The organism is Streptomyces sp. NPDC002574, assembly GCF_042889545.1.
Classification (GTDB): Bacteria; Actinomycetota; Actinomycetes; order Streptomycetales; family Streptomycetaceae; genus Actinacidiphila.
The window spans coordinates 763069-820739 of the sequence record NZ_JBIARB010000001.1 but is presented as its reverse complement, the minus strand read 5'-3'; the positions used below and the strand labels follow the sequence as shown (position 1 = coordinate 820739).

At 73.3% G+C, this 57671-nt stretch carries 36 protein-coding genes, 1 other RNA gene and 1 pseudogene (2 of these 38 only partly in view); 22 read left to right on the top strand and 16 right to left on the bottom strand.

Going from position 1 to position 57671, the window contains the following annotated elements; translation table 11 throughout:
* From mtrB to ACFYXS_RS03825, 5 genes are all read left to right on the top strand, one after another.
* On the top strand, positions 1 to 1593 hold the 3' portion of the coding sequence (gene mtrB / locus ACFYXS_RS03845; protein ID WP_389243426.1) for an MtrAB system histidine kinase MtrB. Its footprint begins 405 nt before the window's first position; 1593 of the gene's 1998 nt are visible here — the last part of the coding sequence; its start codon lies off the left edge, out of view; it ends in the stop codon at positions 1591 to 1593.
* A complete protein-coding gene (locus tag ACFYXS_RS03840) occupies positions 1593 to 3419 on the top strand; it encodes an LpqB family beta-propeller domain-containing protein (protein WP_389243424.1) in 1827 nt (608 codons plus the stop codon). Before mtrB ends, ACFYXS_RS03840 begins: the two co-directional genes overlap by 1 nt.
* 171 nt (positions 3420 to 3590) lie before the next feature.
* Positions 3591 to 4307 carry a ComF family protein gene (locus ACFYXS_RS03835; RefSeq protein WP_389243524.1) on the top strand — a complete coding sequence of 239 codons (717 nt, stop codon included), beginning with the start codon at positions 3591 to 3593 and terminating at the stop codon, positions 4305 to 4307.
* 505 nt (positions 4308 to 4812) lie between these two features.
* Positions 4813 to 5496, top strand: coding sequence for a ribosome hibernation-promoting factor, HPF/YfiA family (gene hpf / locus ACFYXS_RS03830; protein ID WP_389243422.1), 684 nt, complete (start codon positions 4813 to 4815; stop codon positions 5494 to 5496).
* Positions 5497 to 5679: 183 nt separating this feature from the next.
* The gene (locus tag ACFYXS_RS03825) at positions 5680 to 6450 is read left to right on the top strand and encodes a response regulator (RefSeq protein ID WP_389243419.1); all 771 of its coding nucleotides are present in this window, start codon (positions 5680 to 5682) and stop codon (positions 6448 to 6450) included.
* Between the two features lie 87 nt (positions 6451 to 6537).
* Here ACFYXS_RS03825 and ACFYXS_RS03820 read toward each other — a convergent pair whose 3' ends face one another.
* Positions 6538 to 7698 (bottom strand): winged helix-turn-helix domain-containing protein, encoded by a 1161-nt coding sequence (locus ACFYXS_RS03820; RefSeq protein ID WP_389243417.1) that lies wholly within the window; start codon positions 7696 to 7698, stop codon positions 6538 to 6540.
* A gap of 96 nt (positions 7699 to 7794) precedes the next feature.
* The gene (locus tag ACFYXS_RS03815; RefSeq protein ID WP_389243415.1) at positions 7795 to 8385 is read right to left on the bottom strand and encodes a GNAT family N-acetyltransferase; all 591 of its coding nucleotides are present in this window, start codon (positions 8383 to 8385) and stop codon (positions 7795 to 7797) included.
* Positions 8386 to 8604: 219 nt separating this feature from the next.
* Here ACFYXS_RS03815 and secA point away from each other — a divergent pair, with 219 nt between their 5' ends.
* The gene (gene secA / locus ACFYXS_RS03810; RefSeq protein WP_389243413.1) at positions 8605 to 11406 is read left to right on the top strand and encodes a preprotein translocase subunit SecA; all 2802 of its coding nucleotides are present in this window, start codon (positions 8605 to 8607) and stop codon (positions 11404 to 11406) included.
* Between the two features lie 80 nt (positions 11407 to 11486).
* On the opposite strand, the gene ACFYXS_RS03805 is transcribed toward secA, so the two are convergent.
* Positions 11487 to 11888, bottom strand: coding sequence for an Rv3235 family protein (locus tag ACFYXS_RS03805; RefSeq protein WP_389243410.1), 402 nt, complete (start codon positions 11886 to 11888; stop codon positions 11487 to 11489).
* Between the two features lie 137 nt (positions 11889 to 12025).
* Here ACFYXS_RS03805 and ACFYXS_RS03800 point away from each other — a divergent pair, with 137 nt between their 5' ends.
* Both ACFYXS_RS03800 and ACFYXS_RS03795 read left to right on the top strand, forming a co-directional pair.
* Complete coding sequence (locus ACFYXS_RS03800; protein ID WP_389243408.1) at positions 12026 to 12532, top strand: DUF6912 family protein; 507 nt, start codon at positions 12026 to 12028, stop codon at positions 12530 to 12532.
* Positions 12533 to 12739: 207 nt separating this feature from the next.
* On the top strand, positions 12740 to 13393 hold the full coding sequence (locus ACFYXS_RS03795) for an HAD family hydrolase (RefSeq protein WP_389243406.1): 654 nt from the start codon (positions 12740 to 12742) through the stop codon (positions 13391 to 13393).
* Positions 13394 to 13453: 60 nt separating this feature from the next.
* Here the strand turns inward: ACFYXS_RS03795 and ACFYXS_RS03790 are convergent, their stop codons facing one another.
* Positions 13454 to 14020, bottom strand: a complete 567-nt coding sequence (locus ACFYXS_RS03790) for a DJ-1/PfpI family protein (RefSeq protein WP_319665684.1) — start codon at positions 14018 to 14020, stop codon at positions 13454 to 13456.
* Positions 14021 to 14270: 250 nt separating this feature from the next.
* Here ACFYXS_RS03790 and ACFYXS_RS03785 point away from each other — a divergent pair, with 250 nt between their 5' ends.
* Positions 14271 to 19256 (top strand): NAD-glutamate dehydrogenase, encoded by a 4986-nt coding sequence (locus ACFYXS_RS03785; protein WP_389243403.1) that lies wholly within the window; start codon positions 14271 to 14273, stop codon positions 19254 to 19256.
* Between the two features lie 78 nt (positions 19257 to 19334).
* Here ACFYXS_RS03785 and ACFYXS_RS03780 read toward each other — a convergent pair whose 3' ends face one another.
* The 10 genes and pseudogenes from ACFYXS_RS03780 to ACFYXS_RS03735 all read right to left on the bottom strand — a co-directional run bounded on the left by ACFYXS_RS03780 (position 19335) and on the right by ACFYXS_RS03735 (position 39041).
* Positions 19335 to 20861 carry a hypothetical protein gene (locus ACFYXS_RS03780; protein ID WP_389243401.1) on the bottom strand — a complete coding sequence of 509 codons (1527 nt, stop codon included), beginning with the start codon at positions 20859 to 20861 and terminating at the stop codon, positions 19335 to 19337.
* A 121-nt stretch (positions 20862 to 20982) separates the two neighbouring features.
* Positions 20983 to 23274, bottom strand: a complete 2292-nt coding sequence (locus ACFYXS_RS03775; RefSeq protein ID WP_389243399.1) for a CDP-glycerol glycerophosphotransferase family protein — start codon at positions 23272 to 23274, stop codon at positions 20983 to 20985.
* A 41-nt stretch (positions 23275 to 23315) separates the two neighbouring features.
* Positions 23316 to 26927, bottom strand: coding sequence for a CDP-glycerol glycerophosphotransferase family protein (locus tag ACFYXS_RS03770; protein ID WP_389243397.1), 3612 nt, complete (start codon positions 26925 to 26927; stop codon positions 23316 to 23318).
* A gap of 112 nt (positions 26928 to 27039) precedes the next feature.
* The gene (locus tag ACFYXS_RS03765; RefSeq protein WP_389243395.1) at positions 27040 to 29382 is read right to left on the bottom strand and encodes a CDP-glycerol glycerophosphotransferase family protein; all 2343 of its coding nucleotides are present in this window, start codon (positions 29380 to 29382) and stop codon (positions 27040 to 27042) included.
* A 131-nt stretch (positions 29383 to 29513) separates the two neighbouring features.
* On the bottom strand, positions 29514 to 30443 hold the full coding sequence (locus ACFYXS_RS03760; RefSeq protein ID WP_389243393.1) for a carbohydrate ABC transporter permease: 930 nt from the start codon (positions 30441 to 30443) through the stop codon (positions 29514 to 29516).
* On the bottom strand, positions 30440 to 31789 hold the full coding sequence (locus ACFYXS_RS03755; protein WP_389243391.1) for a carbohydrate ABC transporter permease: 1350 nt from the start codon (positions 31787 to 31789) through the stop codon (positions 30440 to 30442). The genes ACFYXS_RS03760 and ACFYXS_RS03755 overlap by 4 nt, the downstream gene beginning before the upstream one ends.
* A gap of 10 nt (positions 31790 to 31799) precedes the next feature.
* Positions 31800 to 33200: an ABC transporter substrate-binding protein gene (locus tag ACFYXS_RS03750; protein ID WP_389243389.1), complete on the bottom strand. Its 1401-nt coding sequence runs from the start codon at positions 33198 to 33200 to the stop codon at positions 31800 to 31802.
* Positions 33201 to 34294: 1094 nt separating this feature from the next.
* Positions 34295 to 35554: pseudogene (locus tag ACFYXS_RS03745) on the bottom strand (serine/threonine-protein kinase); the annotation flags it as partial.
* A gap of 147 nt (positions 35555 to 35701) precedes the next feature.
* Entirely contained in the window at positions 35702 to 37069 is a 1368-nt protein-coding gene (locus ACFYXS_RS03740; RefSeq protein ID WP_389243387.1) for a glycoside hydrolase family 16 protein, read from the bottom strand.
* 175 nt (positions 37070 to 37244) lie between these two features.
* On the bottom strand, positions 37245 to 39041 hold the full coding sequence (locus ACFYXS_RS03735) for a serine/threonine-protein kinase (RefSeq protein WP_389243522.1): 1797 nt from the start codon (positions 39039 to 39041) through the stop codon (positions 37245 to 37247).
* 348 nt (positions 39042 to 39389) lie between these two features.
* On the opposite strand from ACFYXS_RS03735, the gene ACFYXS_RS03730 reads away from it, so the two are divergent.
* From ACFYXS_RS03730 to ACFYXS_RS03720, 3 genes are all read left to right on the top strand, one after another.
* Positions 39390 to 42467: an FtsK/SpoIIIE domain-containing protein gene (locus ACFYXS_RS03730; protein WP_389243384.1), complete on the top strand. Its 3078-nt coding sequence runs from the start codon at positions 39390 to 39392 to the stop codon at positions 42465 to 42467.
* Positions 42468 to 42571: 104 nt separating this feature from the next.
* Positions 42572 to 43690, top strand: a complete 1119-nt coding sequence (gene prfB / locus ACFYXS_RS03725; RefSeq protein ID WP_389243382.1) for a peptide chain release factor 2 — start codon at positions 42572 to 42574, stop codon at positions 43688 to 43690.
* 321 nt (positions 43691 to 44011) lie between these two features.
* On the top strand, positions 44012 to 44746 hold the full coding sequence (locus ACFYXS_RS03720; RefSeq protein WP_389243380.1) for a hypothetical protein: 735 nt from the start codon (positions 44012 to 44014) through the stop codon (positions 44744 to 44746).
* Positions 44747 to 44820: 74 nt separating this feature from the next.
* Here the strand turns inward: ACFYXS_RS03720 and ACFYXS_RS03715 are convergent, their stop codons facing one another.
* Positions 44821 to 45012 carry a hypothetical protein gene (locus ACFYXS_RS03715; RefSeq protein ID WP_389243378.1) on the bottom strand — a complete coding sequence of 64 codons (192 nt, stop codon included), beginning with the start codon at positions 45010 to 45012 and terminating at the stop codon, positions 44821 to 44823.
* A gap of 275 nt (positions 45013 to 45287) precedes the next feature.
* Between ACFYXS_RS03715 and ftsE the strand changes: the two genes are divergently transcribed.
* The 5 genes from ftsE (at position 45288) to ssrA (ending at position 49278) form a co-directional block, all read left to right on the top strand.
* Positions 45288 to 45977 carry a cell division ATP-binding protein FtsE gene (gene ftsE, locus ACFYXS_RS03710; RefSeq protein WP_319664533.1) on the top strand — a complete coding sequence of 230 codons (690 nt, stop codon included), beginning with the start codon at positions 45288 to 45290 and terminating at the stop codon, positions 45975 to 45977.
* Positions 45978 to 46017: 40 nt separating this feature from the next.
* Entirely contained in the window at positions 46018 to 46935 is a 918-nt protein-coding gene (ftsX, locus tag ACFYXS_RS03705) for a permease-like cell division protein FtsX (protein ID WP_360915323.1), read from the top strand.
* A gap of 67 nt (positions 46936 to 47002) precedes the next feature.
* Positions 47003 to 48169: a S41 family peptidase gene (locus ACFYXS_RS03700; protein WP_389243375.1), complete on the top strand. Its 1167-nt coding sequence runs from the start codon at positions 47003 to 47005 to the stop codon at positions 48167 to 48169.
* Positions 48170 to 48242: 73 nt separating this feature from the next.
* On the top strand, positions 48243 to 48725 hold the full coding sequence (gene smpB / locus ACFYXS_RS03695) for an SsrA-binding protein SmpB (RefSeq protein WP_319664528.1): 483 nt from the start codon (positions 48243 to 48245) through the stop codon (positions 48723 to 48725).
* A gap of 166 nt (positions 48726 to 48891) precedes the next feature.
* Positions 48892 to 49278, top strand: a transfer-messenger RNA (tmRNA) gene (ssrA, locus tag ACFYXS_RS03690).
* Positions 49279 to 49330: 52 nt separating this feature from the next.
* Here ssrA and ACFYXS_RS03685 read toward each other — a convergent pair.
* Positions 49331 to 50521, bottom strand: a complete 1191-nt coding sequence (locus ACFYXS_RS03685; protein WP_389243371.1) for an MFS transporter — start codon at positions 50519 to 50521, stop codon at positions 49331 to 49333.
* Between the two features lie 107 nt (positions 50522 to 50628).
* Between ACFYXS_RS03685 and ACFYXS_RS03680 the strand changes: the two genes are divergently transcribed.
* The 5 genes from ACFYXS_RS03680 to ACFYXS_RS03660 all read left to right on the top strand — a co-directional run.
* Positions 50629 to 51609, top strand: a complete 981-nt coding sequence (locus ACFYXS_RS03680; protein ID WP_389243369.1) for a LysR family transcriptional regulator — start codon at positions 50629 to 50631, stop codon at positions 51607 to 51609.
* Positions 51610 to 51764: 155 nt separating this feature from the next.
* On the top strand, positions 51765 to 52895 hold the full coding sequence (locus ACFYXS_RS03675; RefSeq protein ID WP_389243367.1) for a uroporphyrinogen-III synthase: 1131 nt from the start codon (positions 51765 to 51767) through the stop codon (positions 52893 to 52895).
* 92 nt (positions 52896 to 52987) lie between these two features.
* Positions 52988 to 53599 carry a CGNR zinc finger domain-containing protein gene (locus ACFYXS_RS03670; protein WP_389243365.1) on the top strand — a complete coding sequence of 204 codons (612 nt, stop codon included), beginning with the start codon at positions 52988 to 52990 and terminating at the stop codon, positions 53597 to 53599.
* Positions 53600 to 53696: 97 nt separating this feature from the next.
* Positions 53697 to 55958 carry a HelD family protein gene (locus ACFYXS_RS03665; protein ID WP_389243363.1) on the top strand — a complete coding sequence of 754 codons (2262 nt, stop codon included), beginning with the start codon at positions 53697 to 53699 and terminating at the stop codon, positions 55956 to 55958.
* A gap of 393 nt (positions 55959 to 56351) precedes the next feature.
* Positions 56352 to 57671 carry the 5' portion of an NAD-dependent malic enzyme gene (locus ACFYXS_RS03660; RefSeq protein WP_389243361.1) on the top strand. The gene runs 102 nt beyond the window's last position, so 1320 of the gene's 1422 nt are visible here — the first part of the coding sequence; the start codon lies at positions 56352 to 56354; the stop codon falls past the right edge of the window.

The window sequence follows — 57671 nt, the reverse complement described above, 5'->3', positions numbered from 1 at the left end:
CAGGGCGTCTACTCCGTCGTCGCCCTCAGCTCCAACGCCGAGCAGCAGACCTACAGCGCCCAGGCCGACAGCCCCGGCACCCACGGTCCCCGCGGCTCCGGCGGGGTGTGGCCCGAGGAGAGCGTGCCCGCCGATCTGCGGCAGTCCCTCGACCGCACGCTGGAGGTCTACGAGCGCTACACCTCGATGAAGAGCGACAGCGTCCCCCGGGGGGAGCCCGCCCTCATCGTCGGACAGCGCCTCAACGACCCCAACGGCAAGCCCTACCAGCTGTACTACCTCTTCCCCTTCGACCAGGAGGAGAAGACCCTCGGCCTGGTCAAGGGCACCCTCGCCACCGCCGGCATCTTCGTCGTCGTGCTGCTCGGCGCCATCGCCTGGCTCGTCGTCCGCCAGGTCGTCACCCCCGTGCGCATGGCCGCCCAGATCTCCGAACGGCTGGCCGCAGGCCACCTGCAGGAACGCATGAAGGTCACCGGCGAGGACGACATCGCCCGCCTCGGCGAGTCGTTCAACAAGATGGCCCAGACCCTCCAGGTCAAGATCCAGCAGCTGGAGGACCTGTCGCGGATGCAGCGCCGCTTCGTCTCGGACGTCTCCCACGAACTGCGCACCCCGCTGACCACGGTCCGCATGGCCGCCGACGTCATCCACGAGGCCCGCGAGGACTTCGACCCGGCGACGTCCCGCTCCGCCGAACTGCTGCAGAACCAGCTGGACCGGTTCGAGTCGATGCTCTCCGACCTGCTGGAGATCAGCCGTTTCGACGCCGGTGCCGCGGCCCTGGAGGCCGAGCCGATAGACCTGCGCGACGTCGTGCGCCGGGTCGTCGACGGCGCGGAGCCGCTCGCGGAGCGCAAGGGCAGCCGCATCGTCGTCCACGGCGACGAGCAGCCCGTGACCGTCGAGGCCGACGCCCGGCGCGTCGAGCGCGTCCTGCGCAACCTCGTCGTCAACGCCGTCGAGCACGGTGAGGGCCGCGACGTCCACGTCCGCATGGCGTCCGCCGGCGGCGCCGTCGCCGTGGCCGTCCGCGACTACGGCGTCGGCCTCAAGCCCGGCGAGGCCACCCGCGTCTTCAACCGCTTCTGGCGCGCCGACCCCGCGCGCGCCCGCACCACCGGCGGCACCGGCCTCGGCCTGTCCATCGCGCTCGAGGACGCCCGGCTGCACGGCGGCTGGCTGCAGGCCTGGGGAGAACCGGGCGGCGGCTCGCAGTTCCGGCTGACCCTGCCCCGTACCGGCGCCGACAGCCTGCGCGGTTCCCCGATCGCCCTGGAACCCGAGGACTCCCGCCGCAACCGCGAGCTGAACGCCGGCGCGGCCCACCGCTCGATGCCCGCCGGGGCCACCGCGCTCGGCGCGGCCCTCGAAGGCGCCGCGGTCCAGCCGCACACCCCGGCCCTGCACGGCGTGCCGGTGTCGCGGTTCGCCGCGCCCGCCATCCCCAACATGCCGCTGAGTCCTCCCCGGCCACCCGCCGCCGACCCCGCCGCGCTGCCCGGCAACGGCGCCCGCGTCGTCGGCCACCGCGCCGGCAGCGGTACGGCCACCCACACCACCACGGACCAGGCGCGGGAGGACGAGAGCTGATGCGCGCGAAGGGGGGCGGCCGACCGCGGCCGGTCAAGGCGGGCATGCTCCTGTGCTGCCTCCTCGTCCTGCTCACGGGCTGTGCCTCGATGCCCAGCAGCGGCGAGGTGCACCGGGTCGGCGGCGAACAGCACGCCGACAGCGACCCCCAGGTGCGCGTCTACGGGGTGAAACCGCAGAAGGGCGAGACGCCCCGGGAGATCGTCAGCGGATTCCTGGAGGCGACCACCAGCGACGAGGCGAAGTACGACACCGCCAAGCTCTACATGACCAAGGAGCAGGCCCAGCGGTGGAAGCCGGACTCCGGCATCACCATCCTCGGCGACGGCCCCACCCAGGTGCAGGAGCCGGGATCCACGGGCGACGGCAAGGGCGACGACGGTACCCAGATCAGCCTCACCGGTGAGAAGGTCGCCGCCGTCGACGCCCGGCACGCGTACCGCGCGGACGAGGGCACCTTCAGCACCGGCATACGGCTGACCAAGGAGAACGGCGAATGGCGCATCGCCGGCGTGGCCGACGGGCTCGTACTGAGTGAAGCCGACTTCACCCGCTTCTACCGCTCGGTGGACACCTACTACTTCGCCTCCCTGGGACCCGACGCCCTCGCCGAGGGCAAGCGCCGCGAGGCGCTGGTCGCCGACCCGCTGTACCTGCGCAAGCGCATCAACCCGCTGGGCGCCACCGTCGACGCGCTGCTGGCCGGGCCGACCGAATGGCTCGAACCCGTCGTCGAATCGGCCTTCGCCAGCGGCATCCGCGCCACCAAGGTCACCCTGGACGACACCCAGCGCCTCACCGTCCGGCTCAACCGCGCGCCCGGCGACAGCCTCCGCTGCCGGCGGATGGCCGCCCAGCTCATCCAGACCGTGCAGGGCATGTCCTCCAGCCCGCTGCCGTCCGTGGACGTGCAGAGCCCGGGCAACCGCACCGCCTGCTCCCTGCAGCGCGAGCAGGCCGCCCGCGACTACGCACCGGAGGGGCTGGCCGGGCAGGGCAACGAGCAGTACTTCGTCGACGCCGACCACCACCTCGTCAGCCTCAGCGGCGACGGCACCCAGCCCATGACCGTGCCCGGCCCCTTCGGGTCGGGGCCGCTCAAGCTGGGCACCGTCGCGGTGCGCCGCGACGAGCAGTCCGCGGCCGCGGTCACCGAGGACGGCGCCAGCCTCTACGTGGCCCCGCTGGACGCCGGCGGCGAACTCGGGCCGGTCGTGGCCCGCAGCCAGGCCGTCGACAAGAAGAACCGGCTCAGCGCCCCCAGCTGGGACGGCTACGGCGGCCTGTGGGTCGCCGACCGGGACCCGAACCGGCCCCGGCTGCTCATGTTCCGCGACGGCGCCGGCACGCCGGTCGACGTCACGGTGCCGGAGCTCGGCAACGGGCGCATCGAGTCGCTGCGCGTCGCCGCCGACGGCGTCCGCATCGCTCTGCTGGTGAGCGAGGACAAGCACACCACGCTGCGGCTCGGCCGCATCGAACGCACCGGGCCGTCCGACGACCCGCAGATCGCCGTCGCCGACCTGCGCCGGGTGACCCCGCAGCTGGAGGACGTCATAGCGGCCTCCTGGGCCGGGGTGAGCCGCCTCGTGGTCGTGGGCCGGGAGACCGGGGGCGTGCCGCAGATCCAGTACGTCGACGCGGACGGCTCGGCCTCCTTCACCCCGAGCCTGCCGGGCATCAGCGGCGTGAAGTCGGTGGCCGCGTCCGAGAACCAGGACAAGCCGCTGCTCGCGGAACTGGACGGCGGCATCTTCCGGCTGCCCCCGGACGCGAACTGGAAGGAAGTCACCCCCAAGGGCACCGCGCCGGTCTATCCGGGCTGAGCCGGCGGGCGCCCGGCGCCGGGCACCGGGTCGTCGGGCGCCCCTGGTAGGAGGCTTCTCCCGGGGGTGTCCCGGCCTCCCGCGAAGCTTTACCCACAGGAGTTGTCCACAGCCCTGTGGACAACCCTGGCGGATGTCGCCCCCACCCGGCATCGTTGAGTCATGCGAGGCCTGCGGGGATGGTGGCGCGAGATCGCCGGGCTGGTGCTGCCGGGGGAGTGCGCGGGGTGCGGTGCGCCGCGTACCGGACTGTGCGAGGAGTGCGGGGCGACGCTGCACGAGCCGGGGGCGCGGCGCGTGTGGCCGGACCCGCCGCCCGCCGGGCTGCCGGAGGTGTGGGCCGCGGCCGTCTACGCCGACCAGCCGCGCGCCGTGCTGCTCGCGCACAAGGAGCGCGGCGCCCTCGGGCTGGCGCGCCCGCTGGGCGCGGCGCTGGCGGGCGCCGTCTACGCGGCGGCGAGGGGAGGGGGTGGGGGTGGGTCCCCCCGGACCGGACCGCTGCTCCTCGTCCCCGTCCCCTCCTCCCGCCGCGCCGTCGCCGCCCGCGGCCATGACGCCACCCGCCGCATGGCCCGCGCCGCCGCCGCGGAACTGCGCCGGGACGGGCTCCCGGTGCGGGTCGCCGCGGTCCTGCGGCAGCGCCGCTCCGTCGCCGACCAGGCCGGCCTCGCCGCGCCCGACCGCCTCGCCAACCTCTCCGGGGCACTGGAGGCCGTACCGGGCGCGGCCGGACTGCTCTCATGCACGGCCGCCGTTCTCGTGGACGACCTGATGACCACCGGCGCCTCCCTGGTGGCCTCCGCGCGGGCCGTCGAGTCGGCCGGCGGCCACGTCATGGGTGCCGCCGTGATCGGCGGCCCGGCCCCGCTGCGCCGCCGAACGGAGTAGCGGGCCGCATCGCGCGCGGGTGCCGTGCCGTCGGCCGCGGCACCGCCCGGACAGGCGCCGCGGACAGCGCGCTCCGGTGCCCGGGAGAGGGCCCGCGCACCCTCGTGCGCGGGTGGTCACGTCCGCGCGCCGGTAAGCGGAACCCCCCGGGCACCGGCGATGTTGCAGGTCGTGCAACCGCCGTTTCACCCGAACGGAGGTATAGCGCCGCTGGGGGTGCCGACCGTGGTGCTCCGGGTCTATGTTCGGTTGTGAGGGACGGGGCCGCCTGCGGTGGCCCGCCGTTCCGCGGACCGCGGGTTGTGGTTCACCCACCGTTCAGTGGATGTTGATCTTTCTCCCGGGGGAGGAGGAGGTGAGAGTCGCGGCTTCGCCGCCCCGGAAGGCCTCCGGAGGTGCGCGGAGCGGCAACGAACGTCGACGCCGGGCGGGACCTGGTGCCCGCCGGCCTCAGCGCAAGGGATCCGTCCTGTGCGAACGGGGCGATCCGGGAACGGAGTTCTGCGTGGACATCGTCGTCAAGGGCCGCAAGACCGAGGTGCCCGAGCGGTTCCGGAAGCACGTGAGCGAGAAACTGGACAAGATCCAGAAGCTCGACGGCAAAGTGATCAGCCTCGAAGTCGAGGTGTCCAAGGAACCGAACCCCCGGCAGTCGGACCGCTCCGACCGGGTGGAGATCACTTTGCTCTCGCGTGGACCGGTGATCCGGGCCGAGGCCGCCGCTACGGATCCGTATGCGGCGCTCGACCTCGCGGTGAGCAAGCTCGAGGCGCGACTGCGCAAGGCCGCCGACAAACGCAGGGTGCACCACCGCGGCGGCAGCCGCGCGACCCTGAGCGTCGCGGAGGCGACGGCCGTCCTGGCCGCCGAGGAGTCCAACGGCACCCGGCCCGCGGACGAGTCCGCCGCCGGTGTGCCCACCACCAAGATGGGATCCCTGGAGGTCCAGGGCGAAGGCCCGCTGGTGGTGCGCGAGAAGACGCACGCGGCAGCACCGATGACGCTCGACCAGGCGCTCTACGAGATGGAACTGATCGGGCACGACTTCTATCTGTTCATCGACTCCGACACGGAACAACCGAGTGTCGTCTACCGGCGGCACGGCTACGACTACGGCGTCATCCACCTCAAGGCGGACCCGTCCGTGATGGTGGCGCCGTCCGGCGCGGGAGGAGCGCTGCGCCGGTGATGTGACGGTCTCGGGTGACGCCCCCGGGCGGGAAACGACCTCCGCCCGGGGGCGTTGCCGTGCCGCGGCATGGAATCATGGCCGGGCAGCCGACTTCCGGGCCGCATCGCCCGGTTGGCCCGGCACGAACGTGCACAAAAGAGTGCAACGACCACGGGCTGCCGGCCCGAGGGGGAGGAACCGATGGCCGACAGCTTCGAGCCCGCGCCGTCCGGTGCGACGGAACCCGGTGGCGGGGCCGCGCAGGACGTGGGCGCGAACGGCGCCCACGGCACGGGTGGTGCGCCGCGCAAGGAGCCCATCAGGGTCCTCGTGGTGGACGACCACGCGCTCTTCCGGCGGGGCCTGGAGATCGTGCTCGCGCAGGAGGAGGACATCCAGGTCATCGGCGAGGCCGGGGACGGCGCGGAGGCGACGGAGAAGGCCGCCGACCTGCTCCCGGACATCGTGCTGATGGATGTGCGGATGCCGAAGCGGGGCGGGATCGAGGCCTGTACCTCCATCAAGGAGGTGGCGCCCAGCGCGAAGATCATCATGCTGACGATGAGCGACGAGGAGGCCGACCTCTACGAGGCGATCAAGGCCGGCGCCACCGGCTACCTCCTCAAGGAGATCTCCACGGACGAGGTCGCCACCGCGATCCGCGCGGTCGCCGACGGGCAGTCGCAGATCAGCCCGTCGATGGCGTCCAAGCTGCTCACCGAGTTCAAGTCGATGATCCAGCGCACCGACGAGCGCCGGCTCGTCCCGGCACCCCGGCTGACCGACCGTGAGCTGGAGGTGCTGAAGCTCGTCGCGACGGGGATGAACAACCGGGACATCGCGAAGGAACTCTTCATCAGCGAGAACACGGTGAAGAACCACGTGCGCAACATCCTGGAGAAGCTCCAACTGCACTCGCGGATGGAGGCCGTGGTGTACGCGATGCGGGAGAAGATCCTGGAGATCCGCTAGCCGCGGACCGACGTACCTGCGGGCGGACCGACGCTCCGGCGCACCTGCGCACACGGACAGGCCGACGGGCGCGGCCGCCCTTCGGGGTCACGCCACCGCGGCCCGCAGCGCCGCCGCCAGAGCGGGGTCGTCCAGCCGCTCGACGCGGACGCTGTCGCAGCCGACCCATTGCGCCGCTTCGCGCAGTGCCTGGGCCATGGGTTCCACGGCGCGGGCGGAGTCCAGGGTGACCTGACGGGCGATCAGGGTGCTGCCCTCGCGGGCCGGGTCGGCGCGTCCGACGAGCCGGCCGCCGGCCAGCAGCGGCATCGCGAAGTAGCCGTGGATGCGCTGGGGTTTGGGGACGTACGCCTCCAGGCGGTGCGTGAAGCCGAAGATGCGCTCGGTGCGCGGCCGGTCCCAGATCAGCGAGTCGAAGGGCGACAGCAGGGTGGTCCGGTGCCGGCCGCCACGCGCGAGCTCGGCCAGGGCGGCGGGGTCGGCCCACGCGGGCTTTCCCCAGCCCTCGACCTCGACCGGGACCAGACCGGTGTCGGCGACGACGGCGTCCACCTGCTCGCCCTTGACGCGGTGGTAGTCGGCGAGGTCGGCGCGGGTGGCTACGCCCATGGCCGCGCCGGCCTGGGCGACCAGCCGGCGCAGGCACTCGGCGTCGTCGATGTCGTCGTGGAACAGGGCGTCTGGGACGGCGCGTTCGGCGAGGTCGTAGACCCGCTTCCAGCCGCGCCGTTGGGCGCAGACCACGTCACCGGTGTCGAGCAGCCACTCCACGGCGATCTTCGTTTCGGACCAGTCCCACCAGGGGCCGCCGTTCTTGGCGCCGCCGAGTTCGGTCGAGGTGAGCGGCCCGTCGGCCTTGAGCCGGTCCAGCACGGCGGCGATGGAGCGTTCGGCGTCCTGCAGCACGTGCCAGCGGTGGCCGCGGGCGCGGCGGGCCCGGCGGCGGAAGGCGAAGTGCGGCCATTCCTCGACGGGCAGGATGCACGCGGCGTGCGACCAGTACTCGAACGCGTGGTTCTCGGTCCAGTACGCCGTCTCGACGGCGGTCCTGCCGACCGCGCCCAGCCGTGCGTACGGAATGAGTTCGTGGGAGCGCGCGAGGACGGAGATCGTGTCGAGCTGCACCGCGCCGAGCCGCCGCAATATGCCGCGCACGCCGCCGCGGCGCTCGGGGGCGCCGAGGAATCCCTGGGCGCGCAGTGCCATGCGGCGGGCCTCGCCGGCGGAGAGGGACGCGGGCTTGTTCATGCGCCCCAGCGTAGAAGCAGGGTCCGACAGTCCTCCCGGTCGGCCCCGGCCCGACTCGTCCCGCCCCGGCTCAGCGCCGGACCGTGGGACGCGGGGTCACTCGCCCGGGTACGGCAGGTACGCCGTCGCGCCGTCCGTCCCGAGGTCGGAGGGCAGCAGCGAACCGCTCCAGGCGTCCCGCCGGGTTCCTTGGTGGACGATCCGGGCGCGCAGGGTGCCCTCCATGCGGAAGCCCACCTTGAGGGCGACCGCGCGGGAGCCGTGGTTGCCGGCCTCGGCGTACCACTCCAGTCGCTCGACGCCCAGGTCGGACAGGGCCCAGCGGACCACGGCGGCGGCGGCCTCGGCGGTCAGGCCGCGGCCGCGGTGCTCCTTGGCGGTCCAGTAACCGAGCTCGGCCTGGCGTTCCACGGTGTGCAGCTGCTGCAGTCGCACCAGCCCCATGGCTCCCACGAGGTGTCCCTCGTCCCGGGTGACCACGGCGAAGTTGTAGACCAGGTCGTCGCGCCAGCCCTCGGTGCAGATGCGGCCGACGAAGTCCTCCGCGTGCTCCCGGGTGTAGGGGGAGGGCACCGAGGTCCAGCGCGGGATCTCGGGGTCCTGGCAGGCGGCGAGGACGGCGTCCGCGTCGGCCGGCCCGAAGGGGCGCAGCAGCAGGTGCTCGGTGGTGAGGGTCAGCGGTTCCATGCGGCCTCCATGTGCGGGAGTATCCAGGAACGGGCGGTCGCGCACGACCGGATATCGCCTCTCGGGCGTGGTGGTTCGCGGGTGAGAACCGCCCGGCTTGATGACGGACCTCCCGGCCTGCTGGGGTCCTCGCTTACGATGGCCGTTGCAGCGGGGTGTGACCTGCTGTGCCCAGCGCGAGAACCCGTGCCAGGCCCGACCGGCAAGGAGCCAGCCTACGTGTCCGTCCTCAACAAGATCCTGCGTGCAGGCGAAGGCAAGATCCTGCGCAAGCTGCACCGCATCGCGGACCAGGTCAATTCCATTGAAGAGGACTTCGTCAATCTGACGGACGCCGAGCTGCGGGCCCTCACGGACGAGTACAAGCAGCGTTACGCCGACGGCGAGAGCCTGGACGACCTGCTCCCCGAGGCGTTCGCCACCGTCCGCGAGGCCGCCAAGCGCGTCCTGGGGCAGCGCCACTACGACGTCCAGCTGATGGGCGGTGCCGCCCTGCACCTCGGCTACGTCGCCGAGATGCGCACCGGCGAAGGAAAGACCCTGGTCGGCACGCTGCCGACGTATCTGAACGCGCTGTCCGGCAAGGGCGTGCACCTGATCACCACCAACGACTACCTCGCCGAGCGCGACTCGGAGTGGATGGGCCGGGTGCACCGCTTCCTGGGCCTGCAGGTCGGCTGCATCCTGGCGAACATGAACCCGGGGCAGCGCCGGGAGCAGTACGCCTGCGACATCACGTACGGCACCAACAACGAGTTCGGTTTCGACTACCTGCGCGACAACATGGCGTGGTCGAAGGACGAACTGGTGCAGCGCGGTCACTACTTCGCGGTGGTCGACGAGGTGGACTCGATCCTCATCGACGAGGCCCGTACCCCGCTGATCATCTCGGGCCCGGCGGACCAGGCCACCAAGTGGTACTCCGACTTCGCGCGCCTGGTGACCCGCCTGAAGCCGGGCGAGGCCGGCGGCATGGGCAAGGCGGAGACCGGCGACTACGACTTCGACGAGAAGAAGCGCACCGTCGCCATCCACGAGACCGGTGTCTCGAAGGTCGAGGACTGGCTGGGCATCGACAACCTCTACGAGTCGGTGAACACCCCGCTGGTGGGCTACCTGAACAACGCCATCAAGGCCAAGGAGCTCTACAAGAAGGACAAGGACTACGTCGTCATGGACGGCGAAGTCATGATCGTCGACGAGCACACCGGCCGTATCCTCGCCGGTCGCCGCTACAACGAGGGCATGCACCAGGCGATCGAGGCGAAGGAGGGGGTGGACATCAAGGACGAGAACCAGACGCTCGCCACGATCACCCTCCAGAACTTCTTCCGCCTCTACGACAAGCTCTCCGGCATGACCGGTACCGCGATGACCGAGGCCGCCGAGTTCCACCAGATCTACAAGCTCGGTGTGGTCCCGATCCCGACGAACCGCCCCGTGAGCCGCCAGGACCGCGCGGACCTGATCTACCGCACGGAGGAGGCGAAGTTCGCGGCCGTCGTCGAGGACATCGTCGAGAAGCACGAGAAGGGCCAGCCGGTCCTGGTCGGCACGACCTCGGTGGAGAAGTCCGAGTACCTGTCGCAGCAGCTGAACAAGCGCGGCGTCCCGCACGAGGTGCTCAACGCCAAGCAGCACGAGCGTGAGGCGTCGATCGTCGCGCAGGCGGGCCGCAAGGGCGCCGTCACGGTGGCCACCAACATGGCCGGCCGCGGTACCGACATCAAGCTCGGCGGCAACCCGGACGACCTCGCCGAGGCGGAGCTGCGCCAGCGCGGCCTGGACCCGGTGGAGCACGTCGAGGAGTGGGCGCAGGCCCTGCCGGAGGCGCTGGAGCGCGCCGAGGCGGCGGTCAAGGCCGAGTTCGAGGAGGTCAAGGAGCTGGGCGGCCTCTACGTGCTGGGCACCGAGCGCCACGAGTCGCGGCGCATCGACAACCAGCTGCGCGGCCGTTCCGGCCGTCAGGGCGACCCGGGCGAGTCCCGCTTCTACCTCTCGCTCGGTGACGACCTGATGCGTCTGTTCAAGGCGCAGATGGTGGAGCGCGTCATGGCGATGGCGAACGTGCCGGACGACGTGCCGATCGAGAACAAGATGGTCACCCGTGCCATCGCCTCCGCCCAGTCGCAGGTGGAGCAGCAGAACTTCGAGATCCGCAAGAACGTCCTGAAGTACGACGAGGTGCTCAACCGGCAGCGCGAGGTCATCTACGGCGAGCGCCGCCGCGTCCTGGAGGGCGAGGACCTGCACGAGCAGGTGCGTCACTTCATGGACGACACGATCGACGACTACATCGCGATCGAGACCGCCGAGGGCTTCGCCGAGGACTGGGACCTGGACCGGCTGTGGGGCGCCTTCAAGCAGCTCTACCCGATCACGGTGACCGTCGAGGACCTCGAGGACGCCGCCGGGGACCGGGCGGGCATCACCGCGGACTTCATCGCGGAGATGGCCAAGGACGACATCCACGAGCAGTACGACGCCCGGGAGAAGCAGCTCGGCTCGGAGATCATGCGCGAGCTGGAGCGGCGCGTGGTGCTGTCGGTGCTGGACCGCAAGTGGCGTGAGCACCTGTACGAGATGGACTACCTGCAGGAGGGCATCGGCCTGCGGGCGATGGCGCAGCGCGACCCGCTGGTGGAGTACCAGCGCGAGGGCTACGACATGTTCAAGGCCATGATGGACGGCATCAAGGAGGAGTCCGTCGGCTACCTGTTCAACCTGGAGGTCCAGGTCGAGCAGCAGGTCGAGGAGGTGCCGGTGGACGCCGGTGCCGAGGACGCGGTGCCGACGCTGATCAAGCAGGACGCCCGTCCGGAGATCCGCGCCAAGGGCCTGGAGGCCCCGAAGCGGGCGGACCGGCTGCACTTCTCCGCCCCGACCGTGGACGGCGAGGGCGGCGTCGTGCAGGGCGAGTTCGACAACGGTGACGGTGACGGTGACGTCGCCGAGTCGGACGGCCTGACCCGGGCGGAGCGCCGCCGGGCGGCCAAGGGCGGCCGGCGCCGCAAGAAGTAGCCGGCGGCCGCGGAGGGCACCTCCGCGGCGTCGCGCGCGGCCGGGGCCGGTCTCCTTCGGGAGGCCGGCCCCGGCGGCGTTCAGCGGGCCTCCACGGCGGTGCAGCGCCAGCAGGCGGGGCCGCCGCCCGGCCGGGTGCCGTCGCGCTCCAGGCGGAAGGCGAGCGCCCGCACGATGCCCGGGGCGAGGACGACGGTGGCGGCGACCTCGATGGCCGTGCCGTCGGGGCAGGGGGACACGTGCGGCCTCCTGAGCAGCCGGGGCGTGTGCCCGCGGGCGACGTAGGCCCAGTCGGTGCGGGCGTTCACCAGGTTCCACAGGTGGTCGTACGCCTCCGGGCGCACGCGTCCCGCGAGGCCGGCCACGGGCCGCCGTCCGGTGAGGACGTCCAGCAGCCGTCCGGCGAACCAGATGTGGGGCGGCAGGGCGGTGACGTTCTGTGTGCGTGTGGTCGCGGTGCGTGATGGTGCGCTGGCAGGCATGTGCGGACCCCCGTGGTCTACCGATTGGTAACCGGGTTGTACGGGGCGGGCCGCCAGGTGGGGAAGCCGGGTGGGGGCGGCGCGGGAGGCGGGCCGGGATTCACCTATCCGGGGTGCCGCGCACGTATGCTGACGCCATGCGCGTCTACATCCCCACGACCCTTCCCGGCCTGGCCGAGGCGCACAAGGCCGGCGAGCTGGGCCCCGCCCCGCTGGACGCCTTCGCGGTCACCCCGAGCCTGCGCGAGTGGTACGTCTCCGACGACATCGAGGAGCTGGAGTACGCCGCCCTGACCCGAGCCGCCCAGAGCTCGCTGCGGCAGCTGGCGCTCGCCCCGGACGCGCCGCGCCGCCGTGTCGTGCTCGCCGTGGACGTCGCCGACGCCGCGGTCTCCTTCGACCCCGACCGCGCCCTGGACCCCTCCGCCCTGGGCTCGGTCCGCCTGGCCGCACCCGTGCCGATGGCGCGGGCCGCCGCCGTGCACGCGGACGCCGACGACGCCGGGCCGGACATCTCCGCGGCCGCGGACGCCCTGGGCGCGGCCGACGCCGGCGACGACGACGCGCGCTTCACGGTCGACGGCGCCGAGGACCACGAGCTGCTCTGGTACGCCACCCAGGAGATCCCCACGCTGATCGCGTGACCCGTGACCCGTGACCCGTGACCCGTGACCCGTGACCCGTGACCCGTGACCCGTGACCCGTGACCCGTGACCCGTGACCCGTGACCCGTGACACCCGTGCCGCGGACCGCGCGGAGGCGTTCCCCGGGCCCCGATGTCTACGATGCGGCTTCGTATGTGACCTCGGCACTTGCCTTGGGCCGGGAGGGTCTGGGTACGGTTTCGGATGTGAACGCGCATCTGGTGTGGGACTGGAACGGCACGCTGCTCCACGACATCGACGCGGTGATCGAGGCGACGAATGCCTCCTTCGCCGAGATCGGCCTTCCGCGGATCACGCTGGAGCGCTACCGCGAGCTGTACTGCGTGCCCGTGCCGAGGTTCTACGAGCGGCTGATGGGGCGCCTGCCCACCGAGGACGAGTGGGAGGTGATGGACGAGATCTTCCATCGCCACTACTGGGCCCTGGCCGGCACCTGCTGCCTCGCGGAGGGCGCCGCGGAGATCCTGGCCCGCCGGCGGTACGAGGGGCTGACCCAGTCCCTGTGCTCGCTGGCCCCGCACGAGCAGCTGATACCGATCCTGCGCACGCACGGCATCGAGAACCACTTCGTGCGCGTGGACGGCCGCACCGAGGGCAGCCACACCGGCAAGTCCGAGCAGATGGCCCGGCACCTGGCGGCGATGGACGGCATAGTGGCGGGCCGGGTCGTGGTCATCGGCGACGCGGTCGACGACGCGGTGGCGGCCCAGCACGTGGGCGCCCTGGCGGTGCTGTACACGGGCGGCTCGCACAGCCGGGCCAGCCTGGAGAAGGCCGGCGTCCCGGTCGTGGACACCCTGGTCGAGGCCGTGGAGACGGCCGAGGCCCTGGTCGCCTGAGGGCCCCGGCCTCCCCGGTCGCGGACGGGCGGTGCGGCGCCCTGCCTCAGGTCACCCGCCTCAGGTGACCGGCGCCTTGGACCGCAGCACGGTCAGGAACTCCCGCATCCACGAGGGATGGTCCGGCCAGGCCCGCGAGGAGACCACCATGCCGTCCACGACGACGGCGGTGTCCTGGAAGCCGGCGCCCGCCGCCTCCATGTCCATCTCCAGCGCCGGGTAGGCGGTGACCCGGCGGCCGCTGAGGGCGCCCACGGCGGCCGTCAGCAGCGGTCCGTGGCAGATCTGGGCGACCGGCTTGTCGGCGTCGAAGAAGGCCTTGAGCACCTTGCGGAGCTCGGGGTCGTTGCGCAGGTACTCCGGGGCGCGCCCGCCGGGGACGACGACGGCCGCGTACGCGCCGGGGTCGACATCGGCGAAGGACAGGTCCGCCTGCCAGGTGTAGCCCGGCTTCTCGGTGTAGGTGTCGAAGCCCTCCTCGAAGTCGTGCACGACGAACCGCAGCTTCTTGCGGGTGGGTGCCGCGATGTGCACCTCGTAACCCTCTTCGAGGAGTCGCTGGTACGGGTACATGACTTCGAGCGATTCGGCGGCGTCGCCGGTGACGATCAGGATCTTGGTGGCCATGACCGGGTTTCCCGTCCCTTCCCGTCGTGTGTGTGAACGTCTCGCTACGACCTCCGTACGGTCACCTCCTCAACCTGCACCCCTGCGGCCGGACTGTCCAGTTCGTCAAAGATTGGTTCGTGCTTTTGTACACAAAGAGCCCCTGACAGCCCCCCCGGCCGTAGCGATAGCCTTACAGCGTGATCAGCGCTGATCCATCGATCACCCACACCTACGTCACGCAACGGCGCGCGACAGGGAGCATGAGGACATGCAGACCAAGCTGGACGAAGCCAAGGCCGAGCTGCTGGAACGGGCGGCCCGCGTGGGCCCCGGACCTTCGGCGGGGGGAACGCCGGCTCCCGGCACGGCAGCGGCGAACGACGGCCAGGGCCCGGTGAAGGAGGCGCTGGACTCCTTCCTGCAGCGCTACTACCTGCACAGCGCCCCCGAGGACCTGCTCCACCGCGACCCGGTGGACGTCTACGGCGCCGCGCTGTCCCACTACCGCCTCGCCGAGGTCCGCCCGCAGGGCACCGCGAACGTCCGCGTGCACACGCCCTCGGTCGAGGAGAACGGGTGGACGTGCAGCCACACCGTCGTCGAGGTGGTCACCGACGACATGCCCTTCCTCGTCGACTCCGTCACCAATGAGCTGTCCCGGCAGGACCGCGCGATCCACGTGGTCGTCCACCCGCAGATGCTGGTGCGCCGCGACCTGACCGGCAACCTGCTGGAGGTGCTGGAGGCCGTCCCCGGCGACGGCGCCCAACTGCCGCACGACGTGCTGACCGAGTCCTGGATCCACGTCGAGATCGACCGCGAGACCGACCGCGAGGACCTCAAGCAGATCGGCGCCGACCTGCGCCGTGTGCTGTCCGACGTCCGTGAGGCCGTCGAGGACTGGCAGAAGATGCGCGACGGCGCGCTGCGCATCGCCGACGAGCTGGCCGCGACCCCGCCGCCGCTGCCCGAGCAGGAGGTCGGCGAGGCCTGGGAGCTGCTGCGCTGGCTGTCGGACGACCACTTCACGTTCATCGGCTACCGGGAGTACGCGCTCACCACGGAGAGCACCCCCGAGGGCCAGGAGGACGTGCTCACCGCGGTGCCCGGCACCGGGCTCGGCATCCTGCGCTCGGACCCGCACCACCACGACGCCGAAGGCCGCCACAACGCCCACCCGGTGTCGCCGTCGTTCAACCGGCTGCCCGTCGACGCCCGCAAGAAGGCCCGTGAGCAGCGGCTGCTGATCATCACCAAGGCGAACAGCCGGGCCACCGTGCACCGGCCGTCGTACCTGGACTACATCGGGGTGAAGAAGTTCGACGCCGACGGCAACGTCATCGGCGAGCGACGCTTCCTCGGCCTGTTCTCCTCGGCCGCGTACACCGAGTCGGTGCGCCGCGTCCCGGTGATCCGCCGCAAGGTCGCCGAGGTGCTGGAGGGCGCCGGTGTCTCGCCGGACAGCCACGACGGCCGCGACCTGCTGCAGATCCTGGAGACCTACCCGCGCGACGAGCTGTTCCAGACCTCGCCGGACGAGCTGCGCGAGACCGTCACCAGCGTGCTGTACCTGCAGGAGCGCCGCCGGCTGCGGCTGTTCCTGCGGCAGGACGAGTACGGGCGCTACCTGTCCGCGCTGGTCTACATGCCCCGCGACCGCTTCACCACGGCGTCCCGGTTGCGGCTGACGGACATCCTCAAGGAGGAGCTCAACGGCGTCACGGTCGACTTCACCGCCTGGAGCACCGAATCGGTGCTCTCCCGGCTGCACTTCGTGGTGCGGGTCGCCCCCGGCACGCGGCTGCCGCAGCTGAGCGAGGGCGATGTCGACCGGATCGAGGGCCGGCTGGCCGAGGCCGTTCGCTCCTGGTCCGACGGCTTCGCCGAGGCGCTGAACGCCGAGTGCGGCGAGGAGCGCGCCGCCGAGATGAACCGCCGCTACGCGCAGGCCTTTCCCGACGGCTACCGCGCGGACTTCAGCCCGCGCGCCGCCGTCGCCGACCTGCAGCACCTGGAGCGGCTCAACGGCGAGGACTTCTGCCTCAGCCTGTACGAGCCGGTCGGCGCCGCCCCCGGCGAGCGCCGCTTCAAGATCTACCGCACGGGTGCGCCGGTCTCGCTGTCCGCGGTGCTGCCGGCGCTGCAGCGCCTGGGCGTCGAGGTCACCGACGAGCGCCCCTACGAGCTGCGCCGCGCGCCGACCTCGTCGCAGGCCGGCGAGGAGGGCGCGGGACGCGCCTGGATCTACGACTTCGGGCTGCGCATCGACCCCGCGCTCGGCGACCTCGGGGACGACGCCCGCGAGCGCTTCCAGGACGCCTTCACCGCGACCTGGACCGGTCAGGCCGAGAACGACGGCTTCAACTCGCTGGTGCTGAGCGCCGGTCTGACCTGGCGGCAGGCGATGGTGCTGCGCGCCTACGCCAAGTACCTGCGGCAGGCCGGTACGGCCTTCTCGCAGGACTACATGGAGGACACCCTCCGCAACAACGTCCACACCACCCGGCTGCTGGTCAACCTCTTCCAGGCGCGGCTCTCCCCGGACCACCAGCGGGCCGGCAGCGAGCTGACCGACGCCCTGCTGGAGGAGGTGGACGCCGCCCTGGAGCAGGTCGCGAGCCTGGACGAGGACCGCATCCTGCGCTCCTTCCTCACCCTGATCAAGGCGACGCTGCGCACCAACTACTTCCAGCGCGCCGAGGGCGGCAAGCCGCACGCCTACCTGTCGATGAAGTTCGACCCGCAGGCGATCCCGGACCTGCCCGCGCCGCGCCCGGCGTACGAGATCTGGGTCTACTCCCCGCGGGTGGAGGGCGTGCACCTGCGCTTCGGCAAGGTCGCCCGCGGTGGTCTGCGCTGGTCCGACCGGCGCGAGGACTTCCGCACCGAGGTGCTCGGCCTGGTCAAGGCGCAGATGGTGAAGAACACCGTCATCGTGCCGGTCGGCGCCAAGGGCGGCTTCGTCGGCAAGCGGCTGCCCGACCCGGCGGCCGACCGCGACGCGTGGCTGGCCGAGGGCATCGCCTCGTACAAGACCTTCATCTCCGGCCTCCTCGACATCACCGACAACCTGGTGGGCGGGCAGGTCGTGCCGCCCGCCGACGTGGTGCGCCACGACGGCGACGACACCTACCTGGTGGTCGCGGCCGACAAGGGCACCGCGTCGTTCTCCGACATCGCCAACGAGGTCGCCGACTCCTACGGCTTCTGGCTCGGCGACGCGTTCGCCTCCGGCGGCTCGGTCGGGTACGACCACAAGAAGATGGGCATCACCGCCCGCGGCGCGTGGGAGTCCGTCGAGCGGCACTTCCGCGAGATGGGCCACGACACCCAGAACGAGGACTTCACCGTCGTCGGCGTCGGCGACATGTCCGGTGACGTCTTCGGCAACGGCATGCTGCTCAGCGAGCACATCCGGCTGGTCGCCGCCTTCGACCACCGGCACATCTTCATCGACCCCACGCCGGACGCGGCGACCTCCTACGCCGAGCGGCGCCGGATGTTCGAGCTGCCGCGCTCCTCGTGGGCCGACTACGAGGCCAAGCTGATCTCGGCCGGCGGCGGGATCTTCCCGCGCAGCGCGAAGGCGATCACGCTCACCCCGCAGATCCGCAAGGCGCTCGGCATCGAGCAGCCGGCGGCGAAGATGACCCCGGCCGAGCTGATGAAGTCGATCCTCAAGGCCCCGGTCGACCTGCTGTGGAACGGCGGTATCGGCACCTACGTCAAGTCGTCCACCGAGTCGCACCTGGACGTCGGTGACAAGGCCAACGACGCCATCCGCGTGGACGGCGCCGAGGTGCGCGCCAAGGTCATCGGCGAGGGCGGCAACCTGGGCCTGACCCAGCTCGGCCGTATCGAGTTCGCCCTGGCCGGGGGCCGGGTCAACTCCGACGCCATCGACAACAGCGCCGGCGTGGACGCCTCCGACCACGAGGTCAACATCAAGATCCTGCTCAACGCGGTCGTCGACGAGGGCGACATGACGGTCAAGCAGCGCAACACCCTGCTGGCGGAGATGACCGACGAGGTCGGCTCCCTGGTGCTGCGCAACAACTACGCGCAGAACGTGGCGCTGGCCAACAGCATGGCCCAGTCCGCCAGCCTGCTCCACGCCCACCAGCGCTTCATCCGCCGCCTGGTGCGCGACGGCAAGCTGGACCGGGCGCTGGAGTTCCTGCCGACCGACCGGCAGATCCGCGAGCGGCTGGCCGCCGGCCAGGGGCTGACCCAGCCGGAGGTCGCCGTCCTGCTGGCGTACACCAAGATCACCGCCGCCGAGGAACTGCTCGCCACCGACCTGCCGGACGACCCGTACCTGCGGCGGCTGCTGGACGCGTACTTCCCCAACGCGCTGGGCGAGCGCTTCTCCGCGCAGATCGACGCCCACGCGCTGCGCCGCGAGATCATCACGACGGTGCTGGTCAACGACACCGTCAACACCGGTGGCAGCACGTTCCTCCACCGTTTCAGGGAGGAGACCGGCGCCACCAGCGAGGAGATCGTCCGGGCGCACACCGCGGCACGCGCGATCTTCGGGCTGAGCCGGATCTGGGACGACGTCGAGGCGCTCGACAACGTCGTGCCGGCCGACGTCCAGACCCGGGTGCGGCTGCACTCGCGGCGGCTGGTGGAGCGGGCCTCGCGCTGGCTGCTCAACAACCGGCCGCAGCCGCTGCGGATCGCCGAGACCATCGAGTTCTTCCACGACGGGGTCACCCGGGTCTGGGCCGAGCTGCCCAAGCTGCTGCGCGGCGCGGACCTGGAGTGGTACCAGTCGATCCACGACGAGCTGACCGGCGCGGGCGTGCCGGAGGAACTGGCCACCAAGGTGGCCGGGTTCTCCTCCGCCTTCCCGGCGCTGGACATCGTGGACGTCGCCGACCGCAGCGGCAAGGACCCGCTGGCGGTGGCCGAGGTCTACTACGACCTGGCCGACCGCCTGCAGATCACCCAGCTGCTGGACCGCATCATCGAGCTGCCGCGCGCCGACCGGTGGCAGTCGATGGCCCGCGCCTCCATCCGTGAGGACCTGTTCGCCGCGCACGCCGCGCTGACGGCGGACGTGCTCTCGGTGGGCAACGGCTCCTCCACCCCGGAGCAGCGGTTCAAGAAGTGGGAGGAGGCCAGGGGCGCCCTGGTCGCCCGGGCCCGCACCACCCTGGACGAGATCCAGGGGTCGGAGGCGTTCGACCTGGCGAACCTGTCGGTGGCGATGCGGACCTTCCGCACGCTGCTGCGCACGCACCACTGACGGTCCCCGCGAGGGCCGCGGCACAACAGGAGGGGCCGGGGGAGATCCCCCGGCCCCTCCCGTGCTGTCGGCGCCCGGTCACCCGATCCGGTACAGCCGTTCGTGCGTGCGCGGGCCGGTGGCGACCAGGGAGGTGTCCGGCGGGGCCGGGGCCTTGGGCGCCGTCATGACCCAGCGGACGTGGTAGCGGCGGGCGATGGCCCGCCGCTGGTCCGGCGCGGTCGTGGGGGCCAGGAAGGTGCGGACGTCGGCGGCGCGGCGCCCCCGTTCCGCCGCCGAGGTCGACGGGTCGGGCCAGGTGGGGGCGACCAGGAACGCGCCGTAGGCCGGCATGACGTGCGAGGGACCGTAGGCGTCGGTCAGGACGACGTCGCCGACCGCCACGTGCCGCTGCGCCCACTGGTAGCTCGGCCAGTGGTTCAGCCGCTGCAGGTGCACCGCCGGCGGCACGTAGCGCGTCGGGACGATCGCGCCGGCCTGCGCCACCAGGCCCACGCAGGCCGCGACCGCGGCGAGCGGTGCCAGCACCGTGCGCAGCAGCGTCCACGGCGGGGCCTCGGCGAGCTCGACCGCCAGCGCGAACTGCAGCGGCACCAGCAGCAGGCCGAAGATCCGCCCGTAGGAGTACTCGCCGCTGAACCAGCCGTACGCGGCCACCGCGCAGTCCCCGGCGAACATCAGCACCAGCGGGTCCAGCGGATTCAGGCGCAGCCGGTACAGCAGCGCCGGCAGACCGGCCAGGGCGAGCCCGTACCACTGCCACAGGTCGCCGTAGAGCTGCCGGTGGATCCCGTCCACCGTCGGGTCGCCGAGCAGCGCGGAGACGCTGAAGTACGGCCACCAGCCGGCCACCGCGAAGGCGACGGCGGCGGTCAGCGCCCAGCGGCCCAGGATCCCGGCGACGATCGGGGTCTGCTGCAGGCCGAGCACCAGGGCGGCCACGCCGATGACGGCGCCCATCGCGGTGAACGGGTGGACGAGCAGGATGACGCCGAGCAGCAGTCCGAGCCCGGTGTGCAGCCACGGTCCGCCGACGCCGCGCCGCGCGGTGCGCGCGGTGATCGCCCACGCCCAGAACGTCAGGCCGATCGCGAAGGCACTCGGGTAGGTCAGCCCGCGGGTCATCGACTGCAGCCCGAGGAAGCCGCTCCACTCCTTGTGCTCCGGCCCCCACAGCAGCACGAACGCCGCCAGTGCCAGGACCGGCGCCCAGCGGCGCGTGCTGAGGGTGCGGGTGAAGGCGCCGATGCCGGTGACGACCAGGGCGAGGTTGAGCGGGCCGCAGACCTTCAGCAACTGCCAGCCCGGCACCCCGGTGAGCTTGCTCAGCAGCCCCAGCAGCACCGTGTAGGGGGTGAAGTAGGGGCTGCCGGCGCCGGGCATGTCGAGCAGCGGGTTGGACGGGTGCCGCCAGTCCGCCGCGATCCGCTCGATCGCGGCGGCGTGCTGCCCGAAGTCGGCGGCCGGTACGGCGTCCCAGGTCTTGAGGGCCACCACCAGCCAGAACAGGGTGCCCAGAATCAGGTACGGCGAGGGGCGCCGCACCCGGCGCAGCTCGTAGGTCTGGATGCGCCAGTCCCGCTGGGTCGTCAGAACGCCGGTCACGCAGCCCTCCCGGCCGTCGTCAGCTCGTCACCACGATGTTCGATCGTGGCACGCGGTGCTGCATCCCCGGCGGGTCCGTACGGGGACGTGTCCCGGTGCGGCCACCCGTTCGTGGGAGGGGCTACGGCCGACTGGCGGCCTCCCGGGGAGCGCCGGACGGGGGGCCCGCCGGCCGCGGCACCGAGTGCAGCCGCGCGGGGGCCGGGGCCGGGGTGCGGGCGTCGAGCGGCACCATCGGCAGCGGCGAGTCGTCGCCGAGCAGGACCCGGCGTACGACCCGCTCGGCGGCCCGCCCGTCGTCGAAGCCGCAGAAGCGGCGGCGGAAGGCCGCCCGCAGCGCGCGGGCCCGCTCGTCGTCGAAGGCGCCCTCGCGGAAGACCCGGACGAGTTCGTCGTCGCTCGTGGAGACCGCGCCCGGGGTGTCGCCGGGTGTGCCGGACAGCAGGTCGAAGTAGACGCCGCGGGAGGCCCGGTAGGCCGGCCAGTCGTCGGCGTGGACGACGATGGGCCGGTCCAGCAGCGCGTAGTCGAACATGATCGACGAGTAGTCCGTGACCAGGGCGTCCGCGGCCAGGCACAGCTGTTCCACGGACGGGTGCCGGGACACGTCGATCAGCAGGCCCTCCTCGTGCAGGGCCCTCAGCGCCGGGTCCTCGCCGTGGAAGTAGTGGACGCGGGTCATCACGACGAAGTCCTCGCCCAGCGCGCGGCACACCCGGCCGAGGTCCAGCCGGGGCACCCAGTCCTTCCGGTAGTCGCGGGTGGTGGGCGCGTACAGGATCGCGGTGCGGCCGTCGGCGATGCCGAGCGTGGCGCGGGCGGCCGTGACCTCGGCGGCCCCGGCGGTCAGGAAGACGTCGTTGCGCGGGTAGCCGGTCTCCAGGTGCTGCCAGGAAGAGGAGGGGTAGACCCGCTCCCACACCTCGCTGGAGTGGGGGTTGGAGGAGACGCTGAAGTCCCAGCGGTCGACCCGGGCCAGCAGTTTGCGGAAGCTCATGCCGCGGGCGGAGGCGGGGTAGCGCTGCTGGTCGATGCCCATCTTCTTCAGCGGGGTGCCGTGATGGGTCTGCAGATGGACGGTGCCCGGCCGCTTCACCACCTCGTTGGGAAAGTTGACGTTGCTGATCAGGTACGTGGCGCGGGCCATCAGCCGCCAGTAGCGGCGGGTGCGCGGCACCACGGCGTCCACACCCGGCGGGACGCGGTCCAGGTCGGCCTTGCGGACCACCCACACGCCCCTGACGCCGGGGGCGAGTTCCCTGGCCTTCCAGTAGATCGCGGCCGGGTTGCAGGACACGCCGCGGTCCCAGTACGCGGAGTACACCGCCAGGTGCGGGTCGAGCGGGCGGCGCCGGTGGTACGCGTACAGGGCGACCTTGGCGTGCTGCGCGAGCCGGCGGCGCAGCCGGCGCCCGCGGCGGACGAGGCCTCCCCGGCCCCGGGCGGACAGTCCGGACAGCCGCAGCAGGGCGTGGCCGCCGCGGGCCAGACGGCGGTAGGCGGCGGCCTGCTCCGGCGGCGCCTGGAAGCCCTCGGGCAGATAGGTGCCGTACCAGAGCCGCGCGAGGCGGAAGAACTCGCGGCGCAGCCGCGCCGGGATGCGGTCGGGGTTGCCCAGGCAGAACAGGAAGTGGCTGACGGCCCGTTCGAAGAGCATCGGCCGCAGCGGCGCCAGGTGCTCCCGGCCCTCGCCGTCGAGGAACTCGAACAGCCGCGTGTACTGGTCGAAGATGACGAAGTGGTTCCGGCCCGGGCTGCGGGTGCTCGCCCCGCTGCGGCGCTGCCGGTACTCCAGCACCACGTGGTCCAGGCAGGAGATCCGCCGCGCGGTGAGCATCGTCCTGTACGAGACCAGGGCGTCCTCGTAGACGCCGTCGCTGAAGGCGAAGCCGTGCTCCCGGTAGAAGTCCCGGCGGTAGACCCGGTTGGAGGTGATCGCGAACAGCCGCAGGAACTCGGGGCGTTCGGTGATCCGGAAGACCTCGGTACCGGCCGATGCCAGCAGGTCCCGGGAACGGCTCTTCTCGGCGGTGTCCCACCAGTAGGTCCGCACATGGTCGAAGTAGAGGATGTCCGGGTCGCCGTCCTGGCGCAGCCGCCGCTCGACCACCGCCAGCGAACCGGGGGCCAGGGTGTCGTCGCCGTCGAGGAAGAACAGGTAGTCCCCGGTGGCCCGTTCGGCGCCGGTGTTGCGGGCCCGCCCGACGCCCAGGTTGCGTTCGTGGTGCACCGCGACGACCCGCGGGTCCCGAGCAGCGTACTCGTCGGCGATGCGCCCGCAGTGGTCGGGGGACCGGTCGTCGACCACGATCACCTCGAGGTCGGCGACGGGCTGGGACAGCACCGAGTCCAGGCAGGCGCGCAGGTAGCCCTGCACCTTGTGGGCCGGGACGATGACGGTGAAGCGGGGCATGGGGATCCTGTGTTCTGTCGGAAATCGGTGAGGAGGAACCTTCAGCGGGGTGCGGTGCCGCCGGGGCCGAGCAGGCGGTCGGTGGCGCGGGCGGCGGCCCCGCCGTCGTCGAGGTGGCAGAAGGTCGCGCGGAAGTGGGCGTACGCGTCGGCGCTGTGCCGTGCCACGGTGTCCAGGTCGCGCAGCGCGCCGGCGACCTCGGCGGTGGAGTGCAGCAGCGGACCGGGGGCCTGGGCCTCGAAGTCGGGGTAGAAGCCGCGCAGCGTGTCGCGGACGTGCTCCAGGTCGGGGACGAGGAAGAGCATCGGGCGGCCGGTGTTGGCGAAGTCCGCGGCGAGCGAGGCGTAGTCGGTGACCAGTACGTCGGCGAGCAGCAGCAGTTCGGCCGCGTCGGGGTGCGCGGACACGTCGCGGACGAAGTCGGAGCGGCCGGGCCGCAGCCGGTCGGCGACCAGCGGGTGCGAGCGGTAGAGCAGTACGTGGTCCCTGCCGAGGGCGGCCTTGGCCTCCGCCAGGTCCAGGTGGGGGGAGCGGCGGTAGTGGCCGGAGTCGTACGCCCGGTCGTCGCGGCGCGTCGGGGCGTACAGCACCACGGTGCGGCCCCGCGGGATGCCCAGCCGGTCCCGCAGGGAGGCGGCGATCTTGTCGCGGTCGTCGGCGAACAGCACGTCGGTGCGCGGCAGTCCGGTCTCGGCGACCTCGCCGTCGAAGGCGAGGGCCGTGCGCAGCGCGCCGGTGCTGTACGCGTTCGGCGACAGCAGCACGCTCCACTGCCGGCCCGGGTCGCGCGGCGGGCGCGCCAGGTGGGCGAGCTCCGCGCACAGGGTGCCGGCCAGGTCGCGGCCGGTGCGTTTGACCGGAGTGCCGTGCCAGGTCTGCAGCACCCGCTGGTCGGGGCGGCGGACGAACCACGGCGGCAGGTGCGTGTTGGTGACCACGTAGCGGCTGCGGGCCAGCGCCTCGTACCAGGCGGCGCTGTGCAGGACCACCGGCCGCGCGGTACCGGGCGGCACCGCCTGGCCGTCCCGCACCACCCACAGGTGCTCCAGGCCGTCGGCCTCGCGGCGGCGCAGCAGTTCCTCGTGCACGGCGCGCGGGGAGTCGCCGCTGCTGCGGCCGTCGAAGGAGCTGTAGAGCACGGTGTCGCGGCGCGGCAGGCCCCGGGTGCGCGGGTAGTGCGTCCCGCGCAGCACGCGCTGCCGGTACGGGCCGCGCTGCGGCTCCGGCACGGTCGGGCCGGCCTCCACGAACAGCCGGTCGTGCAGGCGCCGGTCCACGGTGAACGCCTTGCCGCCGGAGCCCGCGGCCATCGGCAGCGCGTCGAACGAGGCGGGGGCCACCCGCACGGGCGCGTCGTGCCCGCCGGCCCGCAGCCACAGGTCCCAGCGGCCCTCGGCCAGCGGCACGGTCCCGGCGAGGGTCTCGACGCGGCCGGGGCGCACGGTCACGGTGAAGCGGCGCCCCTCGCGGTGCCGGGCGGGGCCCGCCGGGTCCAGGGACGCGGCCGCGCTGTCCAGGCGTACGGGGAAGGCGTGCTCGGCGCTGAACGTGCCATGGCGCAGGACCAGTTCGGCCCGGCCGGGCGCGGTGTCCGGCGCCAGCCGGCCGGTGAGGACGAGCGCGCCCTCGGCGGTCCAGCCGACGGCGTCCACGACCGGCTGGGGCGTGCGGTCGCGCAGCACCAGCCGGCCGGCCGCGTCGGCCTCGACCAGCAGCTCGCGGCGGACACCGGCGAACCGGGCGTCCGGGCCGAGCGGGTAGTGGCCGGCGGGCAGGTCCCCGTCGAGGTGGACCGGGTCGGTGCGGCCCGGCCGCATCAGGACGGCCTCCCACGTCTCGGTGGTCTCCGGGGCGATCTGCCGGGGGCCGGGCTCCAGCGCGGGCCGGGCGTCCCCGAGGTCGGCGAGGCGCACGCGGACCCGGCGGACGCCGTGGTCCGCGTCCTGAACCGGATACGTGAGGACCGCCCGTGTCGAGGCGAGCGTCAGGCGCAGCGCGGTGGCGTCCGGCGCGCCGGTGACGTCCAGTTCCACCGCCCCGTCGGGACCCGCCCGGTGGTCCACCACCGTCCGGGTGACCGGGTCCACCGACAGGTGCAGCCGGCCGGCCCGGTGGTACGGCACCACCCGGGTCCCGTCGCCCGCCGGGTACGACTGCGGGGAGGCACCGGATCCGGAGTCCGCGGCGCGCAGTCCCGCCGTGCGGATGACACCTCGCGCGGCGACGACCACCGCGATCCGCCACCGGCCGGGCCGCAGCCGCGCCGGGTCGACGGTGATCTCGAAGCCCGACCAGTCGTAGCAGTGTTCCTCCTGGCCGGAGCCGACGGTCGCGGCCGGCTCCTGGTGGATGCGCACCGGCAGCAGCAGGACCTTGACCCGGCGCCGCCGCCCGCTGAGCGCGACGGCGGTGATGTGGGCGTCGCCGGGCTGCCCGGCGCCGATGTTGCGCAGGTAGGCGTGGCCGCGCAGCACCAGCCGGCCGTTCTCCCGGGCCACCTCGGCGACCTCGGCGTGCACGGACAGGTCGGCGCGGCGCAGCCGTACCACGGAGGGGGGCAGTGCCATCGGGGTGCCGTCCGCGGCGGCGACCACCGCGCGCTTGCGCAGCGGCGGGCCGGCGACCGAGAAGCCGGACGGGCCGGCGCGCCGGTGGTCGAGGAACGTGACGAGGTCGTCGAGCCGGTCCTTGACGACCAGGTGCCAGATGATCCGCTGTGCGACGGGGAGTTCGGGGAAGACGCCGGGGTCGACACGGCTGAGGAAGTCCCGGCAGCGCTCCATGAACACCCGCCGGTACTCCGGTCCCGCCGTCGGCAGGGCCTCGACGAGGTCCCGGAGGTCGTCGGTGAGCACCGAGCGGTCGTAGGCGCGCTTGTACGCGCCCCGGGCGGGGTGCGCCGGGTCGGCGAGGAAGCGGCTGACCGAGTCGACGGCCGCGACGCAGTCCGCCACGCCGCGCACGCCCCGCGCGCCCCGCACCTCGGTGCGCCGACCGGTGGCCGAACCCTCGTGGACCCGCCGGTAGTGGACATGGTCGTGCAGGACGTCCACGGCCGCGGCGAGGAAGTGGGCGCGAAGGGTGAGCGGGGCGTCCTCGTACCACACGCCCTCGGGGAAGGCGAGGTGGTGCCGGTCCCAGAAGTCGCGCCGGAAGACCTTGTTCCAGGCGGCCCGGTCGGAGAGCAGGGCCGGGTCCCGGGTGACGTGGGTGCGCGGCACGTTCCGGCTGATGTCGCGCCGCGGCCAGGCCTCGGACCGGCCGTCCTCGGTGAGCAGCCAGGCGTTGCCGGTGGCGAGGTCCGAGCCGGAGGCGTCCAGCATCCGCACCAGCGTCTCGTACGCGCGCGGCGGCAGGACGTCGTCGCCGTCGAGGAAGGCGAGGTAGGAGGTGCCCGGATCGGCGTGCCGGACACCGGTGTTGCGGGCGTGGCCCAGGCCCGCGGCGTCCTGGCGGACCAGCCGGAAGCGGGGGTCGCGGTCGGCGAAGGAGCGCGCGATGTCGGCGCCCGCGTCCGTGGAGCCGTCGTCCACGACGACCACGTCGAGCGCGTCGAGGGTCTGGGCGGCCACCGAACGCAGGCACTCCGCCACGTGCGCCTCGACGTTGTGGACCGGGACGACGACGGTGAGGCGGGGCGTGCGCGGGGCCATCGGCTGACGTCACCCTTTCCGGGTACGGGCGGTGTGCGGGGACGAGGGGTTCAACTCGCCCCGGCCGCGTCGGTCACCTCCACTGCGCCGAACGGGTGAATCGACGCCGGCCTCAGCCGCCTGGCGCCGGGTCGCGGGTCTGGTCGTACACCCCGCCGGGCTCCTGCGCGGCGGCCCGCTCGCGCGCGTGCTCACGGGCCTGCGCACGGGCCTGTTCACGGGCCAGGTCGGGGGCGGGGGCCGGGTGCCGGGCCTGCGCGGGGGCGACCGGGGGCAGGCCGCCCGGCTCGCCCAGGAAGACCCGGCGCACGACCCGCTCGGCCGCGTGCCCGTCGTCCCACGGGCAGTACCGCTCCCGGAAGGCGGCCCGCAGCCGGGTGGACAGCGGGCCGCGCCAGGCGCCGGTGCGCAGGATGCCGAGGAGTTCGTCCCCGGACCCGGCGACCAGCCCCGGCGGCTCCGCGGTGATGTCGAGGTAGGAGCCGCGCGCGATCCGGTACGCCGCCCAGTCCTCGGCGTGCACGACGACCGGCCGGTCCAGGACGGCGTAGTCGAACATCAGGGACGCGTAGTCGGTGATCAGCCCGTCGGAGGCCAGGCACAGCTCCTGCACGCTGCGGTGCGCGGAGACGTCGAGCACGTTGCCGGGCAGGTCCTCGGGGAGGCCGGTCGCGCACCCCCGGTCCGGGTGCTCGCGCGGTGCCCGGTACAGGATCACGAATCCGGGGCCGAGCTCCCGGCCCAGCCGGGCCGGGTCGGCGGGCGGGCGGAAGCCGTGCCGGTGGCCGCGGTGCGCCGGGGCGTACAGCAGGGCGGTGACGCCCTCGGACAGGCCGAGGGCGGCGCGCAGCCGCAGCACGTCGTCCGCGGACGCCCGGAGCAGCACGTCGTTGCGGGGCTGGCCGTACTCCAGGGTGGTGTAGCCGGCCGGGTAGGCGCGCTCCCAGACCACCGAGGAGTGCGGGTTGGCGGACAGGCAGTAGTCCCAGCGGTCGGTGTGGGCGAGCATGCGCGCGAAGTCCCGGCCGGCCGAGGCGGCGGGGTCGCCCTGCACGTCCAGGCCCATGTGGCCGAGCGGGGTGCCCTGGTGGGTGTGCAGGTTCACCTGGCCGGGGCGCTTGACGTACGCGTGAGGGAAGTTGACGTTGTTGACCAGGTACGTGGCCCGGGCCAGCGCCGTCCAGTACGCGGGCGAGCCCGGCTGGAGGCGGCGCACCCCGGGCGGCAGGGTGCCGGCGTGCTCCTCGGTGGTGATCCAGGCCGTGCGCAGGTGCGGGGCGAGGCCGCGTACGGCGGTCTCCAGGGCGGCGGGGTTGCAGGCGTAGCCGCCGTACCGGTCCGCGGCGAAGACCGCCGACCGCGGGTCCAGGGGCCGCTGCCGCTGCAGGCGGTAGTGCGTCCGCAGGGCCGCCGTGCGGCCCGCGAGGCGGGCGGCCCCCGCCAGCGCGCGCAGCCGCCGGCGCAGCGTGCCCGCGGCCCGCACCGCGTCGAAGACGGGGCGGGCGCCGAGCCGCACCAGCAGCCGCCGGGGCCCGCCGCCGCGCCCGGGCCCGCCGCCGCGCCCGGGGCGGCCGGGTTCCCGGGGCCGCAGCCGGCGCAGGAGCAGGCCGCAGCGCTTGAAGTAGGCGGCGCGTGACGAACGGGGCAGCCGGTCGGCGCTGTTGTAGATCAGCAGCAGGTGGTCGGCCGTCCGCCGGTAGAGCGCGGGCCGCCACGGGTCGTGCACGGGATGGCGGTCGAGGAAGGCGGAGAGCCGCTCGTACTGCTCGAAGACGTCGAAGTGGCGGGTGCTGGTGGTGCGCAGGATGCTGCCGTGGCGGCGCTGCCGGTCGTGCACGCAGACCCGGTCCAGCACGGCGACGGTCCCGGCGGCGAGCAGCGCCGGGTACGTCCAGGGCACGTCCTCGTACCAGCCGGGCGGGAAGGACAGGCCGCGCCGCTGGACGAACTCCCGCCGGTAGGCCTTGTTCCAGGCCACCGGCCGCAGCCGCAGCAGGTCGGGCCGGGCGGCGAGGGGGCCGGGCGGCGGCCCGGCGTGGGAGAGCAGTCCGGCGCGGCGGCCGCGGACGACGCGGCCGTCCCAGTAGGTGCGGGCGTGGTCGAAGACCAGCACGTCGGGTTCCGCGGTCTCGGCCAGCCGGTCGGCGACGGCCCGCAGCGCGCCGGGGGTGAGGGTGTCGTCGCCGTCGAGGAAGAGCAGGTAGTCGCCGGTGGCGTGGGCGATACCGGCGTTGCGGGCCCGCCCGGGGCCCACGTTCTCGGCCAGGTGCACGGCGGTGACCCGGTGGTCGCGGGCCGCGTAGGACGCGACGACCGCGCCGCAGCCGTCGGGGGAGTGGTCGTCGACGGCGATCAGTTCGACGTCGGTGAAGCTCTGCCCGAGTACCGACTCCAGGCACTCGTGCAGATAGGCCTGCACCTTGTGGACGGGCACGATGACGCTGAACCGGGGCAAGGCAGCACATCCGTAGGATCGACGTACGCGGCTTATGCCCGTTATATCCCGCCGGGCGTGCCACATCCGGCGACCGTTCCGGCCACGGAGTGTTGCCCGGCCCCGGTCCTCGCCGCTCCTGTCCCGCCTGCCTACTTCACGGCGCCCGCCATGACGCCGGAGACGAACTGCCGCTGGAAGGCGAAGAAGACGACCAGCGGGACCACCATCGACACGAAGGCGCCCGGCGCCAGGATGTCGATGTTGTTGCCGAACTGCCTGACCTGCTGCTGCAGTGCGACGGTGATGGGCTGCGAGTCGGCGTTGGAGAAGATCAGCGCCACCAGCATGTCGTTCCACACCCACAGGAACTGGAAGATGCCGAGCGAGGCGATCGCCGGACCGCCCAGCGGCATGATCACCCGCGCGAACAGCCGCAGCTCGCCCGCCCCGTCCAGCCGCGCGGCCTCCAGCAGCTCCCTCGGGATCTCCGCGAAGAAGTTGCGCAGGAGGAAGATCGCGAAGGGCAGGCCGAAGCCGGTGTGGAAGAGGACGACGCCGATGGTGTCGCCGAAGATCCCGATGTCCCCGAAGAGTTTGGCCACCGGGACCAGCGCGATCTGCACCGGCACCACCAGCAGCCCGACCACCAGCAGGAACAGCCAGTCCCTGCCCGGGAACTCCATCCAGGCGAAGGCGTAGCCCGCCAGCGAGCCGATGACCACCACCAGCAAGGTGGCCGGCACCGTGATGAGCGCGGTGTTGAGCAGCGACGAGGTGACGGCGTCGTTGCCCAGCAGCTCGCGGTAGTTGGCGGCGGTCAGCTCCGAGGGCGCGGTGAACACCTTCCACCAGCCCGTGGCGGCGATGTCCACCGGCCCGCGGAACGAGGAGATCAGCAGCCCCACGGTCGGCATCAGCCAGAACAGCGCTACCAGCACGAGGAACACGCGCAGCACGCCGCCGCCGGCCCGCTCCGCGAGGCGTGCGGCGAGCGGCGCCCCGGCGGCCTTGCCCGCGGTCTCCGGGTGAGGGGGCCGGGCCGGTCCGGCGGGTTCCGCTGTGCCTGCGACGGTCGTCATCGGCGGGCCTCCCTGCGCAGACGGCGGATGTTGAACACCATGACCGGGACGACCAGGAGCAGCAGGATGACGCCGATCGCGCTGCCGACGCCCTGGTTGTTGCCGCCCCCGAAGGACGACAGGAACAGTTGCAGCGCCAGGACGTTGGCGTCGTCCTGCGAGGTGCTGGGCGCGATGATGTAGACCAGGTCGAAGATCTTCATCACGTTGATCATCAGTGTGACGACCACCACGACCAGCACCGGGGCCAGCAGCGGCACGGTGATCCGGCGGAACACCTGCCACTCGTTGGCGCCGTCGATCCGCGCCGCCTCCATCAGCTCGCGCGGCACCCCGGCGAGCCCCGCGGCGATCAGCACCATCGCGAAGCCCGCCCACATCCACAGATAGGCGCCGATGATGGCGGGCGTCACCAGCGTCGGGCCGAGCCAGTCGATGCCGTTGTACGGCTGCGCGAAGTTCGACGCGGGCAGCCGCAGTCGGGCACCGGCCGCGGACGCCGGGAGCGCGAAGGTGCCGTCCGCGCCGGACGTCGCGGAGGCGACCACCCGGCCGTCCTCGACGGCCTCGACCCGCACGCCCTTCAGCGCCTTCTCCCCGGCGTCGACGGCCCCGGCCGTGCCTCCGCCGCCCGGCTTGAAGTCCAGCCACACGGTGCCGGTCACCCCGGGGCCGGCGGCCGCCTGCCGGGCGTCCCCCGCCCCCGCGGGCAGCTCGGCCGCCGGGATGCCGATCAGCGGCAGCGCGACCGCCGTGCCTTCCTGCGCCGCCTGCTTCGTGGTGTACGAGCCGCCGCCCGAGGCCGCCAGCTCCCCGCCGGGGCGGGGTCTGGCCCCGGGGTAGGCGGAGGAGTCGGCGAAGGTGTCGTGGACGCCGACGACGACCGCGTTCGCCGCTCCGCGCGCCGGGTCCTGCTCGTACACCAGCCGGAAGATGATCCCGGCCGCCAGCATCGAGATCGCCATCGGCATGAAGACGACCAGCTTGAACGCGGTGCCCCAGCTCACCCGTTCGGTCAGCACCGCGAAGACCAGGCCGAGCGCCGTGGCCAGGACCGGCGCCACAACCACCCAGACCGCGGTGTTGCGCAGCGCGGTCAGGGTGCTGTCGTCGCTGAAGACCGAGCCGTAGTTCTCCAGCCCGACGAAGCCCGATCCCGCCTTGTCGAAGAGGCTGCGCCAGAGCGTGTACGCGATCGGGTACACCACCAGCGCCCCCAGCAGCACCAGCGCGGGCAGCAGGAAGACCGCCGCCACCCAGCGCCGTGTGCCCGTCACGCCCTTGCGCCGCGCCGCGGGCACGCCGCCCGGGGCGGCAGGACCCTGCACGGTCGCCGCCGTCGCCATCGCGGTCGCCTCAGCCGGCGTACGCCTTGGCGGCGTCCGCTTCGAGCCTGGCCTGCGCGCCCGCCACATCCGAAGGGTTCTTCAGGAAGTCCTGGAGATCCTTCCACTCGCCCTTGCCCGCCGTGCCTCCGAAGGCCGCCGGCGCCTGGTCGGACATGTCGAAGCGGAAGTCGTCGCCCGCCGACACCAGACCCTTGGCGATGGAGCGCGAGACCTCGTCCGGGTACACCGACAGGTCCAGGGACTTGTTCGGCGACACGAAGCCGCCCGAGGACGCCCACACCCCGGCCGCGTCCGTGGAGGCGAGGAAGGTCACCAGCGCCTGCGCGCCCTTGGAGTCCTTCAGGACGACGCCCACGTCACCGCCGCTGACCACCGGCGCCTTGCCGGAGCCGACCGCCGGGAAGGGGAAGACCTTGGCGTCCTCGCCGACCTTCGCCTTGGTGTTGTCGCCGATGAACGCGCCCACGAAGTCGCCCTCGTAGACCATCGCGGCCTTCGGCGGATTGCCGGTGAACGTCTGCGTCACCGACGTGGGGAAGTCGGTCTGCAGGGCGCCGCTCTGGCCGCCGGCGATGAGGTCCTTCTTGCCGAAGAGCCCGCCGAGGGTGGTGAGGGCCTCCTTGACCGAGGGATCCGTCCACTTGATCTTGTGCGCGGCGAGCTGGTCGTACTTCTCGGGGCCGGCCTGGGAGAGGTAGATGTTCTCGAACCAGTCGGTGAGGGTCCAGCCGTCGCCGCCGCCCACCGATACCGGGGGCGTGCCCGACTCGAAGATCGTCTCCGCGGTCTTGAGGAAGTCGTCCCAGGTGGCGGGGGGTCCGGAAATGCCCGCGTTGTCGAAGGCGGAGGTGTTGTACCAGACCAGCGACTTGTTGGCGGCCTTGGCGTAGACGCCGTACTGCTTGCCCTCGTACGCGCCGAGGTCCTTCCAGCCCTGCGTGAAGTTCTTGTCCAGCTGGGCCTGCGCCTCGGGGCCGAGCGGCTTGAGCCAGCCCTTCTGCGCGAACTGCCGCAACACGCCGACCTGCGGCAGGAACGCCACGTCCGGCGGCTGACCGCCCTCGATCTTGGTACCGAGGAAGGTGGAGACGTTGTCGCCGGTCGGCACGAACTTCAGCTTCGCGCCGGTGCGTTTGCCGAACTCGTCGAGGACCTTCTGGAAGTGCTTCTGCTCGGGGCCGGTCCACACCGCGGCGACCTCGAGGCTCTGCCCCTTGAGGTCCGGCAGCGCCACGCCGCCGGTCCCGCCGCCCGAACCGCTCGGCGACGCCGCCCCGTTGTCGCCGGTGCCGCCGTTGTCGTCGTCGCTGCCGCCGCAACCGGCCGCTGTCAGTGCCAGGGCGGCCGCCGCCACCACGGCGACGACGGCCCTGCGCGTACCTCGCGTGCGCCTGCTGGATGTCCGCATCTGCCTGCCCATCCCCTCAGCGCGGAAGCACGCCGCGGTGGCAGCCCGCCGGTTGGCCGAGTCGGCTGCGCCGGGCGTCCCGTCCCCGCGTCGTCCGCTGTTCCGCGTCCAGTGTTACGCCCGGTCTGATAACCGCCGCAATACCGCCCACGCGTCAGGCCGTTGGATCGTGACCTTCATGTGACCGGCGAACCGGTCGAGCGGGCGAGAGTGCCGTCGGCCCGGCGGACGTAGAGGGTGAGGGCTTTCGCGGAGCCGGTGAGCGCGGCGCCGGTGCGGCTGGTGGCGCCCACCGGGACGGGCACCCAGCCGGACCCGGCGCCCACGGCGGCGGCCAGCCCGCCGCTGTCGGACGGGGCCAGGACGTACAGCCGGCCCCCGGACACCGCGGCTTCCGGGCGGCCGGTCGCGTCCAGTCCGGTGATCGGTTCCGAGGGGCGCCAGGCGCCGTTGACGTACGGCAGGCGCAGCACGGCCCCGTCGGCCTTGCGCACGACGAAGGCGTCCAGGGTGCCGCGGGCGCGCGAGACCAGGCCGGGCGCGGAGGTGATGCGGCCGGCGGTGGGCACCAGCGCCCAGGCGTTCCATCGGCCGTCCACCCAGGAGGAGGTGACCAGGTCGCCGTCGGACCGGGCGACCAGGTCGATCCGGCCGGGGGCGGAGGACGCGGCGGCCGGGGTGGTGTCGAAGGTGGCGGGCTGGTCGACCTGGTACCAGCCGCCCCACGCGCCGTCGCTGAGGGTGCGCCGGTAGACCTTGTGGTCGGTGCCGAGCGCGAACACGTCGAGCTGCCCGGCGCGCGAGGAGACGGCGGACGGGTCGTCGGCGACGCTTATCCCGGTGAGCCGGTGCCAGCTGCCGTCCACCAGGTACCACAGGTTCCGGTCGGTGCCCCGGGTGAAGACGTACGTCGCACCCGCGGCGGTGACCGCCCGCGGCCGTCCGGTGGTCTCCACCCCGGCGACCGGGAGCCGCGGCAGCGCCGTCAGGCCCGACCAGCGCAGCGACGCCTCCCCGGCCGCGTCGGCGGCGTCCGCGGCGGAACTGACGGCCCCCTGCGGGGAGGCCGCGGCGCCGGTGGGCGCGGTGGGGGTGGGCGCGTGCGTCGTGGAGTCGCCCGGCTCCTGGTCCTCGCGGCTGGTGGAGCCGCCGTCGTCGGATCCGGAGGCGGCGATGGCCCAGCCGCCGAGCCCGGCGGCCACCAGGGCCGCCGCGGCGGCGGCCCCGATCTTGGCCCGGCGGCGCTGCGGTGAGTCCGTCACGGCCCGGTGCCGGTGGCGGGCCCGGCCGCCGCGGGGGTCGTCGCCCGCGGCGCGGCCGGCGGCGAGCTCCTCGGCAGTCGGCAGCTTGATGCTGGTGTGCGTGTCCCGGGTGGAGTCCGGGGCCGCGCCCCTGACCAGCGGGACCGCGCCGCGCCGGCGGCCGGCCGGCGGGTCGTACGGCTCGCCGGTGCCCGCGGGTTCGGCGCCGAAGCCGCCCGCGTCCTCGTGGTGGTGGTCGCCGGGCGCGTCCACCTCCAGCGGCGGCAGCCCGGCCAGATCCGGCAGCAACTCGCGCAGCCGCGCGCCCACTTCCGCGGCCGTCAGTCGCGAGGCCGGCGCCTTGGCCAGGCACTGGGAGAGCAACTGCCACAACTCGTCGGGCAGGTCGGGCAGCGGCGCCACCGACTCGGTGACGTGCCGGCGCAGCACGGCGCCGGGGTGGCCGCCGCCGAACGGCGTGAAGCCGGCGAGCAGTTCGTACAGGACGGTGGCGAGCGCGTAGATGTCGACCGAGGCCCGCGGCGGCAGGCCCTCGATGATCTCCGGCGCCAGGTAGTCCGGGGTGCCGATGATGCGGGTGGCGCGGGTGCGGCGCGGGGAGTCCACCAGCCGCGCGATGCCGAAGTCGGTGAGCAGCGCCGGGGGCGCCCCGCCCGGTCCGGGCGGCGCGGCGGAGTCCAGCAGGACGTTCTCCGGCTTCACGTCGCGGTGGACGACGCCCGCCGCGTGCGCGGCGGCCAGGCCGTCGGCGACGTCGGCGGTGACCGAGACGGCGGCCTCGGGGGAGAGCCTGCGCTCCCGCTCCAGGCGGGAGCGCAGGTCGGTGCCGCGCACGAGGTCCATGACCAGTGCCAGGTCGGAACCGTCGACCACGAGGTCACGGATACCGACGATGTGCGGGTGGTGCAGTGCCAGCAGGGCCGTGCGCTCCTGGACGAAGCGGCCGACGAGGTCCTGGTCGGAGGCGAGGTCCTCGCGCAGCAGCTTGATGGCGACCGGGCCCTCGGGGCCCTCGCCCAGCCACACCGTGCCGGCGGAGCCGCGCCCCAGCACCTGGTGCGCGGTGTACCGGCTGCCGATCTTCCGTCCCAAGGCTGCTCCGACTCCTCCGACGTGCCGTCGTGTTGGCGACAAAGCTACGCGGATGCGAGCCGGTTGGGGGAACCAGTCGGGGGTGAGTGCGGCTTCTGCGGAAGAAATCACCCTCCAGAAGTCGACAAATCACCAGCACGGGCAGTCTCAGCCGGTGAACGTGAACCAGTTGAGATTGACGAAGTCGGCGGGCTGACCGCTGGCGAAGGTCAGATAGACGTCGTGCGTCCCGGTGATCGCCGCGGTGTTGGCCGGGACCGTCGTCCAGTTCTGCCAGCCCCCGGTGCTGCCGACCGCGAAACTGCCCACGGGGGTCGCGGTGGGACTGTCCAGCCGTACTTCGACCAGTCCGCTCACCCCTGCCGCGGCGCCCGAGGCGACCCGGGCCTTGAACTGGTGGGCGGCGGTGGAGCCGAAGTCGACGGCGTTGTAACGCAGCCAGTCGCCGCCCGCGATCCAGCCGACGTCCTGGCCGCCCCCGGTGTCGGTCGTGGTCTCGGTGGCGGTGCCGGACTGGGCGGCGTACGACTCGGCCTGGATCGTGCCGTAGGCACCGGTGCCGCCGCCTCCGCCGCCCCCACCCCCGCCGCTGCCGGCGGAGTTCCAGACGGCCACGTAGTCGACCAGCATCGGCACGCCCGAGGCGGTGGAACCGGTCGGAGTGCCGCTGCCCGCGACGCCGTTGGGGAAGGCGCCGCCCATCGCCACGTTCAGCAGCACGAAGTGGCCGTGGTGGGTGGCGTTGGCCCAGGTCGTCGCGTCCATCTGCGAGGCGTTGACGGCGTGGTACTGCACGCCGTCGACGTACCAGCGCAGCGTCTCGGGGCTGACGCTGCGGTCCCACTCGAAGGTGTAGGTGTGGAAGGCGCCCTGGCAGGCGCTGCCCGGGCACGCGTGGACGGCGCCGAGGCCGTTGGTCTCGTTGCAGGGACCACCGGGGTTGCCGCCGCAGTGCAGCGTGCCCCAGACCTGGTTGATCCCGTTGACGTTCTCCATGATGTCGAACTCGCCGATGCCGGGCCAGTTCTGGTAGTTGCCGCGGTAGTCGGCGCCGAGCGTCCAGAACGCGGGCCAGTAGCCGGCCGCCGCGGCGCCGGTCAGGTTCGGCATCTGGATGCGCGCCTCGATGCGGGCCCGGCCGCCCGCGGCCGCCTGGAAGTCGGTGCGGCGGGTCTCGATCCGGGCGGAGGTCCAGCGCCCGGAGCCGTCGCGGACCGGGGTGATGCGGAGGTTGCCGCCGCCGTCCTGCTGGAGGTTGGTGCTGCTCGCGGTGTACGTCTGCACCTCGCCGGTGCCCCAGTTCGCGGGGCCGCCGGGGTAGGAGGTGCCGGTGTCGGTGATCCAGTCCGTGCCGGAGGGGGCCGACCCGGCGCTGCCGGTGAAGTCGTCGCTCCAGGTCAGGGACCAGCCGGTGCTGGGCGGGGGGACGCTGGCCGAGGCCGGGCCGGCGAGGGCCGCGGCGAGCGCGAGCAGTGCGGCCGCGCCGGCCCGGACGAGAGTTTTGGACGCGCGCATGACAAGTCCTCCTGGTGAGGAGAGGTGGGGGAGCGCGTGAAGGGGGTTGCCCGGGCAGTTCACTGTCCGCCCGGGCTGACGAGGCGTCAAGGCGTGGCGCTTGAAAACGCTCTCAGAATTTTCCGCCGTCACTCTTTGAAGGCAGAAGGTGCCGCGCTCCGCGCTCCCTGCCGCGCTACTGGCTGGGAGTGCCGCTGGTGGAGTCCCCCAGCGACTTGATCCCGTTCCAGATGTCGGTCACCCACGTGGACAGGGTGTCCCAGAGCCCCTTGCCGGTGTCGAACCAGCCCTGCAACGGGCCGAAGTACCAGGCCAGCAGGAAGATGACGACCACGACGACGATCATCGTGAAGCAGCCCTTGAGGCACCCCAGGCCGGGGATGCGCATCGGGTTGGCGCTGCGCCGGCGCGGTTCGCGGGCCGGGGGCGGCTCGGGGGCGGGCGGCCGCTGCGGCTCGTAGTGCCGGGGCGGCTGCTGCTCGTAGCGCGGCGCCTGCTGCTGCGGCCGGGGCGCGTACTGCTGCGGCTGCTCGTAGCGCGGCGCGGGCTGCTGCTGCGGCTGGCGGTGCTGCGGCGGGCGCGGGGGTTGCTGGTGCTGCGGCTGCTGTGCGTACCCCTGCCCACCGGGCTGCTGCTGCCGCTGTTGCTGTTGTTGCTGCTGGTAGGACTGTTGCTGCTGGTAGGACTGCGGCGGCTGCGGGGGCTGTGCGCCCGGCTGACGGCGCGGGCGGCGGCGCAGCGGGTCCTGCTCGGGGTCCAGGTACTGGATCTCGGTCTGCTCGGCGCGCGCCCGGGCCCGGTTGAGCTGCGACTCCCACGGGTGCGGGCCCTGCGGCGGCTCGTTCGGCGGGCCGCCGGGCACCGGCGGCATCACACGGGTGCCGTCGGCGCCGCCGGCGGGCTGGGAACCGCCCTGGATGACCTGGGTCGGGTCGGCGCCGCTCTCGGCCGCGTTGGCGGACAGCACACTGGTGGCGGCCGTCGGGTCGTACCCGCCCATCGGCGAGCGGTTCGGCAGCACCTGGGTGGGGTCCGCCGTGCCCGGCGGCACCAGGGGGGTGTCCGGCACGGTCGCGGGCGCGGGGTCCGGCGCGAGCAGCGCGGCCACGCCGATGGCGGCCTCGGCCTGGGCCGGTGAGGCGTGGACGCCCACGCCCGCGGCCACCACGCGCAGGGCGCGGGCCAGGTTCTCGGCGCTGGGGCGCTCGGCGGGCTCCTTGCGCAGGCAGCGCTCGATGACCGTCCACAGCGGTTCGGGGACGGTCGTGGGGCGGCGCGGCTCCGCGCTCAGGTGCCGTTGCAGCACTTCGAGCGCGCTCTCGCCGTGGAACGGCGGACGGCCGGTGACCAGCTCGTACAGCAGGATGCCGGCGCCGTAGATGTCCACCGCGGAGGTCTGCGGGCGGCCCTGTGCGGACTCCGGCGCTATGTAGGCGGGGGTCCCCACGAATTCGTGGGTCCGGGTGAGGCCGGGCGAATCGGCCAGCCGGGCGATGCCGAAGTCGGTCAGCATCGGGTGCATCTGGGCGCTGCCGTCCGGGCCGGTGACGGTGGCGAGCAGCACGTTGGCGGGCTTCAGGTCGCGGTGCACGACGCCGTCGGCGTGGCTGGCCGCCAGCGCGTCGGCGATGGCCGCGGTCAGCAGGGCGGCGCCCACGGGGGAGAACGGACCGTTCTCGCGCAGGTGGCGGTAGAGGTCCGGGCCGTCGATCAGGTCCATCACCAGGGCCAGCAGGTCGCCCTCGACGACCAGGTCGCGCACGCGGACGATGTGCGGGTGGCGCAGCCGCAGCAGCACCGAGCGCTCGCGCAGGAAGCGCATCACGACGTCGGGATCGCTCGCGAGCTCTTCCTTGAGCACCTTGATCGCGACGGTCTCGCCGGTGTCCCGCACCTGGGAGCGCCACACGGTGCCCGTGGCACCGCGTCCCAGCGGCTCCACCAGTTCGTATTTGCTGCCTACCGGCCGCACGTCTCGCACTCCCTGGATCTTGGCCTGGTCCGTGGCCTGTGTGCGCCCACTGTAGTGCCGCGTCATGGGAGCGGAGCTCGTTCACGCACGGGGCGGGCGTGGGATTAGGACGCGGAGTACGGTCGATTGGTTGCTTTTTCCGCCCAATGCTGATCATTCAAGATCGTGAAGGTGGGCACCGGCGGCAACCTGTCAGTGGCGAGTGGGAGGATGCGCGTGCGGATCGCGGATCGCTGAGCAACGGGAGCCGGTCGGTTCGTTCTTGTACGTGTCGATGTGCCCGGACACGGTGGGTGGGGCGAGTCCCCTTCCTGCCGCCGGACCGGGCAGAAGGGACCGTGGACGGAGATGCAGATCCGGCTGACCGTTCTCGGGCCGCGCGGCGGCCGGGGGGCGCGCTCCTCCGACGTGCTCGTCACCGCGCCGGCGGGCACCCTCCTGGGGGCCGTGGCGGGTGCCCTGACCTCGGGCACGGGCAGCTCCGGGCAGCCCGCGCGGTCCACGGCGTCCCTGAGGTCCCTGCCTCCGCTGTACGCCGGGGCCGAACGGCTGGACCCGGCCACCGCCGTACTCGGTGTGCCGCCGCTGCTCGACGGCGCCGTGCTCTCGCTGCACGCCCCGGCCGACGGCCACCACGAGGAACGCCCCTCCGCCGCGGCCCGGCTCCATGTCATAGGGGGTCCCGACGCCGGCGGGGTCCACCTGCTGCAGGGCGGGCAGATCCGGGTCGGGCGGTCCGCCGACGCCGACGTCCCCCTGGACGACCCCGACGTCTCCCGGCTGCACTGCGCCATCACCGTGGACGCCGGGGGCCGGGTCACCGTCCACGACCTCGGCTCCACCAACGGCACCACGCTCGACGGGCAGCCGGTCGGGCCCCGCGGCGTCCCGTTCGCCCCCGGGGCCCTGCTGCGCATCGGCGAGTCCGTCCTCCAGCTGGAACCCACCCCGCCCGGGTCGACGGTCCCGCCGCCTCCGGCGTCCGTCCCCGCCATCCCGGACGCCGAGGGCCATCTGCACGTCACCCTCCCGCCGGCCTCCTGGCCCGACGGCGAGGCCGTGGCGGCCTGGCGGCCCGCGCGGTCCGCGGAACGCCCGGACGGCCCCGCCTCCCCCGGCGAGGCCGCACCGGATGCCCGCCCGGCGCCCGCTCCCGGCGCCGCGGAGGCGTCCCCGGCACCCGCGGCACCTGCCACGGCTCCCGCCGCCCCCTCGGGAGGCCGCCGCGACACCCCGCAGCGCGGCCTGTCCGAGCAGACGCGGGCCGTCCTGCCCGCGCAGAGCCGCCGCACCGCGGGCCGGGCCGCCGAGGCCGGCAGCCGGATGGCCGGGGCCATAGGAAGCTGGGCCCGGCGGCTGGCCGCGGGGCGCGGCCCCGCCGACGGCACGGGCCCGGACGGAGCCGCGGGCCCGGGCCACGACGTCACCGACGCCGTCGGGCTGCGCGACCGGTGGCCGGACCCCGCCGCCGTGCTGCTGACCGCCCTCGGGCCGGGCCCGCGGCTGTGGGAGCGCGCCCCCGGCCACCCGGACACGCTGACGGTCCGCCTGGGCACCGCCGACCTCCCCGCCGAGGACGGCTACCGCACGCTGCCCGCCGTCCCCTTCACCATCGACCTGCGCGACCCGCACACCCAGGTGCTCGGCCTCGCCGGCCCGCGCCCCCGGCTCACCGGGTTCGCCCGGGCCGTGATCGCCCAGCTGTGCGCCCTGCACGCGCCCGGCGCGCTGGAGGTCGCCCTCCTGGCCGCCGACCGCTCCCGCCCCGTGGAACAGCGCGCGGAGGAGTGGGCCTGGCTGCACTGGCTGCCGCATCTGCGCCCCGCCCACGGCCAGGACTGCCGCCTGCTCACCGCGACCGACCGCGAGCAGGCAGAGGCCCGCGTGGCCGAGCTGGTCCGGCGCATCGAGGAGGGCCCGCTCGGGAGCGGCTGGGCGACGGCGACCGCGGAGGCGGTCGTCAAGGCCGCCGCCGACCGCGAGGGACCGCACACCCTGCTGGTCGTGGACGGCGACCCCGGCTCGGCCTATCTCGGCGAGGCCGTCGACCGGATCGCCGCCACCGGGCCGTCCGTCGGCGTCCATGTGCTGTGCCTGGCCGAGAGCGCGGACCGGCTGGCCGCCCAGTGCGGCGCCGTCGCCGTCCTGGAGGGCGACGTGGCCACCACCTTGCGCATCGAGCCGCACGGCCCGGAACGGATGACGGTCGAGGCGGTCTCCACCGCCTGGGCCGAGCGGTTCGCCCGGGCCCTGGCACCGCTGCGCGAGGGCGACGCCGCCGCGCCCCGCGTCACCCGCTCCGCGCTGCCGCGCACCGCCCGCCTCCTGGACGAACTGGACCTCGCCCTGGCCACCCCGGCCAAGATCGCCGCCCGCTGGGCCGAGCCCGCGCCCGCCGGCGGCGCGGCCGCAGCCGTCCTCGGCGCGGGTCCCGGCGGCCGCGTCCTGGTCGACCTGGTCGCCGAGGGCCCCCATCTGCTGGTCGGCGGCGCGCCCGGCTCGGGCAAGACCGAACTGCTGCGGTCCGTCGCCGCCGCCCTGGCCGCGGCCGAGCGCCCGGACCGGCTCGCCCTCGTACTCGTCGACGGCGCGGGCACGGAGCGCGGCGAGGGCCTGCGGGTCTGCACCGACCTGCCGCATGTGTCCACGTATCTGTGTGCCTCCGACCCGGTGCGGATGCGCGAGTTCGCGCAGGCCCTGACCGCCGAGCTGAAGCGGCGCGAAGGGCTGCTGGACGGGCTGGACTTCGGGCAGTGGCACGACCGCCACCGGGTGCCGGTGGTGCCGCGCCAGGCCGAACCCGGCCGCGCGCCCGCCGCCGCGGGGGAGACGCAGCCGCAGGGCGCGGTCCGCGTGCAGACGCGCACCGCGGAACCGCTGCCCCGTCTCGTCGTCGTGGTCGACGACTTCGACGCGCTCGTCGCGCCCGCCCTGGGCAGCCCCGGCCGGCCCGCCGCCGGCTCGGTCGTCCGCGCCCTGGAGAGCGTGGCCCGCGACGGCGAGCGCCTGGGCGTGCACCTGGTCGCCGCCACCGGCCGTCCCGAGCGCACGGCCGGGACCGAGGCGGACGACGCCGCACGACTGCGCATCGCGCTGCGCACGGAGGAGCCGGAGTCCGCGGCCCTGCTGGTCGCCGTGGAGGAACCGGCCGCCCTGGACGACACGCTGCCCGGCCGCGGCTATCTGCGCCGCCCCGACGGGGCCGTCACCGCCTTCCAGGCCGGCCGGGTCAGCGGCCGCATCCCGCGGACGGCCACCCTGCGCCCCACCGTCGTCCCCCTCGAGTGGGACCGCATGGGCGACCCGCCGACCCGCCGCCCGGTCCGTGAGCTCGGCAACGGCCCCACCGACCTCGCCCTCCTGGCCAGTGCTCTGCAGCGGGCGGCGGAGTCCGCCGCCGCGGATCCCGCGCCGCCGCTGCTCTGACCCGGGGGGCGTCCGCCGCACCCCCTGTGCCCGCAGGGTGCGGGAACGGGGGTGCGGACACGGGACCGCCGATGCTTCGCCGCCCACCCGGTAGGCTGGGGGACGTGGCAGTCCTGGATGTATCCGAAGAGCTCAAGTCCCTCTCCTCGACCATGGGGTCGATCGAGGCCGTTCTGGACCTCGACAAACTGAGGGCCGACATCGCCGTGCTCGAGGAGCAGGCGGCGGCGCCGTCGCTGTGGGACGATCCCGAGGCGGCGCAGAAGATCACCAGCAAGCTGTCGCACCTGCAGGCCGAGCTCCGCAAGGTCGAGACACTGCGCGGCCGCATCGACGACCTGGCGGTGCTCTTCGAGCTCGCCGAGGCCGAGGACGACGCGGACACCCGCGCCGAGGCCGAGACCGAACTGGACTCGGTCCGCAAGGCGCTGGACGAGATGGAGGTCCGCACCCTCCTGTCCGGCGAGTACGACGCGCGTGAGGCGCTGGTCAACATCCGCGCCGAGGCCGGCGGCGTCGACGCCGCCGACTTCGCGGAGCAGCTCCAGCGCATGTACCTGCGCTGGTCCGAGCGGCACGGCTACCCGACCGAGATCTACGAGACCTCGTTCGCCGAAGAGGCCGGCATCAAGTCCACGACCTTCGTCGTCAAGGCCCCCTACGCGTACGGCACGCTCTCCGTCGAGCAGGGCACGCACCGCCTGGTGCGCATCTCGCCCTTCGACAACCAGGGCCGCCGCCAGACCTCCTTCGCGGGCGTCGAGGTGCTGCCGGTCGTGGAGCAGAGCGACCACGTCGAGATCGACGAGACCGAACTGCGCATCGACGTGTACCGCGCCTCCGGCCCCGGCGGCCAGGGCGTCAACACGACCGACTCCGCGGTCCGGATCACCCACATCCCGACCGGCATCGTCGTCTCCTGCCAGAACGAGCGCTCCCAGATCCAGAACAAGGCCAGCGCCATGAACGTGCTGCAGGCCAAGCTGCTGGAGCGGCGTCGCCAGGAGGAGCAGGCCAGGATGGACGCCCTCAAGGGCGACGGCGGCAACTCGTGGGGCAACCAGATGCGTTCCTACGTGCTGCACCCGTACCAGATGGTCAAGGACCTGCGCACCGACTTCGAGGTCGGCAACCCGCAGGGCGTCCTCGACGGCGACATCGACGGCTTCCTGGAGGCCGGCATCCGCTGGCGCAAGCAGCAGGAGCAGGCCGCGGCGGTCTGACGCGGGCGTCGACCGTCCACCGTTCACATCTTTTCGTGATCCACACAACTGCCGTCCCCAGGGGCGGCTGTTGTGCTTTCCGGATTACGGCGGCATAAGTAATCAGCCGTCACCGCAGGTCATTCCCGGCAATGCGCCCGGAATGACCTTGACGATGCCGTGCATTCTGGGAATCGTCATGCACGGCATGCGGATGACCGGGGCGTGAGCGAACGGGGGCGAGCCCGGGCCGGCCCCGAATCCGGAACCCGAGTGCGCCCCGTTGAGGCTCCCCTGAGCACGCTGCTCCATTGACGAGAAGCTACTGAGGGTAGTTGCCAGATGAGAAAGAAGAACACGCGGCTGCGGGCGGCGCGTATAGCCGCCGCCGCGGTGATCGCGGCCGGTGCCTCACTGACCGTGGCGGGTGCCGCGCAGGCTGTCGGTATCGGCATCGGTATCGGTATCGGTATCGGCGATGACGGCGTCTCCGCCGGGATCGGCCCCGACGGCGGGACGGACGGCACCACCGGCTCCACCACGGACGGCTCCACCACGGAGGGCGCTGACGGGGGCACGACGGACGGTGGCAGCACCACGGGCGGCGGTTCCACGGGCACCGGCGGCGTTGGCAGCACCACGGACGGCGGTTCCTCGGCCGACAGCGGGAGCGCCACGGACGGTGGCAGCACCACCGACGGTGGCTCCTCGACCGACGGTGGCTCCTCTGCCGACGGCGGCAGCGCCACGGACGGTGGCGGTTCCACGGGTACCGACGGCGGCACCGGCACCACCGGCACCACCGGCGGCAGCGCCACGGGCGAGCAGGACGGCGACACCACCTGTGCCGTCTCCGGTGACAGCGTGAACTGCGGGGACGGCGCGGACGGCACCGGCACCGACAGCGCGGGCAGCAGCGACATCGTCACCCAGGGTGACACCAAGGAGGGGCTTGCCGAGACCGGTGCCGGCGAGACCGGTTTCCTGCTGATCGGTGCCGCCACGATGATCGCGGGCGGCATCGGATTCCGCCTGATGCCGCGCCTGGTGGGCGGCGGCCGCAACACCGCCGTGTAATCACGCGGTTGCGTACGGCGAGGGGCCCGGGACGTCGTCGACGTCCCGGGCCCCTTTCGCTGCGGGCGCTGCCGCTACGCGGTGGCCTCGTGAACCACCCATGCCACGGCGAGCAGCGCCACGAGCAGGGCGATCAGGGTCGCCGGCGTGATGTTGGCGAAGGGGTTCTCCTGCTGCAGGCGTGCACGGTGGGCGCGGCAGACCGCACAGCGGCCTTCACTGACGGGGCCGGCGCAGTTGGCGCACACCAGTCGGTCGACTGTCATGCGGTCGCCTCCTCCCATTGCGGCCCCTCGGCCGCTCCATGAACAACGCGCGTCGGGGACGGTCCGTTCCCGAGTCCCCCCACCACTGTGCCAGTTTCCGGGGCGGCAGGCGCGCCCCGCGCGATTCCCGTGACTCCGAAGAGTGACCCGGGAGGCCAATGCCCACTTTGTCTGCTTTGGCCGGTGAATAAACGCACCAACCCGGACCGCGAACTGCGCGGCCCCTCGGCGTTCGCGTAAGGTCGCCTCCGATCCCCTGTATCCGGAGTGCGACCGTGATCCGATTCGACAACGTCTCCAAGACCTACCCCAAGCAGAACCGTCCTGCACTTCGGGACGTTTCGCTGGAAATCGAGAAGGGCGAGTTCGTCTTCCTGGTGGGCTCCTCGGGCTCCGGGAAGTCCACCTTCCTGCGGCTCCTCCTGCGCGAGGAGCGCACGGACACCGGCACGGTGCACGTCCTCGGCAAGGACCTGGCCCGGCTGTCGAACTGGAAGGTGCCGCACATGCGCCGCCAGCTCGGCACCGTCTTCCAGGACTTCCGCCTGCTGCCCAACAAGACGGTCGCGGAGAACGTGGCGTTCGCCCTCGAGGTGATCGGCAAGCCGCGCGGCACCATCCGCAAGACGGTCCCCGAGGTGCTCGACCTGGTCGGCCTCGGCGGCAAGGAGGACCGCATGCCGGGCGAGCTCTCCGGTGGTGAGCAGCAGCGTGTCGCGATCGCCCGCGCGTTCGTCAACCGCCCGATGCTCCTCATCGCGGACGAGCCGACCGGAAACCTCGACCCGCAGACCTCGGTCGGCATCATGCGCCTTCTGGACCGCATCAACCGCACCGGGACCACGGTGGTCATGGCCACCCACGACCAGAACATCGTCGACCAGATGCGCAAGCGCGTCATCGAGCTCGAGAAGGGGCGGCTGGTGCGCGACCAGTCGCGCGGCGTCTACGGCTATCAGCACTGATCCCCGGCCCTGGACAACGCAAGCCCGCTGAAAGGACATCATGCGCGCCCAGTTCGTGCTCTCGGAGATCGGCGTCGGCCTCCGCCGGAACCTGACCATGACCTTCGCGGTCATCGTCTCCGTCGCCCTCTCCCTCGCGCTCGCCGGCGGCTCGTGGCTCGCCCGCGAGCAGGTCGACTCGATGAAGGGGTACTGGTACGACAAGGTCCAGGTGTCGATCTTCCTCTGCAACAAGAACGACGCCAAGACCGACCCCAACTGCACCAAGGGCGCTGTCACCGAGGAGCAGAAGCAGGACATCGAGAAGCAGCTCAAGGCGCTGCCGCTCGTGGAGAAGTACTTCCACGAGAGCGCGGAGGACGCGTACAAGCACTACAAGGAGCAGTTCTCCGACTCCCCGCTGGCCGATTCCCTGACGCCGGATCAGATGCAGGAGTCGTTCCGGGTCAAGCTCAAGGACCCGACCAAGTTCCAGGTGGTCGCCAGCGCCTTCCAGGGCCGCCCCGGCGTCCAGGAGGTGCAGGACCAGAAGGCCCTGCTGGACAACCTGTTCGGGCTCCTGAACGGTATGACGCTGGCCGCCCTGGTGGTCCTCGCGTTCATGCTCGCGGTGGCGATGATGCTGATCGTCAACACCGTGCGCGTGTCGGCGTTCAGCCGGCGCCGCGAGACCGGGATCATGCGCCTGGTCGGCGCGTCCAGCTTCTACATCCAGATGCCGTTCATCATGGAGGCCGCGTTCGCCGGCCTGGTCGGCGGCGGCCTGGCGTGCCTGATGCTGCTCGTGGGCCGCTACTTCCTGATCGACCACGGCCTGTCGCTGCAGACCAAGGTCCCGCTGATCAACTTCCTCGGCTGGGGCGAGGTCGCGCAGGTGCTGCCGCTGGTGCTGGTGGTGGGCATGCTGATGCCCGCGGTGGCCGCCCTGATCGCGCTGCGCAAGTACCTCAAGGTCTGATTCGCGCAAAGGGCGCCGTACGGCCAACTTTCCGTACAGCGCCCGGTTCTCGCCTAGACTGCCCGACGTGCTGAGCCACTGTCTGTCCGGGAAGCCGCGCCGCGTGGGCCGCGCGGCCGCCCTGACCTTGGTGTTCGGCGCGGTTCTGGCCACCGGGGCGGCCACCGGTTCCTTCGGTGACGTCGTCGGCGGCGACCGGCAGGCGCGGAGTTCCACCCGCATCCCGGCGGACGCGGTCGCCGACACCGACGAGATCGCGGAGGCCATCGCCGACGGCAAGGTCGGCCCGCAGGCGGCGGAGGCCCTGGTCAGCCGCAGCGGCGACCGCTGGTCGTCGTTCTACACCGCCCAGGAGTACGAGGGCTTCCAGCACTCCCTGGACGGCCGGTATGTGGGGGTCGGTCTCTGGGTGCGCCGTGTCGAGAACGGCCGCGTCGAGATCGACCGCGTGCAGTCCGGCAGCCCCGCCGCACGGGCCGGCGTCCGCGCCGGGGACCGGCTGCGCACCATCGACGGCACCGATGTCACCGGCCGCCCCGTCACGGAGGTCGTCTCCCGGCTGCGCGGCGTGGGCGACGTCGGCACCACCGTCGTCCTCGGGCTGGCGCGCGGCGCCCGCTCCTGGGAGGTCGCGCCCCGGCGCGCCCTGCTGCCGACCGAGTCGGTACGGGTGCGGCACCTGCCCCACCGCATCACCGCCGTCAAGGTCGACGCCTTCACCAGGGGCGCGGCCGGGCAGGTCCGCCGGGCGCTGGCCGCCCGCACCGCGGGCGAGGGCATACTCCTGGACCTGCGCGGCAACTCCGGCGGCCTGGTCACCGAGGCCGTCGGGGTCGCCTCGGCCTTCCTCGACGGCGGCCTGGTCGCCACGTACGACGTCCACGGGCGGCAGCAGGCCCTCTACGCCGCCGACGGCGGCGACACCGAGACGCCCCTGGTCGTCCTCGTCGACGGCGGCACCATGAGCGCCGCGGAACTCCTGGCCGGTGCCCTGCAGGACCGGGGCCGGGCCGTGGTGATCGGCTCGCGCACCTTCGGCAAGGGCTCCATCCAGATGCCCAGCCGCCTCCCGGACGGCTCCGTCGCCGAGCTCACCGTCGGCCACTACCGGCTGCCCGCCGGCCGCAGCGTCGACGGACGCGGTGTCGAGCCGGACCTCAGGATCTCCGGCGGCACCGACGCCGACGCCGAGGCCCTGGAGATCCTGGACGGCCTCGGAGCCTCGGCGCGCTGACCTCGCACACCGTGGCGGCCCGCCGCGGAATCCGGTACCCCGAGCGCCCCCGGAGTGCGAGAATGGCCGCGCTATGGCAAAGGAAACGGGTCGCAAGCTGATCGCGCAGAACAAGAAGGCGCGGCATGACTACCACATCCTCGACACGTACGAGGCGGGCCTGGTGCTGACCGGCACCGAGGTGAAGTCGCTGCGCCAGGGGCGTGCCTCCCTGGTCGACGGCTTCGGCCAGCTCGACGGCGGCGAGGCGTGGCTGCACAACGTCCACATCCCCGAGTACACGCAGGGGACGTGGACGAACCACACGGCGCGGCGCAAGCGCAAGATGCTGCTGCACCGTGCGGAGATCGACAAGCTCGTCCAGAAGTCCCAGGAGACCGGGCACACCATCGTGCCGCTCGCCCTGTACTTCAAGGACGGCCGGGCCAAGGTCGAGATCGCGCTCGCCCGCGGCAAGAAGGAGTACGACAAACGGCAGACCCTGCGCGAGAAGCAGGACCGCCGCGAGGCCGACCGGGCGATCTCCTCGGCGCGCCGCCGCCAGCGCGAGGGCTGACCCGCGAGGCCCGACCGCGCGGCCGTGACGCACCGGCCTGACGCACCGTCCGGCCCCGCTGTCCGGCCCGCCGGAAATGCGCTGGCCTCGGTGCGTGTTGTTCACGTACGATGGCGGCAGCACCACCGGCCGGTGACGTCCGGTGTGCAGCTTGAAAAATCAACATGGGGATGATCGGTTTCGACTGGGGATGTCGAAGCAGGGGAAGCGAGCCGAGAAAGCGGCAATGATCTCGTAAACCATATGCCGAAAAAAACAATCGCCAACTCTAAGCGCGATTCCTCCGCCTTCGCTCTCGCTGCCTAATTAGCAGCTAGCGAAGACTCTGCGGAGTGTCAGCCCGGGGCTGTTCCCGACCCGGATCCTGGCATCAGCTAGGGAACTAAACCACTGAGTCCGGCCACGGGACTCGGTGGGAAATCAAACAGTGGCTGGGCCCGTCGGCGGCTTGTCCGCGTGACTGCCGGGGCCGAGAAAAGCACAGCGGACTGCGCTCGGAGAAGCCCTGGTTCCGCACCACAGGACGCGGGTTCGATTCCCGCCATCTCCACATCCCTCGGGAGGCGTCGCCTGCCCGCGCACTGCGCGGCGGACGGCGCCTTTCGTCATTCCCGGGCCCGGTCACGGGTCGCGGCCCGCACGCTCATGGCCGCGATCAGCGCGGCGACGGCCGATGCCACGACCGGCACCGCGTACGCGGCGACCGGGCCCCGGCTGTCCGTCACCGCGCCCGCGACGAAGGAGCCGGCCGCGATGCCGCCCAGCAGGGCGGTGACGGCGAGGGCCATTCCCTCGTTCAGACGCCCCGGCGGCACCGTCCGCTGGATGCGCGCCATGCCGTTGATCATGGTCGGCGCGGTGGCCATGCCCGCGACCAGCAGTGCCGGGGCGAGGAGCCACAGGCCGCCCAGACGCGCCGCGATCAGCGGGAGGAGCATGAGGCCCGCCATCGCGGCGACGCTCGCCGCGAAACGGTCGCGGGGCGGCCGCAGCCCGTACAGCAGCCCCGCCGCGCAGGAGCCGGCCGCCTGGAGCGCCAGGACGGCCCCGGCGGCCCCGCGGTGCCCCTGCGCGTCGGCGAAGGCGACGGTGGTGACCTCCATCGCGCCGAAGACGGCCCCCGTCGCCAGGAACGTGAACAGCACCGGCGGCACCGCCGCGCGCCCCGTGGCGCCCTCCCGCGGACGCGGCACCGGCGGCGGCTCCGTGCCGCGCTGCGCCGCGAACAGCACGATCCCGCAGAACAGCAGCACCGCCCCGGCCACCGTGCCCGCCTCCGGGAAGAGCGCGGTGCACAGGAAGGCGGCCAGCACCGGGCCCAGCATGAAGCAGACCTCGTCCGCCGCCTGCTCGAAGGACTGGGCGACGTGGCGGGCCCGTTCGTCGTGCCGGTACAGGTGCGCCCAGCGGGCCCTGGACATGCCGCCGGTGTTCGGGGTCGTCGCGGTCGCCGCATAGGCGGCGAAGAGCGTCCAGGGCGCCGCGTGCAGCCGGACGCACAGCACCAGGGCCAGCGACCCCAGCGCGGCCAGCGCCGCCGCCGGGACGGCGACCCGGCCCTGCCCGTACCGGTCGGTCATGCGGGCGGTCCAGGGGCCCACGACGGCCGTCGCGGCCAGTCCGGTGGCGGTGACCGCCCCGGCCAGCGCGTACGAGCCGTAGCCCGCCGAGATCATGACGACCGCGCTGACCCCGAACATGCCCGCGGGGAGGCGGGCCATGAGGTTGCCCGCGGTGAAGGCGAGGGCGCCGGGCGGCGCGAAGATCCGGCGGTAGGGCGCGAGGCTGTTGATCACCCCACCACCCTCGCCGCGGGCCCCCACGGCGGTCCAACACCTGATCAGCGCCCATTGACGCACTTTCGTTGTCAGTTCTGTCGGCGCACAGCGTGTTGAATGTGCGGATGCCGCACGACCTCGACCCCCGTCTGCTGCGGGCCTTCACCGCCGTCGCCGAGGAGTTGCACTTCACCCAGGCCGCAGCCCGCCTCTACGTCGCCCAGCAGGCGCTCAGCCGCGACATCCGACGCCTGGAGGGCGCGCTCGGCACGGAACTGTTCGCGCGCACGACCCGCAGCGTGCGGCTGACCCCCGACGGCGAACGGCTGCTGCCGCACGCCCGCCGGGTGCTCGCCGCCCACGACGAACTCGCCGCCGCCTTCGCGCCGGCCGGCCGTCCGCTCCTGGTCGACATCGGCGCCCCGGTCGGCACCGCGCCGCGCGTGCTCGACGAGGCCCGCGCCGCCGCTCCCGAACTGGAGCTGACCGCCCGCTTCCACAGCGGTCTCACCGGCGCGGCGGCGGAGATCCTCGCCGGGCGCCTGGACGTCTCCTTCGGCCGCGTCGCGGGCCTCGCCCCGGCCGTGCTCTCCCGCCTGGACCACCTCCCCGTCCGGTACGAGCGCATGGCCGTGCTCCTTCCCGGCGACCACCGGCTCGCCGCCCTGCCCGAGGTACCGCTCGCCGCGCTCGCGGGCGAGGCGCTGTACGCGGCCGCCGGCAACCCGCACACCGCCGAGTGGACCGATCTCGCCGAGCGGCTCTTCGACGGCCGCGGCATCGCGGTGGCCGCGCCGTTCCCGGAGATCGACGGCAAGGACGAGTTCGTACGGCTGGTCACCAAGCACCGCTGGCCGGTCCTGGCCAGCACCGAGTTCATCGACCTGCCCGGTTTCGTCCTGCGGCCGCTCACCGCCCCCGTGCCGCTCACCCCCGTCTCCATGGTCTGGCGGCGCGGGCTGCGCCACCCCGGACTCGACGCCCTCCGCGCCGCCGCGCGGCGGCTCTCCTCCGCCGACGGCGGATGGCTCACCCGCCCTCCGCACACCTGGCTGCCCGCGCCCGACGCGCGCCTGATGACCCCGCCCGGCCCGCGAACGCCGTAACACCCGGGAAATGCCTGCGAACCCGCACCGTCATCGCGGCTTGGCACCATGCGCGGATCGGCGGGCGGGCCCGGGGCCGGGGTCGGGGTCGGGGCCCGGGGCGACGCGGGACCACCTGCGCGCACGCGGGCCCGGGGCGGAGCGAGGCGGGATCCATGCGACGGCGGGACACGGACGTGCCCCCACTGGCGGGCTTCGCCGTCGGTGCGACCGCCGCCCGGCACGCCGACGAACTGGTGGCACTTCTGGAGGCCCGCGGCGCCACGGTGCTGCGGGCCCCCGCGCTGCGCGTCGTCCCGCTGCCGGACGACGTCGAACTGCTCGCCGCGACCAAGCGGTTGCTCGACCGCGAGCCCGATGTCGTCGTCGCCACCACGGCGGCCGGCTTCCGCGACTGGATCGGTGCCGCCGACGGCTGGGGCCTCGGGGACGCGCTGCGGGAGCGGCTGCGCGAGGCCGAACTCCTGGCCCTCGGCCCGGGAGTTCGCGACGCCGTCCGCGCCACCGGGCTCACCGCGGTGTGGTCGCCGGGCACCGCGTCCATGGCCCAGGTCCTCGCCCGTCTCCTCGACGCGGGCGTGGCCGGCCGGCGCGTCGCCGTCCAACTGCACGGCGAGCCGCCGCCCGGGGTCGGCCAGGCGCTGCGCCGGGCGGGCGCGGAGGTCGTCGGCGTCCGCGTGCACCGCCGCGTGCCGGCGGACGACCCGGCCCCCGTCGACCGCCTGCTGGACGCGGTCGTCGCCCGCGCGCTCGACGCCGTCGCCTTCACCAGCGCCCCGGCCGCCGCGGCCGTGCTCGCACGCGCCGACCGCCGGGGGATGCGCGCCGGCGTCCTCGACGCCCTCCGGCGCGACGTGCTCGCCGCGTGCGTCGGGCCGGCGGCCGCCCGTCCGCTGAGGGCCCACGCGGTGCCCGTCGTCCACCCCGAACGCTTCCGCCTCGGGCCGCTGGTCCACCTGCTGGCCCGCGAACTGCCTGGCCGGGTACGCCCGTTGCCGGTCGCGGGCCGCCGCCTGGAGATCCGGGGTCACGCCGCCGTCGTGGACGGTGCGCTCCACGCCGTCCCCCCGGCCGGCATGGCACTGCTGCGCGTGCTCGCCGCCCGCCCGGGCAGGGTCGTCCCCCGCTCCGAACTCGTGGCCGCCCTCCCGGGCGCCGCGCGCGACGAACACGCCGTCGAGACCGCCGTGGCCCGCCTCCGCACGGCCCTCGCCGCCCCCGGGTTCATCGAGACGGTCGTCGGACGCGGCTACCGCCTCGCCCTCGACCCCCTGCCGCCTTCCTGACCGGGCGCGCCCTGTGCGACGTCCCCCGCCCGGGCGGGTTCCGTTTCGCGCCGGGGGCTCGGGGGAGGACCACCGGAGGAGGTGGCACGGAGATGGGAGCGACCGCGGCGCGGATGCAACTGCGCTTCGACACGGGACGGACGAGCCTGGACCTCGTGGCGGCCGCGGCGCCCGGCCCCGGCCCCGGCCCCGGTCCGGGTCCCGGGGCAGGCTCCCCGGAGCGGCTGGTGGAGTGGCTGCGGGGCACGGGGCTGGTACCGCGCGGCACCGAGGTCCCGGCGGACGGCGGGTGGCCGCGGCGGTTCGTGGAACTGGGGGCCGTGGTGGCGCGCCTGGTGGAGGCGCGGCTGGCCGGACGGACGGCCGACGAGGGGGACGTGGAGGCGCTGAACGACGCCGCGCTCGCACCGCCGCCCCCGCCGCGGGCGGTGCGCGCGGCGGACGGGACACTGACCCGGGGGCTGGCGGCGGAGCCGGACTGCGCGGGGCTGCTGGGCGCGGTGGCGCGCGACGCCCTGGACCTGCTGACCGACCCCGTCGCGGCCGGCAGGCTGCGACGTTGCGAGGGCGACGGGTGCACCCTTGTCTACCTGGACACCTCGCGCGGCCGCCGGCGCCGCTGGTGCAGCAGCGAGACCTGCGGCAACCGCGAACGGGTGGCCCGCCACCGCAGGCGCGCGGGTGCCACGGCGACACGCGTCTGACTGGGCGGAAAACCCCTGGTTGGCGTACGGTGGCAGGCTGCTCCGTTCGCGGGGCGCGGCGCACGACGTACGGAAAGAAAAAGAATGGGGGTCCTGCGTGGCAGCGGTCCGGGACACGGAGATCGCGGTCGAGCAGACGCATCTGGACCAGGTGTACGACCGGCTCGAGGAGAAGATCCACGAGGCGGAGTTCCTGATGGACGACGCGGTCAAGCGCGGCCACGTCGGTACGCCGGGGGCGCTCGCGGAGCGCGACGCGCAGGTCTTCCGCGCGGGTCTGCACCTGAACCGGCTCAACGCGGAGTTCGAGGACTTCCTCTTCGGCAGGATCGACCTGCTGCGGGGCAAGGACGGCAAGAAGGGCCCTGACGGCGCCTACACCTCGGTCGAGCCGGCCGACGACGCCATCCGGCCCGACAACACGGCGGAGATCTCCGAGACCCTGCACATCGGCCGGCTCGGCGTGCTCGACGCCGACTACGCGCCGCTGGTCATCGACTGGCGGGCGCCGGCCGCCGCGCCGTTCTACCGGGCGACCCCGGTCGCACCGGGCCGTGTGGTGCGCCGCCGCGTCATCCGCTCGAAGGGCCGCAAGGTGCTCGGCGTCGAGGACGACCTGCTGCGCCCGGAGCTCGCGACCGGGCTGCCCGTGGTGGGCGACGGCGCGCTGATGGCGACGCTGGGCCAGGCCCGCAGCCACACGATGCGCGACATCGTCGCCAGCATCCAGGCCGAGCAGGACGTCGTCATCCGGGCCCCCGCCGCCTCGGTCACCGAGGTCACCGGCGGCCCCGGCACCGGCAAGACGGCGGTCGCCCTGCACCGCGCGGCGTACCTGCTCTACCAGGACCGGCGGCGCTACGCGGGCGGCATCCTCGTGGTCAGCCCGACGCCGCTGCTGGTGGCGTACACCGAGGGCGTGCTGCCCTCGCTGGGCGAGGAGGGTCAGGTCGCGATCCGCGCCGTCGGCTCGCTCGTGGACGGCGCGGAGGCGACGACGTACGACGATCCGGCGGTGGCCCGGATCAAGGGCTCGCTGCGGATGCTGCGGGTGCTGCACCGGGCGGCCCGGGGCGCTCTTGAGGACGGCGACTGCCCGGAGCGGCTGCGGGTCGTGGCCTTCGGACGCCGTCTGGAGCTGGACGCCGCGGAACTGTCGGGGATCCGGCACTCGGTGCTGGGCGGCGCGACGCCGGTCAACCTGCTGCGGCCGCGGGCCCGCCGCCTGCTGCTGGACGCGCTGTGGCGCAAGGCCGACCGCCGCTACGACGACGCGGAGATGGCCGCCGAGGCCCGGGAGGCCTTCGACGACGACGTGGCCGAGGAGCAGGAGTTCCTGGACTTCCTGGCGGCCTGGTGGCCCGTGCTGACCCCGCGCGCGGTGCTGGCCGCGCTCGCGGACGAGAAGCGGCTCGGGCGCTGGGCGCGGCGGGTGCTGACCCCGCCGGAGGTCCGCCGGGTGGCTCGTTCGCTGCGCAGGCTGGACGACGCCGGCAACGGCGCGCTGTCGGTGCACGACGTGGCGCTGCTGGACGAGCTGGAGGCGCTGCTGGGCCCGCCGCCGAAGGTGCGCACCCGCGAGGCGGACCCGCTGGACCAGCTCACCGGGCTGGACGAGGTCACCACCTTCGCCGACCGGATGGCCGGCGGCCGTCGCTCCCGCCAGGAGCGGCTGGACGCCGAGCGCACCGAGTACGCCCACGTCATCGTCGACGAGGCGCAGGACCTGACGCCGATGCAGTGGCGCATGGTGGGCCGCCGGGGCCGGGCCGCGACCTGGACGGTGGTGGGCGACCCCGCGCAGAGCTCGTGGACGGACCCGGACGAGGCGGCGATCGCGCGCGACGAGGCCCTGGGCACCCGCCCGCGGCGCCGCTTCACGCTGACGGTGAACTACCGCAACCCCGCCGAGATCGCCGACCTCGCGGCCAAGGTGCTCGCGCTCGCCATGCCGGGCAGCGAGTCGCCGCGCGCGGTGCGCTCCACGGGCGTGGTGCCGCAGTTCGCCGTGGCGGCGGGCGGCCGGACGGGCGAGGCGGTGCGCGCCGAGGCCGAGCGGCTGCTGGGCGAGGTCGAGGGCACGGTGGGCGTGGTCGTGGCCATGGGCCGTCGTGAGGAGGCCCGGCGCTGGCTGGCCGGGCTGGGCGAGCGCGTCGTGGCGCTCGGCAGCCTGGAGGCCAAGGGGCTGGAGTACGACGCGACGCTGGTCGTGTCCCCCGCGGAGATCGCCGACGAGTCGCCCGCCGGGCTGCGCGTGCTGTACGTCGCCCTGACCCGCGCCACGCAGCGTCTGACGGTGCTGTCGGGCGGGCGGGACCTGCCCGACGCGCAGGGCGTGCCGGACCTGCTGCGGGACTGACGGGAACACCGGGAACACAAAGCGGCGGGGCGCCCTTCCAGGAGAAGGGCGCCCCGCCGGACGTATGTGACACCGACCCGCCATGCTCGCCTCGCGGCAAGTGGGCGCTCGAAGCGCCTAAGGTTGGGCCCGGGGGCTTGGATCGAGCCGGTGCCTTGTCCAATCTAACAAACGATCCGCGATTGTCATTCCGTACGCGGCATTCGATGTGACGGCGGCGCGGCGACCCCGGCTGCGAACCGGGTGGCGGACCCGGTGAACACTACGCACACAAACTTCCCCGGGGTCCGCGTGTGCCCCAGCGTTCTGTTGCGAGGGCCCCGGTTTACCCATACCCGCGGGTAGGTGGCAGCATCGAGGGCGCACACAAGCGACAGCGGAGGAACAGCGGCCATGGCAACGGCGCCGAGCGTCTCGTACTCAATCACGGTGCGGCTGGAGGTGCCCGCGAGCGGTTCCGCGGTCAGCCAGCTCACCACGGCCGTCGAAGCCTCTGGCGGCGCTGTCCACGGTCTGGACGTCACCGCGTCCGGCCACGAGACCCTGCGGATCGACGTGACGATCGCCGCCACGTCCACCGCGCACGCGGACGAGATCGTGGCGAAGCTGCGCGAGATCGAGGGCGTGGCGATCGGCAAGGTGTCCGACCGTACGTTCCTGATGCACCTCGGCGGCAAGATCGAGATGGCGTCCAAGCACCCCATCCGCAACCGCGACGACCTGTCGATGATCTACACGCCCGGCGTGGCCCGGGTCTGCATGGCGATCGCCGCGAACCCCGAGGACGCCCGCCGTCTGACGATCAAGCGCAACAGCGTCGCCGTGGTCACCGACGGCTCCGCGGTGCTGGGGCTCGGCAACATCGGCCCCAAGGCGGCGCTGCCGGTCATGGAGGGCAAGGCGGCCCTCTTCAAGCGCTTCGCCGGCATCGACGCGTGGCCGCTGTGCCTGGACACCCAGGACACGGACGCCATTGTGGAGATCGTCAAGGCGATCGCCCCCGGCTTCGCCGGCATCAACCTGGAGGACATCTCCGCGCCCCGCTGCTTCGAGATCGAGGCGCGGCTGCGCGAGGCCCTGGACATCCCGGTCTTCCACGACGACCAGCACGGCACCGCCATCGTGGTGCTCGCCGCGCTGACGAACGCGCTGCGCGTGGTCGGCAAGCAGATGGGCGACGTGCGGGTCGTGATGTCCGGGGCGGGCGCCGCCGGCACCGCCATCCTCAAGCTGCTGCTGGCGGCCGGTGTGAAGCACGCGGTGGTCGCCGACATCCACGGCGTGGTGCACAGCGGCCGCGAGGACCTGGTCGGCGCGGGCCCGGAGTCCGCACTGCGCTGGATCGCCGACAACACCAACCCCGAGGAGATCACGGGGACGCTGAAGGAGGCCGTGCGCGGCGCCGATGTCTTCATCGGCGTGTCGGCCCCCAACGTCCTGGGAGCCGAGGACGTGGCGGCGATGGCCGAGGACGCGATCGTCTTCGCGCTGGCCAACCCCGACCCCGAGGTCGACCCGGGCGTGGCCCGGGAGACCGCCGCGGTGGTCGCCACGGGCCGCAGCGACTTCCCCAACCAGATCAACAACGTCCTGGTCTTCCCCGGCGTCTTCCGCGGCCTGCTGGACGCGCAGAGCCGCACGGTGAACACCGAGATGATGCTCGCGGCGGCCAAGGCCCTCGCCGACGTGGTCACCGAGGACGAACTCAACCCG

Bases quoted from the DNA above. Each gene is read 5' to 3' on its own strand.
- ACFYXS_RS03740 (WP_389243387.1), bottom strand. From the start codon at position 37,069: ATGCGCGCGTCCAAAACTCTCGTCCGGGCCGGCGCGGCCGCACTGCTC.
- ACFYXS_RS03770 (WP_389243397.1), bottom strand. From the start codon at position 26,927: ATGGCCCCGCGCACGCCCCGCCTCACCGTCGTCGTCCCGGTCCACAAC.
- ACFYXS_RS03715 (WP_389243378.1), bottom strand. From the start codon at position 45,012: ATGACAGTCGACCGACTGGTGTGCGCCAACTGCGCCGGCCCCGTCAGT.
- ACFYXS_RS03805 (WP_389243410.1), bottom strand. From the start codon at position 11,888: ATGCCTGCCAGCGCACCATCACGCACCGCGACCACACGCACACAGAAC.
- ACFYXS_RS03755 (WP_389243391.1), bottom strand. From the start codon at position 31,789: ATGGCGACGGCGGCGACCGTGCAGGGTCCTGCCGCCCCGGGCGGCGTG.
- ACFYXS_RS03775 (WP_389243399.1), bottom strand. From the start codon at position 23,274: ATGCCCCGCTTCACCGTCATCGTCCCGGCCCACAAGGTGCAGGGCTAC.
- ACFYXS_RS03840 (WP_389243424.1), top strand. From the start codon at position 1,593: ATGCGCGCGAAGGGGGGCGGCCGACCGCGGCCGGTCAAGGCGGGCATG.
- ACFYXS_RS03760 (WP_389243393.1), bottom strand. From the start codon at position 30,443: ATGACGACCGTCGCAGGCACAGCGGAACCCGCCGGACCGGCCCGGCCC.
- ACFYXS_RS03825 (WP_389243419.1), top strand. From the start codon at position 5,680: ATGGCCGACAGCTTCGAGCCCGCGCCGTCCGGTGCGACGGAACCCGGT.
- ACFYXS_RS03820 (WP_389243417.1), bottom strand. From the start codon at position 7,698: ATGAACAAGCCCGCGTCCCTCTCCGCCGGCGAGGCCCGCCGCATGGCA.
- ACFYXS_RS03675 (WP_389243367.1), top strand. From the start codon at position 51,765: ATGCGACGGCGGGACACGGACGTGCCCCCACTGGCGGGCTTCGCCGTC.
- ftsX (WP_360915323.1), top strand. From the start codon at position 46,018: ATGCGCGCCCAGTTCGTGCTCTCGGAGATCGGCGTCGGCCTCCGCCGG.
- smpB (WP_319664528.1), top strand. From the start codon at position 48,243: ATGGCAAAGGAAACGGGTCGCAAGCTGATCGCGCAGAACAAGAAGGCG.
- ACFYXS_RS03800 (WP_389243408.1), top strand. From the start codon at position 12,026: ATGCGCGTCTACATCCCCACGACCCTTCCCGGCCTGGCCGAGGCGCAC.
- ACFYXS_RS03750 (WP_389243389.1), bottom strand. From the start codon at position 33,200: ATGCGGACATCCAGCAGGCGCACGCGAGGTACGCGCAGGGCCGTCGTC.
- ACFYXS_RS03790 (WP_319665684.1), bottom strand. From the start codon at position 14,020: ATGGCCACCAAGATCCTGATCGTCACCGGCGACGCCGCCGAATCGCTC.
- ACFYXS_RS03730 (WP_389243384.1), top strand. From the start codon at position 39,390: ATGCAGATCCGGCTGACCGTTCTCGGGCCGCGCGGCGGCCGGGGGGCG.
- ACFYXS_RS03680 (WP_389243369.1), top strand. From the start codon at position 50,629: ATGCCGCACGACCTCGACCCCCGTCTGCTGCGGGCCTTCACCGCCGTC.
- ACFYXS_RS03720 (WP_389243380.1), top strand. From the start codon at position 44,012: ATGAGAAAGAAGAACACGCGGCTGCGGGCGGCGCGTATAGCCGCCGCC.
- ACFYXS_RS03670 (WP_389243365.1), top strand. From the start codon at position 52,988: ATGGGAGCGACCGCGGCGCGGATGCAACTGCGCTTCGACACGGGACGG.
- ACFYXS_RS03785 (WP_389243403.1), top strand. From the start codon at position 14,271: ATGCAGACCAAGCTGGACGAAGCCAAGGCCGAGCTGCTGGAACGGGCG.
- ACFYXS_RS03815 (WP_389243415.1), bottom strand. From the start codon at position 8,385: ATGGAACCGCTGACCCTCACCACCGAGCACCTGCTGCTGCGCCCCTTC.